Annotated in this window: 54 protein-coding genes (2 of these 54 only partly in view); 32 read left to right on the forward strand and 22 right to left on the reverse strand. The window is 61.7% G+C overall.

What is annotated here, in order from left to right; all coding sequences use genetic code 11:
• From fecA to ydfG, 3 genes are all read left to right on the forward strand, one after another.
• Positions 1-1,935: the 3' portion of a TonB-dependent Fe(3+) dicitrate receptor FecA gene (gene fecA / locus C9411_RS08025; RefSeq protein ID WP_107226836.1), read on the forward strand. The gene continues 417 nt to the left of window position 1, outside the view; 1,935 of the gene's 2,352 nt are visible here — the last part of the coding sequence; its start codon lies off the left edge, out of view; the stop codon is at positions 1,933-1,935.
• A 199-nt stretch (positions 1,936-2,134) separates the two neighbouring features.
• Positions 2,135-2,656: a GNAT family N-acetyltransferase gene (locus C9411_RS08030; protein ID WP_063989769.1), complete on the forward strand. Its 522-nt coding sequence runs from the start codon at positions 2,135-2,137 to the stop codon at positions 2,654-2,656.
• 125 nt (positions 2,657-2,781) lie between these two features.
• Positions 2,782-3,531 carry a bifunctional NADP-dependent 3-hydroxy acid dehydrogenase/3-hydroxypropionate dehydrogenase YdfG gene (gene ydfG / locus C9411_RS08035; RefSeq protein WP_016927858.1) on the forward strand — a complete coding sequence of 250 codons (750 nt, stop codon included), beginning with the start codon at positions 2,782-2,784 and terminating at the stop codon, positions 3,529-3,531.
• A gap of 36 nt (positions 3,532-3,567) precedes the next feature.
• Here the strand turns inward: ydfG and C9411_RS08040 are convergent, their stop codons facing one another.
• A complete protein-coding gene (locus tag C9411_RS08040) occupies positions 3,568-3,894 on the reverse strand; it encodes a YnfA family protein (RefSeq protein WP_107226837.1) in 327 nt (108 codons plus the stop codon).
• A 148-nt stretch (positions 3,895-4,042) separates the two neighbouring features.
• On the opposite strand from C9411_RS08040, the gene C9411_RS08045 reads away from it, so the two are divergent.
• Both C9411_RS08045 and C9411_RS08050 read left to right on the forward strand, forming a co-directional pair.
• The gene (locus C9411_RS08045; protein ID WP_004938560.1) at positions 4,043-4,411 is read left to right on the forward strand and encodes a DUF1283 family protein; all 369 of its coding nucleotides are present in this window, start codon (positions 4,043-4,045) and stop codon (positions 4,409-4,411) included.
• A gap of 89 nt (positions 4,412-4,500) precedes the next feature.
• Positions 4,501-4,800, forward strand: a complete 300-nt coding sequence (locus tag C9411_RS08050; protein ID WP_063989767.1) for a DUF1161 domain-containing protein — start codon at positions 4,501-4,503, stop codon at positions 4,798-4,800.
• 45 nt (positions 4,801-4,845) lie between these two features.
• Here the strand turns inward: C9411_RS08050 and C9411_RS08055 are convergent, their stop codons facing one another.
• Entirely contained in the window at positions 4,846-6,333 is a 1,488-nt protein-coding gene (locus C9411_RS08055) for an MDR family MFS transporter (RefSeq protein ID WP_107226838.1), read from the reverse strand.
• Positions 6,334-6,841: 508 nt separating this feature from the next.
• On the opposite strand from C9411_RS08055, the gene C9411_RS08060 reads away from it, so the two are divergent.
• The 5 genes from C9411_RS08060 to clcB all read left to right on the forward strand — a co-directional run bounded on the left by C9411_RS08060 (position 6,842) and on the right by clcB (position 11,705).
• Positions 6,842-7,558: an ABC transporter permease gene (locus C9411_RS08060; RefSeq protein WP_004938551.1), complete on the forward strand. Its 717-nt coding sequence runs from the start codon at positions 6,842-6,844 to the stop codon at positions 7,556-7,558.
• A 64-nt stretch (positions 7,559-7,622) separates the two neighbouring features.
• The gene (locus tag C9411_RS08065) at positions 7,623-8,492 is read left to right on the forward strand and encodes a glycine betaine ABC transporter substrate-binding protein (RefSeq protein WP_369919416.1); all 870 of its coding nucleotides are present in this window, start codon (positions 7,623-7,625) and stop codon (positions 8,490-8,492) included.
• The gene (osmW, locus tag C9411_RS08070) at positions 8,492-9,142 is read left to right on the forward strand and encodes an osmoprotectant ABC transporter permease OsmW (RefSeq protein ID WP_049199194.1); all 651 of its coding nucleotides are present in this window, start codon (positions 8,492-8,494) and stop codon (positions 9,140-9,142) included. The genes C9411_RS08065 and osmW overlap by 1 nt, the downstream gene beginning before the upstream one ends.
• Positions 9,139-10,278 (forward strand): osmoprotectant ABC transporter ATP-binding protein OsmV, encoded by a 1,140-nt coding sequence (osmV, locus tag C9411_RS08075; RefSeq protein WP_016927861.1) that lies wholly within the window; start codon positions 9,139-9,141, stop codon positions 10,276-10,278. Before osmW ends, osmV begins: the two co-directional genes overlap by 4 nt.
• 125 nt (positions 10,279-10,403) lie before the next feature.
• Positions 10,404-11,705, forward strand: coding sequence for a voltage-gated ClC-type chloride channel ClcB (clcB, locus tag C9411_RS08080; RefSeq protein WP_038873948.1), 1,302 nt, complete (start codon positions 10,404-10,406; stop codon positions 11,703-11,705).
• On the opposite strand, the gene C9411_RS08085 is transcribed toward clcB, so the two are convergent.
• Positions 11,702-12,094: a helix-turn-helix domain-containing protein gene (locus C9411_RS08085; RefSeq protein ID WP_107226839.1), complete on the reverse strand. Its 393-nt coding sequence runs from the start codon at positions 12,092-12,094 to the stop codon at positions 11,702-11,704. The genes clcB and C9411_RS08085 overlap by 4 nt on opposite strands.
• Before the next feature lie 69 nt (positions 12,095-12,163).
• Between C9411_RS08085 and C9411_RS08090 the strand changes: the two genes are divergently transcribed.
• Positions 12,164-12,658 carry a DUF2938 family protein gene (locus C9411_RS08090; protein ID WP_063989762.1) on the forward strand — a complete coding sequence of 165 codons (495 nt, stop codon included), beginning with the start codon at positions 12,164-12,166 and terminating at the stop codon, positions 12,656-12,658.
• A gap of 6 nt (positions 12,659-12,664) precedes the next feature.
• On the opposite strand, the gene bioD is transcribed toward C9411_RS08090, so the two are convergent.
• The 3 genes from bioD to C9411_RS08105 all read right to left on the reverse strand — a co-directional run bounded on the left by bioD (position 12,665) and on the right by C9411_RS08105 (position 15,742).
• Positions 12,665-13,330: a dethiobiotin synthase gene (bioD, locus tag C9411_RS08095; RefSeq protein WP_049199186.1), complete on the reverse strand. Its 666-nt coding sequence runs from the start codon at positions 13,328-13,330 to the stop codon at positions 12,665-12,667.
• A gap of 144 nt (positions 13,331-13,474) precedes the next feature.
• Entirely contained in the window at positions 13,475-14,692 is a 1,218-nt protein-coding gene (locus tag C9411_RS08100) for an ROK family transcriptional regulator (protein WP_033648222.1), read from the reverse strand.
• Positions 14,693-14,851: 159 nt separating this feature from the next.
• Entirely contained in the window at positions 14,852-15,742 is an 891-nt protein-coding gene (locus C9411_RS08105; RefSeq protein ID WP_063989761.1) for a LysR substrate-binding domain-containing protein, read from the reverse strand.
• Between the two features lie 147 nt (positions 15,743-15,889).
• Between C9411_RS08105 and C9411_RS08110 the strand changes: the two genes are divergently transcribed.
• On the forward strand, positions 15,890-17,158 hold the full coding sequence (locus C9411_RS08110; RefSeq protein WP_172837479.1) for an MFS transporter: 1,269 nt from the start codon (positions 15,890-15,892) through the stop codon (positions 17,156-17,158).
• Positions 17,159-17,209: 51 nt separating this feature from the next.
• On the opposite strand, the gene C9411_RS08115 is transcribed toward C9411_RS08110, so the two are convergent.
• A complete protein-coding gene (locus tag C9411_RS08115) occupies positions 17,210-18,457 on the reverse strand; it encodes a glycoside hydrolase family 10 protein (protein ID WP_369919398.1) in 1,248 nt (415 codons plus the stop codon).
• A 168-nt stretch (positions 18,458-18,625) separates the two neighbouring features.
• Positions 18,626-20,422, reverse strand: a complete 1,797-nt coding sequence (locus C9411_RS08120; protein ID WP_107226841.1) for a glycoside hydrolase family 3 protein — start codon at positions 20,420-20,422, stop codon at positions 18,626-18,628.
• Between the two features lie 331 nt (positions 20,423-20,753).
• Here C9411_RS08120 and tus point away from each other — a divergent pair, with 331 nt between their 5' ends.
• Positions 20,754-21,692 carry a DNA replication terminus site-binding protein gene (tus, locus tag C9411_RS08125; protein ID WP_041034965.1) on the forward strand — a complete coding sequence of 313 codons (939 nt, stop codon included), beginning with the start codon at positions 20,754-20,756 and terminating at the stop codon, positions 21,690-21,692.
• On the opposite strand, the gene C9411_RS08130 is transcribed toward tus, so the two are convergent.
• The 4 genes from C9411_RS08130 to C9411_RS08145 all read right to left on the reverse strand — a co-directional run bounded on the left by C9411_RS08130 (position 21,682) and on the right by C9411_RS08145 (position 24,851).
• Positions 21,682-22,050: a VOC family protein gene (locus C9411_RS08130; RefSeq protein ID WP_028128189.1), complete on the reverse strand. Its 369-nt coding sequence runs from the start codon at positions 22,048-22,050 to the stop codon at positions 21,682-21,684. The genes tus and C9411_RS08130 overlap by 11 nt on opposite strands.
• Positions 22,051-22,140: 90 nt before the next feature.
• Complete coding sequence (locus C9411_RS08135) at positions 22,141-22,830, reverse strand: YafY family protein (RefSeq protein ID WP_063989757.1); 690 nt, start codon at positions 22,828-22,830, stop codon at positions 22,141-22,143.
• Positions 22,831-22,891: 61 nt separating this feature from the next.
• Positions 22,892-24,289: a class II fumarate hydratase gene (gene fumC, locus C9411_RS08140; RefSeq protein ID WP_107226842.1), complete on the reverse strand. Its 1,398-nt coding sequence runs from the start codon at positions 24,287-24,289 to the stop codon at positions 22,892-22,894.
• A 229-nt stretch (positions 24,290-24,518) separates the two neighbouring features.
• Positions 24,519-24,851: a hypothetical protein gene (locus tag C9411_RS08145; protein WP_063989755.1), complete on the reverse strand. Its 333-nt coding sequence runs from the start codon at positions 24,849-24,851 to the stop codon at positions 24,519-24,521.
• Positions 24,852-25,031: 180 nt separating this feature from the next.
• Between C9411_RS08145 and C9411_RS25575 the strand changes: the two genes are divergently transcribed.
• The 3 genes from C9411_RS25575 (at position 25,032) to C9411_RS08155 (ending at position 28,179) form a co-directional block, all read left to right on the forward strand.
• Entirely contained in the window at positions 25,032-25,307 is a 276-nt protein-coding gene (locus C9411_RS25575) for a hypothetical protein (RefSeq protein WP_130018012.1), read from the forward strand.
• A 20-nt stretch (positions 25,308-25,327) separates the two neighbouring features.
• The gene (gene manA, locus C9411_RS08150; protein ID WP_063990340.1) at positions 25,328-26,506 is read left to right on the forward strand and encodes a mannose-6-phosphate isomerase; all 1,179 of its coding nucleotides are present in this window, start codon (positions 25,328-25,330) and stop codon (positions 26,504-26,506) included.
• Positions 26,507-26,646: 140 nt separating this feature from the next.
• Positions 26,647-28,179 carry a YdgA family protein gene (locus C9411_RS08155; protein ID WP_107226843.1) on the forward strand — a complete coding sequence of 511 codons (1,533 nt, stop codon included), beginning with the start codon at positions 26,647-26,649 and terminating at the stop codon, positions 28,177-28,179.
• Positions 28,180-28,219: 40 nt separating this feature from the next.
• Here the strand turns inward: C9411_RS08155 and C9411_RS08160 are convergent, their stop codons facing one another.
• A complete protein-coding gene (locus C9411_RS08160) occupies positions 28,220-29,386 on the reverse strand; it encodes a serine hydrolase (RefSeq protein ID WP_107226844.1) in 1,167 nt (388 codons plus the stop codon).
• A gap of 102 nt (positions 29,387-29,488) precedes the next feature.
• Between C9411_RS08160 and C9411_RS08165 the strand changes: the two genes are divergently transcribed.
• Positions 29,489-30,397, forward strand: a complete 909-nt coding sequence (locus tag C9411_RS08165) for a LysR family transcriptional regulator (protein ID WP_107226845.1) — start codon at positions 29,489-29,491, stop codon at positions 30,395-30,397.
• Positions 30,398-30,424: 27 nt separating this feature from the next.
• Here C9411_RS08165 and blaSRT read toward each other — a convergent pair whose 3' ends face one another.
• Complete coding sequence (gene blaSRT / locus C9411_RS08170; protein ID WP_107226846.1) at positions 30,425-31,561, reverse strand: SRT/SST family class C beta-lactamase; 1,137 nt, start codon at positions 31,559-31,561, stop codon at positions 30,425-30,427.
• 206 nt (positions 31,562-31,767) lie between these two features.
• Here blaSRT and C9411_RS08175 point away from each other — a divergent pair, with 206 nt between their 5' ends.
• Positions 31,768-32,649, forward strand: a complete 882-nt coding sequence (locus C9411_RS08175; protein WP_063989749.1) for a LysR family transcriptional regulator — start codon at positions 31,768-31,770, stop codon at positions 32,647-32,649.
• On the opposite strand, the gene C9411_RS08180 is transcribed toward C9411_RS08175, so the two are convergent.
• Positions 32,646-33,677, reverse strand: a complete 1,032-nt coding sequence (locus C9411_RS08180) for a Mal regulon transcriptional regulator MalI (RefSeq protein ID WP_107226847.1) — start codon at positions 33,675-33,677, stop codon at positions 32,646-32,648. The genes C9411_RS08175 and C9411_RS08180 overlap by 4 nt on opposite strands.
• A gap of 223 nt (positions 33,678-33,900) precedes the next feature.
• Between C9411_RS08180 and malX the strand changes: the two genes are divergently transcribed.
• Positions 33,901-35,520: a maltose/glucose-specific PTS transporter subunit IIBC gene (malX, locus tag C9411_RS08185; RefSeq protein ID WP_063989747.1), complete on the forward strand. Its 1,620-nt coding sequence runs from the start codon at positions 33,901-33,903 to the stop codon at positions 35,518-35,520.
• Positions 35,513-36,694 carry a MalY/PatB family protein gene (locus tag C9411_RS08190; protein WP_107226848.1) on the forward strand — a complete coding sequence of 394 codons (1,182 nt, stop codon included), beginning with the start codon at positions 35,513-35,515 and terminating at the stop codon, positions 36,692-36,694. Before malX ends, C9411_RS08190 begins: the two co-directional genes overlap by 8 nt.
• Before the next feature lie 32 nt (positions 36,695-36,726).
• On the opposite strand, the gene C9411_RS08195 is transcribed toward C9411_RS08190, so the two are convergent.
• A complete protein-coding gene (locus tag C9411_RS08195) occupies positions 36,727-37,095 on the reverse strand; it encodes a hypothetical protein (RefSeq protein ID WP_063989745.1) in 369 nt (122 codons plus the stop codon).
• Entirely contained in the window at positions 37,092-37,688 is a 597-nt protein-coding gene (locus tag C9411_RS08200; RefSeq protein ID WP_063989744.1) for an NUDIX domain-containing protein, read from the reverse strand. The genes C9411_RS08195 and C9411_RS08200 overlap by 4 nt, the downstream gene beginning before the upstream one ends.
• Before the next feature lie 97 nt (positions 37,689-37,785).
• On the opposite strand from C9411_RS08200, the gene C9411_RS08205 reads away from it, so the two are divergent.
• The 3 genes from C9411_RS08205 (at position 37,786) to C9411_RS08215 (ending at position 40,333) form a co-directional block, all read left to right on the forward strand.
• Positions 37,786-38,541, forward strand: a complete 756-nt coding sequence (locus C9411_RS08205; protein WP_107226849.1) for a DeoR/GlpR family DNA-binding transcription regulator — start codon at positions 37,786-37,788, stop codon at positions 38,539-38,541.
• A gap of 136 nt (positions 38,542-38,677) precedes the next feature.
• The gene (gene add / locus C9411_RS08210) at positions 38,678-39,676 is read left to right on the forward strand and encodes an adenosine deaminase (protein WP_107226850.1); all 999 of its coding nucleotides are present in this window, start codon (positions 38,678-38,680) and stop codon (positions 39,674-39,676) included.
• Between the two features lie 111 nt (positions 39,677-39,787).
• The gene (locus C9411_RS08215) at positions 39,788-40,333 is read left to right on the forward strand and encodes an AAA family ATPase (RefSeq protein ID WP_107226851.1); all 546 of its coding nucleotides are present in this window, start codon (positions 39,788-39,790) and stop codon (positions 40,331-40,333) included.
• A 4-nt stretch (positions 40,334-40,337) separates the two neighbouring features.
• Here the strand turns inward: C9411_RS08215 and C9411_RS08220 are convergent, their stop codons facing one another.
• Together C9411_RS08220 and C9411_RS08225 are read right to left on the reverse strand one after the other, a co-directional pair.
• Positions 40,338-41,342 carry a bile acid:sodium symporter family protein gene (locus C9411_RS08220; protein WP_107226852.1) on the reverse strand — a complete coding sequence of 335 codons (1,005 nt, stop codon included), beginning with the start codon at positions 41,340-41,342 and terminating at the stop codon, positions 40,338-40,340.
• A 72-nt stretch (positions 41,343-41,414) separates the two neighbouring features.
• Positions 41,415-42,455, reverse strand: coding sequence for an oxidoreductase (locus C9411_RS08225; protein WP_107226853.1), 1,041 nt, complete (start codon positions 42,453-42,455; stop codon positions 41,415-41,417).
• Positions 42,456-42,687: 232 nt separating this feature from the next.
• Between C9411_RS08225 and C9411_RS08230 the strand changes: the two genes are divergently transcribed.
• From C9411_RS08230 to rsxC, 4 genes are all read left to right on the forward strand, one after another.
• On the forward strand, positions 42,688-43,128 hold the full coding sequence (locus C9411_RS08230; protein ID WP_038873882.1) for a DUF2569 domain-containing protein: 441 nt from the start codon (positions 42,688-42,690) through the stop codon (positions 43,126-43,128).
• 135 nt (positions 43,129-43,263) lie between these two features.
• Positions 43,264-43,845 (forward strand): electron transport complex subunit RsxA, encoded by a 582-nt coding sequence (gene rsxA, locus C9411_RS08235; protein WP_004938443.1) that lies wholly within the window; start codon positions 43,264-43,266, stop codon positions 43,843-43,845.
• Positions 43,845-44,417: an electron transport complex subunit RsxB gene (rsxB, locus tag C9411_RS08240; RefSeq protein ID WP_004938428.1), complete on the forward strand. Its 573-nt coding sequence runs from the start codon at positions 43,845-43,847 to the stop codon at positions 44,415-44,417. Before rsxA ends, rsxB begins: the two co-directional genes overlap by 1 nt.
• Entirely contained in the window at positions 44,410-46,725 is a 2,316-nt protein-coding gene (gene rsxC / locus C9411_RS08245) for an electron transport complex subunit RsxC (protein ID WP_107226854.1), read from the forward strand. The genes rsxB and rsxC overlap by 8 nt, the downstream gene beginning before the upstream one ends.
• Positions 46,726-46,758: 33 nt before the next feature.
• Here the strand turns inward: rsxC and C9411_RS08250 are convergent, their stop codons facing one another.
• Complete coding sequence (locus tag C9411_RS08250; RefSeq protein WP_107226855.1) at positions 46,759-47,652, reverse strand: helix-turn-helix domain-containing protein; 894 nt, start codon at positions 47,650-47,652, stop codon at positions 46,759-46,761.
• Positions 47,653-48,017: 365 nt separating this feature from the next.
• Here C9411_RS08250 and rsxD point away from each other — a divergent pair, with 365 nt between their 5' ends.
• The 5 genes from rsxD (at position 48,018) to dtpA (ending at position 53,196) form a co-directional block, all read left to right on the forward strand.
• A complete protein-coding gene (gene rsxD / locus C9411_RS08255; RefSeq protein ID WP_107226856.1) occupies positions 48,018-49,103 on the forward strand; it encodes an electron transport complex subunit RsxD in 1,086 nt (361 codons plus the stop codon).
• A gap of 9 nt (positions 49,104-49,112) precedes the next feature.
• Positions 49,113-49,742, forward strand: a complete 630-nt coding sequence (gene rsxG, locus C9411_RS08260; protein WP_107226857.1) for an electron transport complex subunit RsxG — start codon at positions 49,113-49,115, stop codon at positions 49,740-49,742.
• The gene (locus C9411_RS08265; RefSeq protein ID WP_038873082.1) at positions 49,739-50,437 is read left to right on the forward strand and encodes an electron transport complex subunit E; all 699 of its coding nucleotides are present in this window, start codon (positions 49,739-49,741) and stop codon (positions 50,435-50,437) included. The genes rsxG and C9411_RS08265 overlap by 4 nt, the downstream gene beginning before the upstream one ends.
• Positions 50,437-51,078, forward strand: coding sequence for an endonuclease III (gene nth / locus C9411_RS08270; protein WP_063989734.1), 642 nt, complete (start codon positions 50,437-50,439; stop codon positions 51,076-51,078). The genes C9411_RS08265 and nth overlap by 1 nt, the downstream gene beginning before the upstream one ends.
• Before the next feature lie 603 nt (positions 51,079-51,681).
• Positions 51,682-53,196, forward strand: coding sequence for a dipeptide/tripeptide permease DtpA (gene dtpA, locus C9411_RS08275; RefSeq protein WP_063989733.1), 1,515 nt, complete (start codon positions 51,682-51,684; stop codon positions 53,194-53,196).
• Positions 53,197-53,272: 76 nt separating this feature from the next.
• Here the strand turns inward: dtpA and C9411_RS08280 are convergent, their stop codons facing one another.
• Positions 53,273-55,366: a prolyl oligopeptidase family protein gene (locus C9411_RS08280; RefSeq protein ID WP_107226858.1), complete on the reverse strand. Its 2,094-nt coding sequence runs from the start codon at positions 55,364-55,366 to the stop codon at positions 53,273-53,275.
• A 194-nt stretch (positions 55,367-55,560) separates the two neighbouring features.
• Positions 55,561-55,795 carry the 3' end of a helix-turn-helix domain-containing protein gene (locus C9411_RS08285; RefSeq protein ID WP_033638405.1) on the reverse strand. It continues 329 nt past the right edge of the window, so 235 of the gene's 564 nt are visible here — the last part of the coding sequence; its start codon lies off the right edge, out of view; it ends in the stop codon at positions 55,561-55,563.

The raw sequence follows: 55,795 nt of genomic DNA on the forward strand, positions 1-55,795 counted from the left end.
TTCGAACATCCCGGCGCGCGTGACGTGGTACGCCGCGAAGAATTCGCCAAAACCGGCACCACCACCGTGCGCGAAGCGTTGAACCGCGTGCCGGGCGTGGTGGCGCCGGAGAACAACGGCACCGGCAGCCATGACATGGCGCTTAACTTCGGCATTCGCGGCCTCAACCCGCGCCTCGCCAGCCGCTCCACCGTGCTGATGGACGGCATCCCTGTGCCCTTCGCCCCTTACGGCCAGCCGCAGCTGTCGCTGGCGCCGGTCTCGCTCGGCAATATGGATGCGATTGACGTGGTGCGCGGCGGCGGCGCGGTGCGCTACGGGCCGCAGAGCGTCGGCGGCGTCGTCAACTTCGTCACTCGCGCCATCCCGAAAACCTTCGGCATGGAAGCCGGCATGCAAGGGCAGCTCAGCCCGACCTCGCGCCAGGATCACCCGAAAGGCACCGGCAACCTGATGATCGGCGGCACCGCCGACAACGGCTTCGGCGCGGCGCTGCTCTACTCCGGCACCCGCGGCAGCGACTGGCGCGAACACAGCACGACCAAGATCGACGACGTGATGCTAAAAAGCCGCTACGCCCCGAACGAGGTGCACACCTTCAACAGCCTGCTGCAATACTACGAAGGCGAAGCGGACATGCCGGGCGGCCTGAGCCGGGCGGACTACAACGCCAACCCGTTCCAGTCGACGCGCCCGTACGACAAGTTCTGGGGCCGGCGCCAGCTGGCGAACTTCGGCTACCAATATCAGCCGGATCAGCAGCACAAGTTCGACGTGCAGAGCTTCTACACCTACACCCTGCGCAGCGGCTATCTGGATCAGGGCAAAAATCTGACGCTGTCGCCGCGCGAATACTGGGTGCGCGGCGTGGAACCGCGCTACAGCCAGAGCTTCCGCTGGGGCGAGTCGGCGCATGAGGTCGGCGTCGGTTACCGCTACGTCAGCGAATCCACCCACGAGCTGCGCTACACCAGCAAAGCCAGCACCGGTCGGCTGCCGTCCACCGCCAGCCCGTACGATCGCGATACCCAGTCCGGCACCGAGGCGCACGCCTTCTATATCGACGATCGCATCGACATCGGCGACTGGACCATCACGCCGGGCATGCGCTACGAGTACATCAAGTCGTATCAGAACAACTACATCAAGAACAACCGCCTCGACGTCAGCTATAACGCGCCGCTGCCGGCATTGAACGTGATGTATCACCTGAACGAATACTGGAACCTGTACGCCAACACCGAAGGCTCCTTCGGCACCGTGCAGTATAGCCAGATGGGCAAAGCGGTCGACAGCGGCAAGATTGAACCCGAGAAGGCGCGCACCTGGGAGCTGGGCACCCGCTACGCCGGCGATGCGCTGACCGGCGAGATCGGGCTGTTCCTGATCAACTTCAACAACCAGTACGATTCCAACCAGGTGACCGACAGCGTGACCGCGCGCGGCAAAACCCGCCACGCCGGGCTGGAAGGCAGCCTGCGTTACGATCTGTCGCAGCTGACGCCAAAACTGGACGACCTGACCGCCTACGCCAGCTACGCTTACGTCAACGCCACCATCCGCGAAGACGGCGGCTACAAGGGCAATCAGGTGCCGTTCTCACCGAAGCATAAAGGCACGCTGGGGCTGGACTATACGCCAGGCAACTGGGCGTTTAATCTTAACGGCGAGTTCCAATCCAGCCAGTTCGCCGACAACGCCAACACCGTGGCGGAAAGCGCCGACGGCAGCACCGGCCGCATCCCCGGCTATATGCTGTGGGGCGTGCGCGCCGCCTATGATTTCGGCCCGGAAATGGCCGGCCTGAATCTGGGCGTCGGGGTGAAAAACCTGTTCAACCACGAGTATTTCACCCGCGCCTATGACGACAATAACAAAGGTCTGTACATCGGCCAGCCGCGCACGATCTATCTGCAAGGTTCGGTGAAGTTCTGACCCTCGGCGGCGGGCGCGGCTCATCGTGCCCGCCGCCTTTCCCATCAACGTGACGATGTCACATAAGCCTCTCCCACCACGCCGCCGCAGCGGCGAGAAATAAGTCGCTTCTGCCGTCAATACGCGTAATATCGACGATCCGCCCCAATTTATGGGCGCGGATTTTTTGCCGTTATGGCCTGAAAAGCGAGGAATTAAAATGAATCACAATGACCTTTCTCAGTGCCGCGTTGACACCGACCGTTTGTTGATTGCCCCCTTTACCGCAGCAGACGCCGACGATGTTTACCAGGCGATCACCCCAACCCTGACGCGTTTTATGGCCTTTGAGCCGGAGGCGTCGCCGGAAGATTTCGCCAACGTCTGGCAAGGCTGGCTGCCGCTGATGCGCGAAGGCGAAGAAGTGATCTTCGTCGCCCGCCGGCGCGAAGACCGCCTGTTCGTCGGCGTCGGCGGCGCACACAACCTGCGCAGCCACACTCCGGAGCTGGGTATCTGGGTCAAAGAGAGCCTGCATGGCCAGGGTTACGGGCGCGAAATCGTGCAGGGCATCGCGCGCTGGGTCAGCGAGCGCTTTCAGCCTCAGCACCTTATCTACCCGGTGGCCGAGCAGAATGCCGCCAGCCGTCGCCTCATCGAGTCGTTGGGCGGCGTGCTGGCCGGGCGTTGCGAACGCGTCAAGTATGACGCCGTGGTGTACCACCTGCCGCCTCAGCGCTAATCAGCATCGGGCCGCCGGCCCGGTGTGACCTTTTTTGCTTTCCGCCGTGATAACCGCTGCCACTGCCTGCGGGTTTGTGCTAATGATAGAGGTATGTAGGGTAAAAACAGTTGAGGAACAGCAACATGATTATTTTTGTTACCGGCGCCACCTCCGGTTTCGGCGAGGCGATCGCACGCCGTTTTATCCGTGAAGGCCACCAGGTGATCGCCGCCGGGCGCCGCCTTGAGCGCCTCGAAGAGCTGCAGGAAGAACTCGGGCAAGCGCTGCATATCGTGCGGCTCGACGTGCGCAACCGCGCCGCCATTCAGCAGGCGATCGAAGCACTGCCGGCCGAGCTGCGCCAAATCGACGTGCTGGTGAACAACGCCGGGCTGGCGCTGGGGCTGGAGCCGGCACACAAGGCCAACGCCGATGACTGGGAAACCATGATCGACACCAACGCCAAGGGGCTGGTGAACATGACGCGCGCGCTGCTGCCGGCCATGGTCGAACGCAACGTCGGCCATGTGATCAACATCGGTTCCACCGCCGCCAACTGGCCTTACGCCGGCGGCAACGTGTACGGCGCCACTAAGGCGTTCGTTAAACAGTTCAGCCTGGGCCTGCGCGCCGATCTGCACGGCACGCGCATCCGCGTGACCGATATCGAGCCGGGCCTGGTAGGCGGCACCGAATTCTCCAACGTGCGTTTCAAGGGCGATGACGGCAAGGTCAACAAAACCTACGAAGGCGCCGACGCGCTGACGCCGGAAGACATCGCCGAGTCGGTGTTCTGGGTCGCAACGTTGCCGGCGCGCGTCAACATCAACACGCTGGAAATGATGCCGGTCAGCCAGTCCTTCGCCGGGCTGAATATCCACCGAGGCGCCTGATCTCCGACGGCGGGAGGCGACTCCCGCCCTGTTTCCTCAGGCCGCGCGCCAGCCGGAAACGATGATCAGCATGCCCACCAGCGCCACCCCGGCGCCCACCCAGTCCAGCGCAGACAGCTTCACCCCATCCACCACCCGCAGCCATAGCAGCGCCGTCGCCACATACACGCCGCCATAGGCCGCGTAGACCCGCCCGCTGGCCGCCGGATGCAGCGTCAACAGCCAGACAAACAGCATCAGGCTTAATGCCGCCGGCAGCAGCAGCCAGGTGCTGCCCTGCTTCTTGAGCCACAGGTAAGGCAGGAAACAGCCGATAATTTCGGCGAGCGCGGTGGCGAAAAACAACAGCGTGGTTTTTAACATCGGTCGCAGTTTTCTCTCGATAAAGTAAACGAATCGGCGCTTGGCTGGTGAATTCCAGGAGCGCGGTGGTATATTTATTACCACGCCTGCGGGCGAGGTAACGCCAGTGCCGCCATCATCAGGCGCACTCACTCATAAGGATGAAACGATGAAAACATTTTCGACCCAACGACTGCTGCGCGGGATGCTGCCGGTCGCCATGCTGGCCGTCATGGGCGCCTGGCAGGCGCCGGCGCTGGCAGCCACCTGCACTCAGGGCAGCACCTGCGTCACCGTCGATGGTAAAGGCAGCGGTGCGATGAGCACCGAAGAAGCGCGCCAGAGCAAAGAGCAGTGGAATGATACCAAATCCCTGCGCCACAAGGTTAACACTCGCGTCGAGAAAGAGTTCGACAAGGCCGATCGCGCGGCGGATGACGAAGACCGCTGCAACGACAGCAACAACGTCAACGCGTACTGGGAGCCGGACACCCGTAAATGCCTGGATCGCCAGACCGGGCGTCGGATTAATCCTTAATCCGCCTGCGGCGGGCGGGCAAGCGTGAAACCCGGCCGCCGTTGCTGCTATCCTGTTACAGGAAGTCCATTGTCTAAAAGGATGACGTGATGAAAAAAACGCTGATATTAACCGCTGTATTGCTGGCCGGCGCGCCGTTGGCGGCCCTGGCCTCCTGCGAAAGCGTGAAAGCGGACATTTCGCAAAAAATCGTCAATAACGGCGTTCCGGAGTCCGGCTTCAAACTGGAGATCGTGCCTAACGATCAGGCCGATCAAGCGGGCGGCCAAGTGGTCGGCCACTGCGAAAACGACACCCAGAAGATCGTCTATACCCGCCTGAACAACGGCGACGATCGCGGTGACGCGGCGCAGACCGGCACCAGCCAGGATACCTCCAACTCGCAGTAAGCCACATCGGCTACCCAGGGCGCGCAACAGCCGCGCCCTTTTCTTTTATGCCTGTTCCGCCTCTTCCTCTTCGCCCTGCGGCCGGCAACGCGCCGGGATCAGCATCGCCGCCGCCAGCGCCAGCAACGACACCAACGCCGACACCAGGAACACCCAATGCAGCGAGGCCGCTACGTGCTGGGTCAGCTGCGACAACGCTTCGCTCCCCATGCTCTGCCGCACCGCCGGCTCCATCAGCCGCTGCACCGGATCGTCAATCTCCGGCAAACGCCACTGCAGGTTGAGGTTCAGCGTGGCGCCCAGAATGGCGGTACCGATGGCCGACCCCACCATGCGGGTAAATACCGTACAGGCGGTGGCGATGCCACGAATGCTGTAATGCGCCGCGTTCTGCACCGACACTAAAAACGTGGTGTTGCACAGCCCCATGCCGGCGCCGACCATAAACGCCGCCACCCGGCCCCACAGCAGGCCGCCGTTCGGCTGCAGCATCAGCAGGATCAGGCCGCCGGCCACCAACAGCAGCGCCCCCAGCAGCGCCGTCGCGCGATACGAGGTCATCAGCATCAAACGGCCGCTCAGCGTGCTGGCCAGCGGCCAACCGATCGACATCAGCGCCAGCGTGGTGCCCGCCTCCAGCGGCGAGCCGCCCATTACGCCCTGAATGAAGGTCGGCAGGAAGGCACTGATGCCCATCATCGCCGCGCCGATCACCAACCCGCCGATGTTACCGGCGACGATCACCCGGCTCTGCCACAGCGCCAGCGGGAACAGCGGTTCGACCGCGCGCCGCTCCTGACGTATCAGCAGCGCCAGCGACGCCGCCGCCAGCGCGAGCAACGGCGCCACCCACCATCCCAGGCTTTCCATCTGCAACAGCGCCAGCAGCAGCGCCGAAACGAATAGCGTCAGCCAGGCGGTGCCCGCCAGATCCAGCGCGTGCCGCTGCAGCTGCTGATGGGCCGGCAGATAGCGCCAGAGGAAGAACATCGCCAGCAGGCCGATCGGCAGGTTGACCCAGAACACCAGCGCCCAAGGCAGATGCTGCACGATAAACGCGCCCAGCAGCGGGCCGATGATCGCCGACACGCCCCATACGCTCGACAGATACCCCATCACCTTCGGCCGCTCGGTGGCGCTGTAGATATCGCCGATGATGGTGGAAGCGATCGGCATGATGGCGCCGGCGCCCAGCCCCTGCAATAAACGGAAGCCGATCAGCCAATACATGTCGGGAGCAAAGCCGCACAGCACCGATCCCAGCAGGAACAGCGTGGCACCGAAGAAGAACACCCGCTTGCGGCCGTAGAGATCCGCCAACCGGCCGTAGATGGGGATGGTGATCGCCTGCGCCAGCAAATAGACCGCGAACACCCACCCCAGCAGCGAGAAGCCGCCGAGATCGCCGATGATGGTCGGCATGGCGGTAGCGACGATGGTGGCTTCGATCGCCGACATGAACATCGCCAGCATGCAGGCGATCAGGATCAGCGGGCGGTGGGCAATGGGTGCGGGTGAAACGTTATTTGTCATGGCGTTATGCAGGCTTCCTGGCGTTTTTATTTTCCCTGAGTATATCAGCAAGCGCCTGCGCCAAGTCTATCCGCCCTCACATCCTGCTTTTGCCGGCGGCGAATCGCACCATTTGGACTGATTGTTACGGCGTAACGTTTTGCTGCGGATTTTTTTCACTTTCCGCGCATCCCAGCGCTGACGCGGGTTGAGGCGCGAATACGGGCAAACTCAATCAGCTGATTTTGTTCATAAAACTTGGCATGGCCAACGACGGGGTGCTATACCTTCCCTAGCCGGGGTCATTGGGCTTCGTGCTTTCTCTAGTTTAAATATCAGTATCTTATGCTGATTAACTCACGTATTGAGCCTACGTTCAGCATGCTGTGCCGAACGCACCCTTCGCTCAATGTCGCTAACCTCATGCGAAACGCCCGTTTTGTACCGCCACGCCCGCCGGGCAGTGGGTAACAATCAGAGCGGAATGCGCCGCCTATCGGCCGCTCCGCGCAACGGAGGACGCAACATCATGCACAAGTCAGCGCCATACCGGCGCCTGCTCCTCGGGAGCCTGCTGTTTATCGCCGTCATCGCGCTGCTGGTTTACGGCATCGGTTGGGAAACCCTCAAGTCGCGCCGGGAAGATTTGATTTACCTCGGCCAGCAGCACATGTTCCTGGTGGTGTGCTCCATGCTGCTGTCGCTGCTGGTTGGCATTCCCAGCGGCATCCTGCTGAGCCGCCCCTTCGCCCGCCGCTGGGCGGAGCACGTGATGCAGATCTTTAACGTCGGCAACACCCTGCCGCCGCTGGCGGTGCTGGCGCTGGCGATGGTGATCATCGGCATCGGCGATCGGCCGGCGGTGGTGGCGCTGTTCCTCGCCTCGCTGCTGCCCATCGTGCGCAATACCTATGCCGGCCTGCGTTCGGTGCCGCCGGCGCTGGTCGAGGCCGCCAACGGTATTGGCATGACCGCCGGGCAGCGGCTGCGCCAGGTTGAGCTGCCCAACGCGCTGCCGGTGATCTTCGCCGGGGTGCGCATCGCGATGGCGATCAACGTCGGCACCGCGCCGCTGGCGTTTTTGATCGGCGCCAGCAGCTACGGCGAACTGATTTTCCCCGGCATCTACCTGAACGACTTCCCGACGCTGATCCTCGGCGCCGCCGCCACCGCGCTGATCGCCCTGCTGCTCGATCTGGCGCTGGCCGGTCTCGGCCGCCGGCTCAGCCCGCACACCGCATCCTGATGGGAGAAACGCGATGACTCGATGGTTACAACACCTCCGCCACGCGCTGCTGTTCTCCTTGCTGATGACCGGCGCGGCCGCCTGGGCCGCTCCGCTGACGCTGGCGAGCAAGAACTTTACCGAACAGCGAATTCTGTCGGCGATCACCGTGCAATACCTGCGGGCCAAGGGGTTTCAGGTCGAACCCAAGACCAATCTGGCCACGGTGATCACCCGCAACGCCATGATCAACAAACAGATCGACATGACCTGGGAATACACCGGCACCTCGCTGATCATCTTTAACCACATCAATAAGCGCATGACGCCGCAGGAAACTTACGACACGGTGAAAAAGCTCGACGCCAAGCTCGGCCTGGTGTGGCTACAGCCGGCGGACATGAACAACACCTATGCCTTCGCCATGCAGCGCCAGCGCGCGGAAAAAGAACACATTCGCACGATGTCGCAGCTGGTGGCAAAAGTGGAACAGGTGCGTAAAACCGACCCGAAACACAACTGGCTGCTGGGGCTGGATCTGGAGTTTGCCGGCCGCTCGGACGGCCTGAAGCCGATGCAGGCGCTGTACGACATGCCGCTCGATCGCCCGCAAATCCGCCAAATGGACCCCGGCCTGGTTTACAACGCCATCCGCGACGGCTTCGTCGATGCCGGACTGGTGTACACCACCGACGGCCGGGTGAAAGGCTTCGATCTGCAGGTGCTCGAAGACGACAAGGGCTATTTCCCGAGCTATGCGGTCACGCCGGTAGTGCGCGCCGACGTGTTGCAAAACACGCCGGGGCTGGAAGAGGCGCTGAACACGCTGTCGAAACAGTTCAACAATCAGGTGATCACCGAGCTTAACGCCAAGGTGGATATCGACTACCAGACGCCGCAGCAGGTCGCCGACGCGTTCCTCAAGCAGCGCGGCCTGATTAAGGGAGACATGTGATGAATACTGTGCTTTACGCCTGGCAAAACTGGGCCTACATCGCCGGATTGACGCTGGAACACCTGCTGCTGGTCGGCGTCGCCGTCGGCCTGGCGATCCTGATCGGCGTACCGCTCGGCGTGCTGATCGTCCGCCACAAATGGCTGGCGACGCCGGTGTTGAGCCTGGCCACGCTGGTGCTGACCGTGCCCTCCATCGCCCTGTTCGGGCTGATGATCCCGCTGTTTTCCTTAATCGGCCACGGCATCGGCTACGTGCCGGCGATCACCGCGGTGTTCCTCTACTCGCTGCTGCCGATCGTGCGCAACACCCACACCGCGCTCGACAACCTGCCCGGCGGGCTGCGCGAAGCCGGCCGCGGCATCGGTATGACGTTCTGGCAACGCCTGCGCTGGGTTGAGATCCCGGTGGCGCTGCCGGTCATTTTCGGCGGCATTCGCACCGCCGTGGTGATGAATATCGGCGTGATGGCGATCGCCGCAGTGATCGGCGCCGGCGGCCTCGGCCTGCTGCTGCTCAACGGCATCAGCAGCAGCGACATCCGCCAGTTGATTACCGGCGCCGTGATGATCAGCCTGCTGGCGATCGTCCTCGATTGGTTATTGCACCGCTTGCAAATTGCGCTTACGCCCAAGGGGATCCGCTCATGATTAAATTGGAAAATCTGACCAAACAGTTCATGCAGAAAAATGGCACGCCGTTCAACGCCGTCGACAACATCAATCTGGACGTGCCGGAAGGCGAAATCTGCGTGCTGCTCGGCCCTTCCGGCTGCGGCAAAACCACCACGCTCAAGATGATCAACCGCCTGATCGAACCCACCGGCGGCACCATTCTGATCAACGGTGAAGACACCAGCGCGCTGGATACCGTCAGCCTGCGCCGCAAAATCGGCTACGTCATCCAGCAGATCGGTCTGTTCCCCAACATGACCATTGAGGAAAACATCACCGTGGTGCCGCGCATGCTGGGCTGGGACAAAAAACGCTGCCACGATCGCGCCGAGGAGCTGATGAGCATGGTGGCGCTGGATCCCAAGCGCTTTTTGCACCGCTACCCGAAAGAGATGTCCGGCGGGCAGCAGCAGCGCATCGGCGTGATCCGTGCGCTGGCGGCCGATCCGCCGGTGCTGCTGATGGATGAACCCTTCGGCGCGGTGGATCCGATCAACCGCGAAACCATCCAGAACGAGTTTCTCGACATGCAGCGCCAGTTGAAAAAGACCGTGATGCTGGTGAGCCACGACATCGATGAAGCGCTGAAGCTCGGCGATCGCATCGCAGTGTTCCGTCAGGGCAAAATCGTTCAGAACGCCAGCGCCGATGAGCTGCTGGCGCGGCCGGCGAACGACTTCGTTGCCTCCTTTGTCGGCCAGGACCGTACGCTAAAGCGCCTGCTGCTGGTGCAGGCCGGCGACGTGGCCGATCAGCAGGAAACGGTGACGGTGCGGCGAGAGACGCCGCTAGTGGAGGCGTTCGGGCTGATGGACGATATCGACGCCCGCTCGGTGACGGTGGTGGACGCCGACGGCAAGCCGCTGGGGTATGTCAAACGCCGCGAGGCGCGCGGCGCGCCGGGCGTCTGCGCCGACAGCCTGCACCGTTTCCGCGTCACCGCGCGGGCAGAGGAGAACCTGCGCGTGGTGCTGTCGAAGCTGTACGAGCACAACACCTCCTGGATGCCGATCGTCGATGAAGACGGCCGCTACAGCGGCGAAATCTCGCAGGATTACATCGCCGACTACCTCAGCTCCGGCCGCACGCGCCGGGTGCTGACGCCGCAATAACTCACCCCGGGGCGCTCACCGCCCCGCCCACGCCGCAGTTTGCTAAAGATTCACTGGTCATCGGCCGGAGCGCCAAGCACAATGCGCTGATGACCCTTTGATTTTTCTCACGACGCCGCCCACGCATGAAAAGATTGGTCCACCTGCACCACTATCGCGCCCTGTTGCGCAGCCTGTTTATCGCCGTGTTCATCGGCGTCGCCGCCGCTCTGGCGGTGTGGCTGTTCCACCGTTCGATGATTGGCCTCGAGTGGCTGCTGCTCGGCAATGCCGACGGCAGCCTGGTGGCCGCCGCCGCCGCGCTGCCCGGCTGGCGGCGCGCCCTCACTCCGGCACTGGGCGGCCTGGCGGCGGGCCTGCTGCTGTATATTCACCAGCGCTACCGCCACCAGCGCCCGGCGGCGCCTACCGACTATATGGAAGCGATCGAGACCGGCAACGGCAAGCTGGACACCGGTGCCAGCCTGGTGAAGTGCCTGGCGTCGCTGCTGGTGGTGTCGAGCGGCAGCGCCATCGGCCGCGAAGGCGCGATGATCCTGCTGGCGGCGCTGGTAGGCTCGCTGTTTGCCCAGCGCTTTACGCACGAGAAAGAATGGAAACTGTGGGTGGCCTGCGCCGCCGCCGCCGGGATGGCCAGCGCCTATCATGCGCCGCTGGCGGGCAGCCTGTTTATCGCCGAGATCCTGTTCGGCACCCTGATGCTGGCCTCGCTCGGCCCGGTGGTGATCGCCGCGGTCAGCGCCCTGCTGATGACCAACCTGCTCAACGGCGGCCAGGCGCCGCTCTATCTGGTGACGCCGCTCGCGGCCCCCTTGCCGACGCAATACCTGCTGATGGCGCTGGTCGGCGTGGTGGCCGGCGCCGGCGGGCCGCTGTTTTTATGGCTGATGACCGCCACCGGCCACGCCTTCCGCTCGCTGCGGTTGAAACCGCCGTTGCAGCTGGCGCTGGGCGGCCTGATCGTCGGGCTGCTTTCGCTGCTGTTCCCGCAGGTATGGGGCAATGGTTACAGCGTGGTGCAGGCGCTGCTGATCGCGCCGCCGGGGGTGCTGTTGCTGGGGGCGATCCTGGTGTGCAAACTGTTGGCGATCCTCGCCAGCAGCGGGTCGGGCGCGCCGGGCGGGGTCTTCACCCCGACGCTGTTCGTCGGCGCCGCGCTCGGTTCGATCATCGGTCAGCTGTTTGGCCTGTGGCCGGGCATGGATACGGCGGTGCCGCTGCTGCTGGCGCTGACCGGCATGGCGACCCTGCTGGCCGCCACCACCCATGCGCCGATCATGGCGGCGCTGATGGTGTTTGAAATGACCGGCGAATACGCGCTGCTGCCCGGCATTCTGCTCTCGTGCGTGATCGCCACCACCGTGTCGCGCGGCCTGCGGCCAGTGTCGGTGTATCACTCGGCGCCGCCGCCCAAACGCGAGGCTTAGAACTCGCCCTGCTGCAGGATTTTCCTGAACTGCGGGCACTGCAGGTGCTCGGGGTCAGGGCAATCGACCATGTGGCGCAGCCCGTCGCGTACCTGCATCAGGCGCTGGATATGGCGATCCAGCTCATCCGCCCGCGCCGCCAGCAGCCCGCGATCGAGCGCTATCTTGCCCCGTTCGTCAAACAAGGCGCTCATCTCGTCCAGCGTAAAACCGGCCAGGCGCGCCAGCGCGATCAGCCGCAGTTGGTCAAGCACGCCGGCGGCGTATTGGCGGCGCAAACCGTGGCGGCCTATCGACGCGATCAGCCCTTTGTTCTCGTAATGCCGCAGCGCGGAAGGCGCGATCCCGCTCAGGCGCGCCACCGTGCCAATATCCAGTTCTTTTGCCATTGACTTGAAGCCGACTTTAAGTTGCACACTGTGCGCACATTATCACGTCACTGAGCCAAGGACACCCCTATGACCCCCGATCTGTTAGTGCACATCCTGTTAACCGGCGCCGGCGCCACCCTCTGCATGGATCTGTGGGCGCTGCTGCTGAAGCGGCGCTTCGGCATCCCTTCTCTCGATTATGCGCTGGTGGGCCGTTGGTTTCTCGGCATGTTCGACGGCCGCTGGTTTCACGCCACTATCGTTACGGCACCGCCGCGCCGGGGAGAGAGAGAAATCGGCTGGATATTGCATTACGCCATCGGCATCGCGTTTGCCTTTATCCCGATCGGTTTGGCGGGCATCGGGTGGTATGCGGCGCCGGAGCCGTTCATCGCGCTGTTGAGCGGCTGGCTGAGCCTGGCGGCGCCGTTTCTGGTAATGCAGCCCGCGCTGGGCTTTGGCGTGGCGGCGGCGAAAACCGCCCACCCGCGAAAAGCGCGGCTCCTCAGCCTGCTCACCCACACGGTGTATGGATTGGGCCTGCTGATCGCCGCCCGGCTGTTGGCGACGCTGTGCGCCTGAGCGGGCTTACAGCAGCGTGGAAATATCGAGGTAGTGCGCCAGTTCGCGCTGCTCCGCGCGCGGCAGGTATGGAATTTCACCCAGCAGCGGCGCGGGAATGCGCTGCTGCAGCGCCGCGATGGTTTCGGCATAGTGCGCCAACCCCGGGTTGATGCGGTTGGCCACCCAGCCCAATAGCGGCAGGCCGTCGTTGATGATCGACTGCGCGGTCAGCAGCGCGTGGCTGACGCAGCCCAGCTTGATGCCCACCACCAGCACAACCGGCAGCTGTTCCTGCACCACCCACTCGGCGTAAGGCCGCAGATCGTTCATCAGCACCCGCCAACCACCGCTGCCTTCCACCACCACCGTGTCGGCTTTGGCGGACAGATCCCGCAGACCGCTGCTCATCACGCCATAGTTGATGTCCTCGGTCGCATGCGCGTGAAACACCTCATCCAGGCAGGTGATGGGATTGATCTCCTCGTAGGACAGCGGCAGGGTTGACGATGCCTGCAATACCAAAGCGTCTTTATTGCGGATGCCCTCGCTGGTTTCCTGGCAGCGTGCGGCGATCGGCTTGTAGCCGGCCACCGAACGGCCTTCGGCGGCCAGCGCCTGCATCAACCCGCGGGAAACCACGGTTTTACCGACGTCGGTATCCGTGCCTGTCACAAATAAACGCTTCAACATGAATAAAATGCCCCAGAATGCCCCGTTAACAATGTGTCGCCGCACCGGCGGCGAAGAAGTCTTTCGGAAAAATTCTAGGGGATGCTGCCACGTAGGGGCTTGAGGTAGCTCAATCTTTTGCGGGATTAATAAGAAGTTCTGATGTTAGCCCTGCAGCAGCTGCACCAGCAATGAACCGTTGTACAGCGCCTCTTTCACCAGCGCCGCGCCGGGCATGGTGCCCTGATTGAAGAACTGCGTGGATTCGACCTTGACCTGCTCGCTGTAGGCCGGCAGCGCCTGCTGGCGAATGCAGGAGGCGATGGCCGGGTGCAGGATCTCCGCCGCGCGGTTGAGCGGCGAGCCCACCAGGATCTTCTCCGGATTGAACAGGTTGACCATGATAGCCAGAATGCGCCCCACGCTGTGGCCGACGCCGAGAATGATGTCCCGCGCCAGCTGATCGCCTGCCAGCGCGGCATCGCACAGCGATTCAACGGTCAGCGGCGCGCCGTGCAGGCTGGAGCTCATCGAGCCGCTCAGTCGCTGCTGGGCGATCTCCAGCATGTTTTCGATGCTGGCCACGGTTTCGAGACAGCCGTGGTTGCCGCAATAGCAGCGTTTACCGTAAGGATCGACCTGGGTGTGGCCGATTTCCACCACGCTGTGGCTCCCGGCGTGCAGCACATGGCCGCCGGTGATCACCCCGGCGCCGACGTTGTGGTCGATCACCACCTGAATGACGTTCTGGCTGCCGCGCGAGGCGCCGTACAGCGCTTCAGCCATGGTCCAGGCGCTGATGTCGTGCTGCAGGTAAACCGGCAGGCCGGTGCGGGTTTCCAATGCCGGGCCAAGCGGCATCTCCAGCACGTCGTAAAACGGCATGCGGTGCACCACGCCGGACTGCACGTCGATCATGCCCGGCAGCGTGATGGCGATCGCCGTCAGCCGCTCCAGCTTGCTTTGGTGGCGGATAAAGAACTGATCAACTTCGGTCAGGATGCGTTTCAGCAGCGGTTCAGGGTGTTCGGCCGCCAGCGGCAGCAGCTCCTCCACTACCAGTTTGCTGCTGAGATCGCGCAGCGCCAGCGTGATGCTGCCGCGGCTGATGCGGGCGGACAGGTAGTGCCAGGCCTCGGTGTCCAGCACCAGCCCCACCGCCGGGCGGCCCCGGCTGCCGATTTCCTGGTACTCGGTTTCCTTGACCAGATGGGCTTCCAGCAGTTCGCGCACGATCTTGGTGATGCTGGCGGGCGCCAGCTGCGCGCGTTTTGACAGTTCGATGCGCGAAATCGGGCCCAGTTGATCGATTAGCCGATAAACCGCCCCCGCATTGGTCTGCTTGATTTGATCGATATGCCCAGGCTGCCCAACCGCAATCACAAACCTGCTCCTACTATTTTTCGCGCTTCTAAATAAAGACTAGGGGTTATGGTGGGGCTTTTGTCATACAGCGTCAACTATTTGATTCGTTATGTGATTTGCTGCACAAATTCCTCGCAATTTCAGCGTGAATTGATTTTTATTTGCCCAAGCTCAACGTCATTTCAGCATCAACGCCATCAGCGCCTGCGCGGCGGCGGTCAGCGGCCGGCGGCGGTGATGCACCAGCCACACTTCGGTGGTGGCGTCCGGCTCCGCCAGCGGCAAATAGCGCACGCCGTCCACCCGCACCCGGGCGAAAGAAGCCGGCAAAATCGACACCCCCAACCCGGCGGAAACCAGCCCGATGATGGTCATCGCTTCCCCCACTTCCTGGGTGATATACGGGGTAATGCCGGCCTTGCCGAGCAGCAGCAGAATTTCGTCGTACAGCGCGGTGCCCACTTCACGCGAGAAGAACACGAACGGCTCCTGTGCCAGGTGTTGAAACCGCAGCGCGCCGCCGGGCGTTTCCGCCAGCAGATGCCCTTCCGGCACCACCGCCACCAGCGGTTCACGCAGCAGAAGCTGAAAGTGGAGCGCCTCCGGCAGCCGCGTGTTGCGCATCACCCCCAGATCCAACTCACCGTTCAGCAACGGCTCGATCTGCTGTTTGGTGTTGATTTCGCGCATTTTGATATGCACCTGCGGGGAGTGCTGACGAAAGGCGCGCAGGCTGCGCGACACCACGCCGATAAAGGGCGCGGAAGAGGTAAAGCCGATGGTCATTTCCCCCAGCTCACCGCGATCCAGACGCGCTGCCTTTTCCGCCGCGCGCCCAACCTGATCGAGCACCTGGTAGGCTTCTTTGAGGAACATCTCCCCGGCCTGGGTCAAACTGACGTTGCGGTTGTTACGCGCCAGCAGCCGCGCGCCAACCATCTCTTCCAGCGCCTGGATTTGCTGGCTGAGCGGCGGCTGGGAGATCCGCAACCGTTCGGCGGCGCGGCCAAAATGCAGCTCTTCCGCCACGGCGATAAAGTAACGCAGGTGTCTCAATTCGATATTCATATTTAAAAAGTCTTAATTTGAATTATTAATATATTAGACAAAAAATTCGCCACTCCCTATCATTTTGTTATCTGTAAAATGTCTGTTTATCTCCCCGAAGTTCGGTAAGGAAACGCTGTGACAACCCCTGTGCGTTCTGCGGCCGCGATGCCGTCGACGCTGGCCGCCAACGATGACGCGGCCGCTGCGCCAAAAGTAAAACGCTCCACCCTCAACAACAAACTCCCCTATATCGAACGCGGCACGCCGCAGTTTATGCGCGTGACGCTGGCGCTGTTTTCCGCCGGGCTGGCGACCTTCGCGCTGCTCTACTGCGTGCAGCCGATCCTGCCGGTGCTATCGCAAGATTTTGGCGTCTCGCCGGCGGAAAGCAGCCTGTCGCTTTCGGTCTCCACCGGCCTGCTGGCGATCGGCCTGATGTTCACCGGGCCGCTGTCCGACGCCATTGGCCGCAAGTCGGTGATGGTAGTGGCGCTGCTGCTGGCGGCGGTCTGCACGCTGATCTGCGCCTTTATGACCAGTTGGCACGGCATTTTGCTGATGCGCGCGCTGATCGGCCTGTCGCTGAGCGGCGTGGCGGCGGTCGGCATGACCTACCTCAGCGAAGAGATTCACCCCAGCTTCGTCGCCTTCTCGATGGGGCTGTACATCAGCGGCAACTCGATCGGCGGCATGAGCGGCCGCCTGGTGACCGGGGTGTTGACCGACTTCTTCTCCTGGCGCGTATCGCTCGGAGTCATCGGCCTGTTCGCCCTTGCCGCCGCCTGCATGTTCTGGCGCATCCTGCCCGCTTCGCAGCATTTTCGCGCCAGTTCGCTGCGCCCGCGCACCCTGCTGATCAACTTCAAGCTGCATTGGCACGATAAGGGCCTGCCGCTGCTGTTCGCGGAAGGTTTCCTGCTGATGGGCAGCTTCGTCACCCTGTTCAACTACATCGGCTATCGCCTGCTGGCGGATCCTTACCACCTGAGCCAGGCGATTGTCGGCCTGCTGTCGGTGGTATACCTCACCGGCTCCTACAGCTCGCCCAAGGCCGGCGCGCTCACCTCGCGCTTCGGGCGCGGCCCGGTGCTACTGGCCTCGATCGTGATTATGCTGATCGGGATTCTGATTACCGCGCTGCCGCAGGTGCCGGCGATCTTTATCGGCATGATGCTGTTCACCGCCGGTTTCTTCGCCGCCCACTCGGTGGCCAGCAGCTGGATTGGCCGCCGTGCGCGCCGCGCCAAAGGCCAGGCGTCGTCGCTGTATCTGTTTTGTTATTACGTCGGATCCAGCGTGGCCGGCACCCTCGGCGGCGTGTTCTGGCACAGCTTCGGCTGGAATGGCGTGGCGGCGTTCATCAGTCTGATGCTGCTGCTGGCGCTGCTGGTGGTGCATTACCTGAAACGCCTGCCGGAAGCGGCCCGCCTCTGAAAAGAAAAAGCCGCGGTGGTTTGCCGCGGCTCGTCCTGCCAGTGCCTGTGATTATTGGCCGGTTTTCCAGCGGGTGCGCAGGTACTCCACCGCCTTGTCCGTTTGCGGCTCAGTCAGATAACGCTGCCTGAACAGGATGGTTCCCCCCATCCCCGGCAGGCTCTCGTTAAGATCCAGCTGCCTCTTCAGCTCGGGGACGCCGCCATCGACGGTCCAGGCCGGCTCGCTGGCCGCAGGCGTGCCCACTTTATACAGCGCCACCCCGGCATAGAGCCGGACTGATGTGCCCTTCACCACCTCGGCCCACCAGTTGGCCAGCACGTCGTAGCGGACAATTTCACGATCAAAAGGCCAATACAGCTGCGGCGCGATATAATCGAGCAGCCCCAGTTTGACCCACTGGCGCGTATCGGCATAGGCCGTATCGTACGATGGGCCCCCTGCCCGCGTCGCCGAGCCGGCAGGATCGTCCGCTTTGTTTCGCCAGACGCCCGCCGGGCTGACGCCAAACGCAACCGCGGGCTTCAACGCTCGGACGGTGGCTGAAACCTGTTTTATCAATTGCAGCGTGTTGTCCCTGCGCCAGGCGGCTTTGTCGGCAAATCCTTTTCCGTATGCGCGAAACGTTCGTTCATCATCCAGCGGCGATTGCGGCGTTTCATAATAGAAATAATCGTCAAACTGAATGCCGTCGACCTCATAGTTTTTGACAATTTCAGCCACCACGCTGGTGATCCAGTTGCGCACGTCGGGCAGACCGGGGTCGAGCACGAAGCGCTCGTTGGCGGTGCGTATCCAGTCGGGATGCAGCGCATAGACGCTGGCCGGCGGCGACTGCAGCGTATGATTGAGTGCGTCAATCGTTTGCTGTCGGGTATTCATGGAAACCCGATAAGGGTTCAGCCAGGCATGCACTTTGATGCCGCGCCGGTGCGCTTCTTGCAGCATAAAGGCCAGCGGATCGTACCCCGGATCCTGGCCCACGGTGCCGGTCAAGACTTCTGACCAGGGCAAGATGCTTGAGCGCCACAGGGCCGTGCCGTCCGGTTTAACCTGAAAATACACCGCGTTAATCCCGGTTTTCACCATCTCGTCCAGCGCGTCCGTCAGCCCCTGTTTCTGCAGGCGAACCCGCTCTTGCGCGGTTTCCGCTTTCAGGGAGGCCGCCGGCGGCCAGTCCAGGCCAATGACCGTGGCCAGCCAGATGCCCCGCATCGGTGTTATCGGCGGTGTCGGTTGCGGGGGCTTCTCCGGTTCGGGTGGCTTGGCGCATCCGCTCACGCCCAACATTGCGGCCATCAACAGCCATCCGCCTAATTTTGTTACGCCTGTCGGCATTCTGGTTCTCCTTCCGTGAGTGACGGTTATCCCATGTCGTTTCGTGCAGAGCAAGAAACTGCCCGCTTTCTCAACGCTATCAAGCTATCGGCGTCGCCCTGTTCAGACGACGCCGGTGTCCTTACCCCATTACCAGCTCAGCCCAGTTCCGCGCGGGAACGCCACCTTGCCCGTATTGGTTTCTACATCGTAGTCATGCCAGGTGTTGACCGGCAATTTGCCCTGCGGTGTGATTTTACCCGTCAGCACCTGCGCCAAAGAGACCATCGAAGGGCCACGCCACACGCCGCTGTCATACCCGTAGTAGGAATAGGTGGCGACGGCCGCCTCCACGTCTGCGGCATAGTTCACGATATCGTAAGGTGCGCGCAGTGAGAGGTGAATCCGTTTTTTCCCCTGCTCGGCGGCGTATTTCAACCAGCCCGGATAAGGGCTGCTGTCATCACCCGCCCCGGTAGCGGAGGTAACGACCCCATCCTGTTCAGCCGGCGTAAAGCGGGTTGAGAGGGTTCCGAGCAGGAACACGTCGCAGCCGGCAATATGTTCCCTGACCTGGGCGTCGCTCAGCTCCGTTTCCTTCGCGGCAACGACGTTCTGATACCCCTCCTGCGCCATCACGCGCGCAATGCCGTTGGCCTGCTCGCCCCATGGGGTCAGAATAAAGTAGCGCAGCGCCTTGTCCTTTAACGGCAACAGGCTGTGGCGATTGATCACCACGGTAATGGAACGATCGGCGATACGTTTTTCCAGCTTATGCGCTAACGACGCAACGTCGCTGGAACAGGGTTTCTCGCTATGGCCCATCAGGCTATGGCGTAATTTCAGGCACAAAATTCGCTCGACCGAGGCATCGATATCAGCCTCGCTGAGATGCCCCGTTTTCACCCTGTCTGCAAGGTAGCGGATCAGATCCGGCAGCAGGCTCGCCTGGGCCGGCGAGGCGATGCTGACAGGCATCAGGGCAATATCCACCCCGGCAGCAAAGACGTTTTCAGCCGCCGCTTGCTGGCTGAAATGCTCGGCAATCGCGCCCATATCCAGCGCATCTGAAATCGTTACGCCGGCATACCCCAACTCATTGCGCAGGATCTGGGTCTGAATTTCATGCGACATGGTGGCCGGCACCGTGATTTTTTCACCGCTGCGGGTATCGATCTGGCGGTTATCCAGTGCCGGATACTGAATATGCGCGGTCATCACCATGTCCGGCGCCGCGCAGCGATCGATGGCCTGCTTGTAAGGGGCGATGTCGATGGCAAAGGCCTCTTCCCGCGTGCGATCGACGCGCGGCAAACCGGTATGCGAGTCGGTGGAGGTGCTGCCGTGGCCGGGGAAGTGTTTATACGCGGTGATCAGCCCCTGGTGTTTCATGCCCGTCACCATTTTCTCTGCCAGACGGGAAACGGTGTTCTTATCATCGCTGAAGGCGCGAACGTTAATCACCGGGTTGAACGGGTTGGTGTTGACATCAACGACCGGGGCAAAGTTGGTATTGATATGCAACGCGCGCATATCCTGAGCCATCAGCTTGCCCTGTTCAACGGCGAGCTGTTCATCCGCGCCCCCTTCAATCGCCGCCGCCAGCGCCATATTGCCGGGGAATGAGGCATAGTCGCCGCGCGGCAGCCGGAAAACGTTACCGCCCTCGTTGTCCGTGCCAATAAACAAACGAATGCCGGCGTGGGTTTTCATCGCGGCATACCAGGCCGTCAACGTGTTGATCTGCTGCTTGTCTTTAAGATTATTGGCGAACAGGATCACCCCACCCACGTGGTTATCGGCGATCAGCTTGCCAATGGCTTCATCGGGGACGGTCATATCCTGATTGCTGCTACCGTTCCGATCCCAGTAGCGAAAATCCAGCATGATTTTTTGCCCGATCTTCTCTTCCAGCGTCATGTTTTTGACTTTCTGTTTAATATCCACAGTGAACCTCCGTTTAAAGCACCCGTTAATGACAGAAGAAAAGATAACCCCAAGGGCTCATAGCGTCCTGCCATTCTGTTTGTTCCAGCGTTTGGACAACGGCGATCGGAAAATGGATTAAACAAAACACAAACAAACAGGAGAAAATCCATCAATGAATCAAAACACTACGCATACCGGGTGTATTACGTGCCCTGGCGTAGAGGCCGCTATGGCGCATTTTCCGCTGGTAAGCCGGGTGGCCAGTGAAGCTGCCTACGGCGCAGGGGCCGATGTTGCCCCCTGTCCGCTACTCCTCTATAGTATGTTGTAACTAAAATAGGAGCGTGCAATGAGCAGATACGATGTGATTGGCCGGATGAACGCCTGCTTTACCGAGCTGGAGCAGGCGCTCGGCGCGCTGCAGCAGCAGATCGCCCCGCTGCGGTTGCTGGCGGCGCGGGTGTTCAGCCTGCCGGAGGTTGAAAAAGGCCAGGAACATCAGGCTATCTCGCATATCGCGGTCGAACAGCATGTGGGGCAAGCGGCGCGCGATCTGGCGCTGGAGCATTATCAGCGGCTGTTCATCCACCATAACCGGGAGAATGTCAGCAGCAAGGCCGCCGTGCGCCTGCCCGGCGTCCTCTGTCTGGCGGTGGAGCAGCCGGAGTATCAGGCGCTGCAAACGCAGTTGGCGCTGATCAACCGCCTGAAGGGCGAACTGGAACAGATTATCACCGTCGATTCCGGCCTGGCGCCGGAGCAGCGTTTCGAGTTCGTGCACACCCATCTGCACGGGCTGATTACCCTCAGCGCCTATCGCACCCTCACCGCCCTGACCAATCCCGACTCCGTGCGCTTCGGCTGGGCCAACAAGCACATCATCAAAAACGTCAAGCGGGACGACATCCTGGCGCAGCTGGAGAAAAGCCTGAAAGCCGGCCGCGCGGTACCGCCGCACAGCCGTGAACAGTGGGCTGCCCTGGTCAGCCGCGAGATAGACGACGTCAGCCGCCTGCCGCAGCACGCGACGCTGAAAATCAAGCGGCCGGTCAAAGTGCAGCCGATCGCCCGGGTGTGGTATCAGCAGCAGCAAAAACAGGTGCAACACCCCTGCCCGCTGCCGCTGATCGCCCTGTGTCAGGTTGAAAACGGCGCAGCGGTGCCGAAGATCGGCGAACTGCTCAACTACGACGTCGACGCGGTGAAACACCGCTACAAACCCGACGCCCGGCCGCTGCGGCTGCTGGTGCCGCGTCTGCATCTGTATACCGACGACGCTACTCGCTGAGGGCATACACCCGCAGGCGATGGCCGTCCGGATCTCGCGCCACGAAGGTGTAACCGAACTCCATCTCGGTCGGCGTTTGCTCAATCGGCAGCCCGAGTTCGCGCCACTGGTTATAGCGCGCTTCGACCTCTTGCGGATCCTGGCACAAAAAGCCCAGTTCACCGCCGCCACCGGTCAACGTGGCAGCGGGTTTTACCCCCTGTTTGGCCCACATTCCCAGCTTGAAGCCGTTGTTGAGCACGAACAGGGCGAAGCCAGGGGAAAGCTCTACCGGCGCCTGTCCCAGTAAACGTTGATAAAAGGCGGCGCTGTTCAGCGGGTTGTCGACGTAAAGCAGGGTCATGCTGGGAAGGGTCATCGGTCTGTCCTCTGGGTGATGGGAACCGGCCGGTTCCCGATAGGCACAGACTAAGGGGTGCGACTGACAGTTTATGGCAGCAACGTGCCGCTATTGCTCCGCAATGCCCTCACTGAGGCGCCACTCTTTCAGCAACCGCCGCCGGCCGCGCGGATAGCGCTGTTCCAAAGGCGTAGCAGCCTGAATGCGATCGAGGCGAAAATGGCGAAACGCCTGGCGCAGCTCACACCAGGCGACCAGCATCTGGAACTGCTCGAAAAAACCCAGCGCAAAGGGCCACAGCAGGCGTTCGCTGCGCTGCCCCGCCAGATCGAGATAGTCGATATGCAGCTTGCGCTCGCGGCGGATGGTGTCACGGATCAGCACCCGCATCGCATCCGCCACCGGCGGCGCCTGAACCGGCGCTATCAATAGCGTGTTGGCCTCCAGCGCCTCCCGCAGCGCCGGCGGCAGCACGTCGGCGATCTTGGCGAGCGCCTGGCCCGCCGCGCTCGCCAGCTGGCTGTCGCCGCGGCGGCTGACCCAACGCATCCCCAGCACCAGCGCTTCTGTTTCCGCCTGCGAGAACATCAGCGGCGGCAGCATAAAGCCGGGCCGTAGCACATAGCCGACACCCGCCTCGCCGACGATCTCCGCCCCCTGCTGCTGCAGCGTAGCGATATCGCGGTACAGCGTGCGCATGCTGATGCCCAGCGTTTGCGCCAGCGCATGACCCGCCACCGGATAACGGTGGCTGCGCAGCAGCTGCATCAGATCGAGTAAACGTTGCGCGCGCGACATCTTGATTTCTCCATAAAAAAGGGGCTTACCTCAGTAAGCCCCCGGTTGCCTCACAGATCAATCATTTCTGCATGCTGCCGACCATCGCTTCCGGCCGCACCCACTCGTCGAACTGCGCGTCGGTCAGGTAGCCGAGCTTCAGCGCCGCAGCTTTCAGCGTCAACCCTTCCTTGTGCGCTTTCTTGGCGATTTCCGCCGCCTTGTCGTAGCCGATATGGGTGTTGAGCGCCGTCACCAGCATCAGCGATTCGTTCAGCAGCTGGGTGATGCGATCGCGGTTCGGTTCGATGCCCACCGCGCAGTGCTCGTTGAAGCCCTGCATGCCGTCGGCCAGCAGGCGAATCGACTGCAGGTAGTTGTGGATCACCATCGGGCGGAATACGTTCAGCTCAAAGTTGCCGGAAGCACCGCCGATGTTCACCGCCACGTCGTTGCCCAGCACCTGGGCGCACAGCATGGTCATCGCCTCGCACTGGGTCGGGTTGACCTTGCCCGGCATGATGGAGCTGCCCGGTTCGTTCTCCGGGATCGAAATCTCGCCGATGCCGCAGCGTGGGCCGGACGCCAGCCAGCGCACGTCGTTGGCGATCTTCATCAGCGAAGCCGCCAGCCCTTTCAGCGCGCCATGCCCCTGCACCAGCGCGTCGCAGGTCGCCAGCGCTTCGAACTTGTTCGGAGCCGTGACGAACGGCTGATGGGTCAACTCCGCCAGCGCTTTAGCGACGCGCACCGCGTACTCCGGATGGGTGTTCAGCCCGGTGCCGACCGCCGTGCCGCCCAGCGCCAGCTCGGCGATGTGCGGGATACTGTCCTCGATGTGTTTCAGATTGTGCGCCAACATCGCCGCCCAACCGGAGATCTCCTGCCCCAGGGTCAGCGGCGTGGCGTCCTGCAGATGGGTGCGGCCGATTTTGACGATGTCACGGTAAGCTTCGGCCTTGTCGCTCAGCGTCTTGTGCAGCACTTTCAGCACGGGGATCAGGTGTTCGCGCAGCGCAATCACCGCCGCCACGTGCATCGCGGTGGGAAACACATCGTTGGAGCTCTGGCTTTTATTGACGTCGTCGTTCGGGTGCACCTTGCGCTCTTCACCGCGCACGCCACCCAGCAACTCGCTGGCGCGGTTGGCCAACACTTCGTTCATGTTCATGTTGGTCTGGGTGCCGGAACCGGTTTGCCAGATCGACAGCGGAAACTGGTCGGCATGGCTGTCCGCCAGCACTTCATCGGCGGCGTTGATGATGGCGGCGCCCCGTTCGGCCGGCAGCAGCCCCAGATCCACGTTCACCTGCGCGGCGGCGCGCTTGGTCAACGCCAGCGCGTGGATCAGCGCGGTCGGCATCTTTTCGGAGGAAATGCGGAAATGCGCCAACGAACGCTGGGTTTGCGCGCCCCACAGCTTGTCGGCCGGTACTTCGATGGGGCCCATAGAGTCTTTTTCGATACGAACGCCTGCCATCATTATCTCCTTAGCATAATTCCTAAAATTGTAGGGTTAGGCCGACGCGCTACCCCTCGTCGGCATGCACTCCCAGTATAGTGACATAATAACTATTCGCATTAAGAGAGTTATCTCACAGCACGTTTCATCTCTTTTACCCATTAACGACGCGGTTATTTTCCGCCGGTTAATCCGTGGCGAAATAAACGGCCGGGAATGAGCCTGGAGAATAAAAACGTGGGTAGCATTAACGCGGATGACGCAAATTAAAATTATTGATGCGCTGTGCCTGTAAATGATTGAGTTCATCGATACGTTGTTGCTGCAGATGATTGATCTCGTCGTAGGCGTCCTGCCGTTCATTATGCCGATAGGCCCCGGTCGCCACCGCGCCGGCGGTGAGTGCCAACGGATGCGCCACAGGCGCGATCGCAGCGGGAGCCGCGACCGGCGCGGGTGCAACGACGATCGGCACCGGCGCGATCACCACGGTGCGCGGCGCGGCGTAGGGATAGGTGACAATCACCGCCGCCTGGGCTGCGCCGGTGCAAAGCCCCAACAGCAACAACAGTTTTTTCATGCAACAGACCTCTTGTTTCGTTAAATCGACTCGTTAGCCGTTACGGTAAAGGGGTCTGGCGCGCAGGTTTAAGCTCGGCGTGTGATCGCCCGGCGCAGTGCAAAAATAATAATAAGGGAATGGCTCAGACGGTAAAAAATAAATTCAGCCGACATATTTTGACATGCTGGAAAATAAATAATGATGCAGGATAAACGGGCTATCGGCAATAATCCCGCGGTTCCAAAGAATAATCGATCGGCGGGTTTTCCGGGCCACCTTGAGGCCCGCGCGCCAATTGAGGCGCCGATCGTTATCACGCTATACTTTGGCCCCGTTGCCGGGCGCGGCGTTATCCGGCGTTATGTTGATCGCGCCCATGATTTTTCCTGCCGACGCGGGGGTATGATGGTTGTCGGCACAGATTCAATTAACCGTATAAAATCAGTAAATTATTGTCACCCGGTACGACAATGACGCTAAGGATGTTTATCGACATGCAAAAAATGACCAACGCGGTACAAAATTACGCCTGGGGCAGCCACGATGCGCTGACCCGCCTTTACGGCATCGCCAACCCGGATAATCAGCCGATGGCCGAACTGTGGATGGGCGCCCATCCCAAGAGCCCTTCCCGCGTGCCGGGCGCCGACGGCGAACTGCGTTCGCTGCGCGATCTGATCGATGAAGACCAGCCAAAACAGCTGGGTGCCAACGTCGCAAGCCGCTTTGGCGAGTTGCCGTTCCTGTTTAAAGTACTCTGCGCCGATCAGCCATTGTCGATCCAGGTCCACCCGAGCAAAGCGGCGGCCGAGATCGGCTTCGCAAAAGAGAATGCCGCCGGCATTCCGCTGAGCGCCGCCGAACGCAACTATAAAGATCCCAACCACAAGCCCGAGCTGGTGTTCGCCCTGACGCCGTTCCTGGCGATGAACGGCTTTCGCGAACTGGCCGATATCGTTTCCCTGCTGCAGCCGATTGCCGGCGCACACCACGACATCGCCGCCTTCCTGCAACAGCCGGACACCGCGCATCTCGCTACCCTGTTCGCCAGCCTGTTGACGATGAGCGGCGAACAAAAGTCGCTGGCGCTCGGCGTGCTGAAAGCCGCGCTCAACAACCAGCAGGGGGAACCCTGGGATACCGTGCGCTTTATCGCCGGCTTTTATCCGGACGACAGCGGCCTGTTCTCACCGCTGCTGCTGAACGTGGTGCAGCTCGCGCCGGGCGAAGCGATGTTCCTGTATGCCGAAACGCCGCACGCCTACCTGAAAGGGGTGGCGCTGGAGGTGATGGCCAACTCGGATAACGTGCTGCGCGCGGGCCTGACGCCGAAATTCATCGACGTGCCTGAACTGCTGGCTAATCTGCAGTTCCGCCCGCAGCCGGCTTCCGGCCTGCTGACCCAGCCGGAGCAACGCGGCAACGCGCTGTTCTTCCCGATCCCGGTGGAGGATTTCGCCTTCTCGCTGCACGATTTGACCGCCGCACCACAGGCGCTGGCACAGCGGAGCGCCGCCATCGTGTTCTGCGTCACCGGCGAAGCGACGCTGGAAAAATCCGGGCAACGCCTGACGCTCAAACCGGGCGAATCCTGCTTTATCGGGGCTTTCGAATCCCCGGTCAACGTCAGCGGCAGCGGCCGCATCGCCAGGGTTTATAACCAGCTGGCCTAACCGTTGATAAATTTCAGCAAATTGCTTGCTGAAAGCGAGAGCTACCCCCACAATTAAACGCCTGCGGGCGTTTTTTGTCGGCCCCTATTTGCCCCTCCCGCGCAACGGAGGGTGATAAGAAAAAAGGATGAAACAGAGCTATGAAAAAATCGTTAGTCGCTGTCAGCGTCATTGTGGTTCTTGGCGCAGCATGGACCGGGGCATCCTGGTACACCGGGAAACTGATCGAGCAGCACATGGGCGAAGTCGTCGACAACGCCAACGGCCAGCTGAAAGCCTACCTGCCGAAAGCCGGCGTCAAGCTGAGCTATGAAAATTACCAGCGCGGCCTGTTCAGCAGTAAAGTGCGTTATGTGCTGCGTTCCGACGGCACGGATACCAGTGAAAACGCGGCGCTGAAAGCCGGTGAAGAAGTGGCGTTCCTGGAAACCATCGATCACGGCCCGTTCCCCTTCGCCCAGCTGAAAAAATTCAATCTGCTGCCGAGCATGGCGTCGGTGCATACCGAGCTGGAAAATACCCCGGCGGTGAAGGGCCTGTTTGACACCACCAAAGGCAAATCGCTGTTTACCGCCGATTCGCGCATCTCTTACAGCGGGGACACTTCGTCCGCCATCGACATCATCCCGCTGGACTACCAAAAAGATAAGTCTTCGCTGAAATTCAGCGGCGCCACCATTAACGCCGACGTGTCCAGCGATCTGAAAAAATTCGTGCTGGACGCCAATAGCGACAATATCGTGTTCGCCAGCCCGAACGAATTCGGTCAAAACGAGCAGATCACCTTCCAGGGCTTCAACCTGAAAGGCAACAGCAACGAGAGCAAGTTCGGCGTGAAGCTCGGCGATCAGACGATGATGCTGAAGCAGTTCAAACTGACGATCGACGGTAAAGATACCGTGGCGTTGGACGGTTTCAACCTGGTGAGCAAGTTCGGCGAGCAAGGCAGCAGCAACATCGGCGGCCAGATCGACTACACCATGGACGCGCTCAAGGTGCAGGGCAACGACTTCGGCGCCGGCAAGCTGGCGCTGAAAATCGACAACGTCGACGGCAAAGCGCTGAAAGACTTCGCCGACAGCTACAACCGCCAGACCATGGCGCTGCTGCAACAGGGCGAGAACCTGGATCCGGCCGTGTATGAGCAGCAAAACGCCGAACTGCTGCAAAAGAACCTGCCGCTGCTGCTGAAAGGCAACCCGAGCCTCAGCATCGCACCGCTGAGCTGGAAAAACAGCAAGGGCGAGAGCACCTTCACGCTGGATCTGGCGCTGACCGATCCGAGCAAGGCCGCTTCCCCGGCACAATCGCCGGATCAGCTGATCGCCCAGGCGGTTAAAAAGCTGGATATCAATCTGACCATTCCGGAAGCGATGGCCACCGAAGTGACCGCGAAAACCGCGCTGTTGCAGGGTTACAATGAGGAAGACGCGCAGAAACTGGCGCAGCAGCAAGTACAGGGCCTGGCGGCCATGGGCCAGATGTTCAAGCTGACCACCCAGAAAGACGGCGTGATCGCGAGCACGTTCCACTATGCCGACAATCAGGTTGATTTCAACGGCAACAAAATGTCGCTGCAGGAGTTCATCGGTCAGTTCGCCATGCTGGGCGCCCCGGCGGAAGACGCTGAACCGGCGCAGGAAGCGGAACCCGCTCCGGCACCGGCGCAGTAATCGCCTGAAAGTCTGATCAAGGGCCCCTGCGGGGCCCTTTTTATTTACCCATTTCCGCGGCGTAAACCGCATCGCGGATCTGCTGCGGATAGCGGCCGCACATGCCTTCAAACGCGGTGTTGGTCAGTATCACCACGCTCAGCTGCGCCTGTGGATCAAAGAACCAGCTGTGGCCGTAAACCCCACCCCAGGTCAGCGTGCCGGCCTGCTGCGGCGTCTGCGCCGCTTCTGCGTCCACCAGCAGCGCCCCGCCAAAACCGAATCCCCAGCCCGGCCCTTGCGTTTGCGCCTGCGCGCCCACGTGCGGGCTGCGCAGCAACGCCACCGTGTCCGGCTGCAAAATGCCCTGCCCGCCGCTGCGTAATGCCTCCACCAGCTTCAGCACGTCGTCGGCATCGCCGACCATGCCCGCGCCGCCAGAAGGATAGGCCCCGGCGTTGAGCGCCCGCATCGGTGAAAACAGCACTTCGCCCCCCGCCATCTCCTCCGGTAGCGCCACCCGCAGGCCTTCATGCATGCGCTGCGGCCCCTGCGGGGTGTTGTAATACGGCGTCGCCAGGTTCGCGGCGTCCGTCGCATGGAACGCGGTATTGCCGAGCCCCAGCGGCTGCGCCACCCATTCGACAAACAGCTGCGGCAGCGGCATGCCCGTCACCCGTTCCAGCACCGCGCCAAGCACGTCGATCGCCAGCGAATAGTTGAAGCGCTCCCCCGGTGCCGACAGCAACGGCGCCTGCGCCAACAGCCGCAGGTTTTGCTCCAGCGTCAGCGTCGACAGCTCCACGCCGTCCTGGATCCCCAACTGATGATAAACGCCTGCCGGCGGCTGGTTCAGCCGATAGTCCAGCCCCGCGGTATGGCTCAGCAAATGACGAATCTTGATCGCCGGGCGCCGGCCGTCGGCGAGCGCCGGGGTAAACCACGGCAGCCAGTCGCTGACCGCGTCGTCCAGGCTCAGCTTGCCCTGTTCTATCAGGCGCAGCGCCGCCAGCGTGGTATAGGGTTTGGAGACCGACGACAGCCGGAACTGCGTTTCTCGCCGCATCGGCCGCCGCGCTTCGCGATCGGCATAGCCGGCCGCCCCGGCGTAGCAAATCTCGCCCTGCCGCGCCACCAGCACTACGCTGCCCACGATGCGCCCTTCGGCCATCGCCTGTTGATCGATCGCCGCGATCCGTTCTGTTAACGCCCGTTGTTCTGCCGACATGATTTTTATCTCTCTGATGGAAAGTAAAATCAGTCTAAAACGTTCGTCATAAATTAAAATAAGGCATAATTTAATGAATCATTAAGCACAGGTTATTGATAGATGAGTTCACTCCTGCAGCTGCTGCCCTATTTCGAAGCCGTCGCACGCCTGGGCAACTTTACTCGCGCGGCCAGCCAGCTGGGCGTCACGCCACCGGCGGTATCGCAAAACATTCAGGCGCTGGAGAATCAGCTGGGAGTGCGGTTATTTCACCGCACCAGCCGCTCGGTGCGTCTCAGCGACGAGGGCCGGTTGTTCTATCAGAAGGTATCGCCGGCGATGAGCCAGATCGACGTGGCGGCGGACGACGTGCGCGCCCTGGGCGCACAGCCGGCGGGCCTGCTGCGCATCACGCTGCCGCAGCTGGCCGCCTCGCTGCTGGTGATGCCGCACCTGGCGGAATTTCAACGGCGCTATCCCGAAGTGCAGCTGGAGCTGTTTACCGAAGACCGCTTTTCCGATCTGGTGCTGGGCAGTTTCGATGCCGGCATTCGCATGCACGCCATGCTGCAAAAGGACATGATCGCCGTGCCGATCGACAACGGCCAGCGCCGGGTGCTGGTCGCCTCGCCCGACTATCTGGCGCGCTGCGGCGTACCGGCCACGCCGGACGATCTGCCTGCTCACCACTGCCTGCGCTACCGTTTCCCCGGCAGCGGCAAACTGGAACCCTGGTATTTTAGCCTGGGCGACGATGAACGCGCGCTGGACGTTAGCGGCAGTTTGATTTTTAACGAAGATCGGCTGATCAAGGATGCAGCGTTGGCGGGCCTGGGTATCGCACAGCGTTTTCAGGGCACGGTGTTGCAGGCGCTGGCACAGGGGCAACTGGTGGAAGTGCTGCCGGGTTTCGCCAGCGAAGCGTCGGGGTTTTTCATCTACTTTCCCGCCGGCAGGCACCTGCCGCTCAAGCTGCGCGCCTTTATCGATTTCATGCGCGAGCAACGTGAACGACAGCATCGGTGGTAGGGGCGCCTCGCCGGGCGCCCCTGACCGTCAGCGCTTCTCCAGCGCCTGGATGATGTGGTAAGCCGCCTCGACGCGATCGTCGTTCGGGAACCACTTATTGGCCAGCATCACCACAGCGATATTTTTCGCCGGGATAAATACCGCATAGGTGGAGAAACCGCCGGTGGAGCCGGTTTTGTTATACCAACCGGCGCGCAATTCCGGCTGCGGCGGCGTGATGGCGGTGGCCGGCGTACCGTTCATGATCATCCCGGCATTGTTGCCTGCAATCAAACGCGACAGTTTCACCGGATAGGGGTAGTTCTCCCACATCAGATCCTGCGTGAACGCACCCGCCTTGTAATAGCCGACATGGGTGGCGGCCAGCGCGTCGCGCCACGGCTGCGCCACCTTCACCTGCTGCAGGTTGGCGTCCAGGTAGCGAATCAGATCGCGGGCGTTGGACTTGATGCCATAAGACTCGGCGTCCAGCGGGCCGGGATTGACCCGCACCGGTTTATCGTCCTTGCTGTAACCCTGCGCATAGTTGGCCATCTGCGCCGCCGGCACCTGAACGTAGGTGTGGCTCATGCCCAACGCCGGCAGCATCCCCTGTTCCATCGCCTGGATAAACGGCTGGTCGAGGCTCTTGGCGGCGATCATGCCCAGCATGCCGATGCCGAGGTTGGAATAGACGCGGTAGCTGCCCGCCGGGTGTTTCGGCTGCCAGGCCCGGTAGTAGGCCATCAGCTGGGCGTTGTCGGTCACGTCGTCCGGCACGAACAGCGGCAGGCCGGAGGTATGCGTCGCCAGATTCAGCAGGCTGACGCCGTCGAAGGCGCTGCCGCGCAGCTCGGGCAGGTAGCGGCTGGCCGGGTCTTTAAACGACAGCTTGCCCTGCTGCTGCGCATAGACCGCCAGCGTCGCGGTGAAGGTTTTGCTCAGCGAGCCCACTTCGAACAGCGTCTGCTCGGTGATCGGTTTGCCGGTCTGCTTCGAGGCGACGCCGTACGGGTAAATCTGCTGTTTGCCGTCGACCGACACGGCGATCGCCATGCCCGGCACGCCGTATTTTTTCATCAGCGGCTGAATAACGGCGTCGATATCCTGCTGCTGCGCGGCCTGTGCGGTCGGCAGGATCAGTGCGGCGATCAGCGCGGCCGCCAGGCGGTTCATTTTTGTCATGATAGAAGCTCTTAGGTTGCAGGGCATCGGCCGCGGCCAAAAGTTTTTGTTGGCGTTATACACGGCGCTTTCCCTGATTGATGATGTCATTCCTTTACGGCTGCCACGACTCTCTCAGCAGCCGCGCCAAATATCGGATTTTGCCGCCGGGTTGACAAGCGATAATAATTTCAGCCAGCATAAAGAAAAACTAATGGCTATCGACAATGCGCAATCGACTTCCCCTCAACGCCCTGCGGGCGTTCGAATCCTCCGCCCGCCACCTGAACTTCACCCGCGCCGGTCTGGAGCTGCGCGTCACCCAGGCCGCCGTCAGCCAACAGGTGCGCATGCTGGAAGAACAGCTGGGCATTCAGCTGTTCCGCCGCCTGCCGCGCGGGCTGGATCTAACCGAAGAGGGCCAGGCGCTGCTGCCGGTGTTGAGCGACGCCTTCGACCGCATTGAGGCAGTGCTGCAACAGTTCGAAGGCGGGCATTTCCACGAGGTGCTGACGGTGGCGGTGGTCGGCACCTTCGCCGTCGGCTGGCTGATGCCGCGGCTGGCGGCGTTCCGCACGGCGCACCCGTTTATCGATCTGCGGGTGCTGACCCACAACAACCTGGTTAATCTGTCGGCCGACGGCATGGATTTCGCCATCCGCTTCGGCGAGGGGCTCTGGCCCGCCACCTGCAATATCAAGCTGTTCGACGCGCCGCTGACGGTGCTCTGCCCGCCGTCGGTCGCCGCGCGTCTGCGCACGCCGCAGGATCTGCAGCACGAGCAGCTGATGCGCACCTACCGCAAGGATGAATGGGAGCGCTGGTTCACCGCGGCGCAGGTGACGCCGTGGCGGATCAACGGCCCGGTGTTCGACTCGTCGAGGCTGATGGTGGAAGGCGCGATCCAGTGCGACGGCGTAGCGCTGGCGCCGGTCAGCATGTTCCGCCGCGAACTGGCCGCCGGCGCGCTGCAGCGGCCGTTCGCCGCCGAGGCCGCGCTCGGCGCCTATTGGCTGACCCATTTGAAATCGCGGGATCTGACGCCGGCGATGAAGACCTTTATCGGTTGGATCCGCCGGGAGGCGGAAGAGGAACAGCAGCAGGGTTAGGCGGAGCCGCGCCGGATCAGCGTCGGGGGCAGAATGACGTTCTGCGCCGGCAGGTCAGCGTCACCGATGCGCTGCAGCAGGCGCGCGGCGGCGCTGCGCCCCACTTCCCGCGCCGAACTGGAGACGAAGGTCAGCGGTGGCTCGGTCAGTTCGGCCTCCGGCACGTCGCCGAAGCCGATCAGCGCCACCTGCCGCCCGTAGTAGGCGTCTACCCCGTCCGAACCGATGCTGCGGCCGCTGCGCGCTAGGCCAAAATAGGCGCCGAGCGCCACCGACGCCTTGTGGCAGACGATGGCGGTAATGTTCGGGTAATGGCGCAGCAGTTGCTCCGCCGCTTCCGCCGCCTCGCGCTGCCGGCAATCGCACTCGACGATCCATTCGCTGCGAAACGGCAGGCCGTACTGCACCAGCGTGGCGCAAAAGCCGCCCAGCCGCTCGGCGCGCGTCAATGAATCGCTCTGGCCGCCGAGGTAGGCGATTTGGCTGTGGCCCCGCTTGATCAAAAATTCGGTGGCCAGCTTGGCGGCCTGCATGTTGTCCGGCCGTACCACGTCCACGCCATCGAGACCGCTGGAGCGCGCCACGCAGACCAGCGGTACGCCCTGTTCGGCCGCCTTCTCCTTCAGGCCCACCGCCGCGCGAATGCCGCCCGCCAGCACGATGCCGTCGACGCCCTGCGCCAGCAGCGCGTCAAACGCCCGCTGCAAGCCCTGGCCATCGCGCCCGCTCTGCGTCAAAAACAGCAGCTTGTCGTGCGCCTCCAGCGCTTCGCTCAGCCCGGCGGTCATTTCGGCATAGAAGGGTTCGCAGATGTCGCGCAGAATAAGGCCAATCACCCCGGACTCCCCGCCGCGCAGCGTCGCCGCCTGGCGATTACGCACGTAACCCAGCTGCTCTATCGCCTGATTGACCTTCTCGACGGTGGTCGGCGAAATGCGCCCCTTGCCGCTCAACACCAGGGAAACCGTGGTGACCGACACGCCAGCCTGCTGCGCCACATCGGTGATGGTGATTTTTTTGATGCTCATAGTCTCTGCGAACCCGTTCCTGGGCAACCCGCGCCGTAATGATCAAGGGTATACCGAATCCGTTAGCTCAGTAAAACGTTTTACTGCCTGCCGCATTGTCGCCAAAAACCGGGCGGCAGATTTGTGATTGGCGGCGCATTTTTGCTAGGTAAAACGTTTTATCTTCTTTTTACCTAATCAGAAGTCCCCTTTTTGCTCGTCTTTTCGCCAGGAGAAGTCGGTTATGTCAGCAGCTAACAAACCAAAAATCACCCTCTGGGAGTTCTTCCAGAGCCTGGGCAAAACGTTCATGTTGCCCGTCGCCTTGCTCTCTTTCTGCGGCATCATGCTGGGGATCGGCAGCTCGCTGAGCAGCCGCGACGTGATCACCCTGATGCCGTTTATCGGCCATCCGATCTTCCAGCTGATTTTTACCTGGATGAGCAAGGTAGGCTCCTTCGCCTTCAGCTTCCTGCCGGTGATGTTCGCCATCGCCATTCCGCTGGGCATGGCGCGCGAAAACAAGGGCGTTGCCGCCTTCTCCGGCTTCGTCGGCTTCGCCGTGCTGAATCTGGGTACCAATTTCTACCTGACCGCCGCCGGCGTGCTGCCCACCAGCGATCCGCTGGTGCTGAAAGCCAACAACATCCAGAACATTCTCGGTATTCAGTCGATCGATACCGGCATCCTCGGCGCGGTGATCGTCGGCATCATCGTTTATCGCCTGCATGAACGCTTCCACACCATCCGCCTGCCGGACGCGCTGGCGTTCTTCGGCGGCACGCGCTTCGTACCGATCGTCACCACCGTGGTGCTGGGCCTGTGCGGCCTGGTGATCCCGCTGATCTGGCCGTGGTTCGCCGCCGGCATCACCGGCTTGGGCTGGGTGATCAACAGCGCCGGCGCCTTTGGCCCGATGCTGTTCGGCACCGGCGAACGCTTGCTGCTGCCGTTTGGCCTGCAGCACATTCTGGTGGCGCTGATCCGCTTTACCGAGGCGGGCGGCACCATGGAAGTGTGCGGCCACAGCGTCAGCGGCGCCCTGACCATCTTCCAGGCGCAGCTCTCCTGCCCGACCACCACCGGCTTCGCCGAAAGCGCCACTCGCTTCCTGTCGCAGGGTAAAATGCCGGCGTTCCTCGGCGGGCTGCCGGGCGCGGCGCTGGCGATGTACCACTGCGCCAAACCGGAGAACCGCCATAAAATCAAAGGACTGTTGATTTCCGGCGTGGTGGCCTGCGTGGTCGGCGGCACCACCGAGCCGATCGAGTTCCTGTTCCTGTTCGTCGCGCCGTTCCTCTACCTGATCCACGCGCTGCTCACCGGGTTGGGCTTTACCGTGATGGCGCTGCTGGGCGTGACCATCGGCAACACCGACGGCAACATCATCGACTTCGTGGTGTTCGGCATTCTGCACGGCACCGCCACCAAGTGGTATCTGGTGCCGGTGGTGGCCGCCGTCTGGTTTGTCGGCTATTACGCCATTTTCCGCTTCGCCATCCAGCGCTTTAACATCAAAACGCCGGGCCGCGAAAGCGACAGCGCCGTCAGCCAGAGCGCGCCGGCCGGCGCGGTGGGCAAATCCGGCTACAATGTGCCGGCGATTCTGGCGGCGCTCGGCGGCCCGGACAACATTATCACGCTGGACAACTGCATCACCCGCCTGCGCCTGTCGGTCAACGACATGAGCCGGGTGGACGACGCGGTGCTGAAGGCCAATCGCGCCATCGGCGTAGTGCATCTCAACGACCATAATTTGCAGGTGGTGATCGGCCCGCAGGTGCAATCGGTGAAGGATGAATTAGACTCACTGATAGCCACGGCGCAACCTGCCGCGGCGCTGCAGGGAGCCACCCATGTTTGATTTCTCCACCCCGATCGACCGCCACGGCACCTGGTGCACCCAGTGGGACTATATCGCCGATCGCTTCGGCAGCGCCGATCTGCTGCCGTTCACCATCTCCGATATGGATTTCGCCACTGCGCCATGCATTCTCGAGGCGTTGCAGCGGCGCCTGCAGCACGGCGTGCTGGGCTACAGCCGCTGGCAGCATGAGGATTTTCTCGGCGCGCTGCGCCACTGGTATCAGCAACGTTTCAACACCGCTATCGACACCGCAACGGCGGTGTACGGCCCTTCCGTTATCTACATGGCGGCGCAGCTGATCCGCCAATGGTCCGTACCGGGCGACTATGTGGTGACCCATACCCCGGCCTACGACGCCTTCTACAAGGTGATCCTCGCCAACCAACGCCAGCTGTTGGCCTGCCCGCTGCACAAAGCCGGCGACGACTGGCGCTGCGACATGGCGCACCTTGAGGCGTTGCTGGCGCGGCCGCAAACCAAGATCCTGCTGCTGTGCAGCCCGCATAACCCCACCGGCAAAGTGTGGCGCCGCGACGAGCTGCAGCAGATGGCCGAACTGTGCGAGCGCCACGACGTGCGCGTCATCAGCGATGAGATCCACATGGACATGGTCTGGGGGGAACGCCGCCATACGCCGTGGAGCCAGGTGGCGACCGGCGCCTGGGCCCTGCTGACCTCCGGCTCCAAGAGTTTCAACATTCCGGCGCTGACCGGTGCCTACGGCTTCATCAGCGACGATGCCAGCCGCGAAGCCTACTTCCAGCAGCTCAAAGCCCGCGACGGCCTCTCCTCGCCGGCGGTGCTGGCGGTGGCCGCGCACGTGGCCGCCTATCGCCACGGCGAACCCTGGTTGGATTCCCTGCGCGACTACCTGCAGGATAATCTGACCTACGTCGCCGAGCGGTTGGAACAAGCGTTTCCGGCGCTGGGCTGGCGCCCGCCGCAGGCCACTTACCTGGCCTGGATCGATCTGCGGCCGCTGGCCGTAGACGATCGGGCGCTGCAGCAGGTGCTGATCGAGCGCGAAAAGGTGGCGATCATGCCGGGCTTTACCTACGGCGAGGAAGGCCGCGGGTTCCTGCGCCTCAACGTCGGTTGCCCACGCAGCAAGCTGGAGGCCGGCATGGACAAACTGATCGCCGGATTGCGGTTGGTGCTGGGCGACCAATAGCGCGAGGGGGCGAGCCTCTGCCCGCCCCGCGATTACCCCTGAACAGGCGGGATCGCCTCCAGGCAGCGATAGACCGTCAGGCCCCATTCGTTGGCCAGCCGCACGTCGTTATCGGCCCCCGCAGACGCCCCTTCGATGCGATACACTGCCTGACACTGCGCAATCAACCGGTGGGCCACCGGGTAGAGAAACGCCTCGCTCACCGCATCGCCAACCTGAGTGGAACCCGCCGCCGCCGCCAAAGGCAGCGCCAGCCACTCGCCGATCACCGGCACGTGCCCCCGTTGGTAAACCGCCAGCGCCGCCCGTTCCAGGCGCGCCAGATTGGCGGCGATACGCTGCGGATCGCCATCGGTGCCGCTGCGATAGGGGCCGGCGATCAGGATTTGTTGGGCTTTCATCGTTCTTCCTCCAAGATCCGGTTCAAGGCGACAAACTGCAGCAGCATGATGGTCTTGGCGTCAACAATCGTGCCCTGGCGAACCGCCTGCAGGGCTTGCGCCAGCGGCAGCTCGAGCACCTCCAGATCTTCCCCCTCCGCCGCCACTCCGCCGCCCTCGTTGATGCGGTCGCCCGCCTGATATTCACCGACGAAAAAGTGCAGCTTCTCGGTGACCGAGCCGGGACTCATATAGGCTTCGAACACCTTCTCCACGTTCTGCACGAAATAGCCGGTTTCCTCTTCCGCTTCGGCGCGGATGCGCGCCTCCGGCGACGCGTTGTCCAGCAAGCCGGCGGCGGCCTCAATCAACATGCCGTCATGGCCGTTGACGAACACCGGAAAGCGGAACTGGCGCGTCAGGACCACCGTTTGCGCCTGCCGGTTGAACAGCAAAATTACCGCGCCGTCGCCACGATCGTAAGTCTCACGGCTCTGTCGCTGCCAAACGCCGTCGCGCCGCAAAAAGTCAAAGGTGGTTTTTTTCAGCAGGTACCAGTCATCGGACAACACCCGGGTTTCGACAATGCGAATCCTGTCTTTGGTGGCTATCATCGGTTTACTCCGCCTTAGGAAGGAAATTGATACTATCGTGCAATTTCGTGTATGATCAAGATATTTCGTGCAAAGCAAATTTGAGAGGAAAATGGCCATGTTGACCAGCCAGCGCAAGAAAATCATCCTGGAAAAACTGGCCCAGGACGGCCAGGTGTTGGCCAAGCAGCTCAGCGAAATGTTTGGGTTGTCGGAAGATACTGTCCGGCGCGATCTGCGCGAACTGGACGCCGAGGGGTTGCTGCAGCGGGTACATGGCGGCGCCCTGTCGGTTTCCTCTGCCATTGCCAGCTTCGCCGAGCGCAATCAGTTGGAATCCGGCGCCAAACGCGCGATCGCCAAAGCCGCAGCGTCGATGATCGCCCCCGGCCAGGTAGCGATCATCGACGGTGGCACCACCTCTGCAGAACTGGTCAGGCAGCTGCCGCCCAATCTGAATGCCACTATCGTCACCCACAGCCCCAGCGTCGCCGTGGGCCTGGTCGATCACCCCACGGTGGAGGTGATCCTGATCGGCGGCCGGCTGTACAAACATTCGATCGTCAGCGTTGGCGCCGCCGCGGTGGAAGCGATGTCGCATATTCGCGCCGATATCTATTTTATGGGCGTGACCGGGGTACACCCCACTGCGGGGCTGAGCACCGGCGATCTGGAAGAGGCCTACATCAAGCGGGCGCTGGCGGCCCGCGCGGCGGAAACCGTGGTGTTGGCTTCAGCCGCCAAGCTTAACGCCGCCTCGCAGTATGCGATCGGTGACATTACGCTGGCGCATACCATCATCGTTGAACGCGCCACCGACGATGCGCTGCTTGCGCCGTTGCAGCAGGCGGGCGTCAGCGTGTTGAAAGCCTGATTCACGACAATAATGCGATACACCTCGCATTATTTGTGATTTAAGTCACCTTTTTGTGCAACGAGATGGCAAGTTTCATTCATTTGTTTTTATACTGTTCTGCACTTTACCTACGATAAATTAGCGAGTGCCCAGCATGATCGATCCCCGCCTACCGCTTACCGACATTCACCGCCATCTCGACGGCAATATCCGCGCGCAGACCATTCTCGACCTCGGTCGTCAGTTCAACCTCGCCCTGCCGGCCAATGATTTGGAGAGCCTGCGCCCGCACGTGCAGATCACCCACGCCGAACCGGATCTGGTCAGCTTCCTGCAGAAACTGGACTGGGGCGTAGCGGTGCTGGGCGATTTGGACGCCTGCCGCCGGGTGGCTTACGAAAACGTCGAAGACGCCGCCAACGCCGGTCTGCACTACGCCGAACTGCGTTTTTCCCCTTACTACATGGCGATGAAGCATCAGCTGCCGGTCGCCGGCGTGGTGGAAGCGGTGATCGACGGGATCCGTTCGGGCTGCCGCGATCGCAACATCGACATTCGCCTGATCGGCATCATGAGCCGTACCTTTGGCGAGGCCGCCTGCCTGCAGGAATTGGAAGGGTTGCTGGCGCACCGCGACGGCATTACCGCGCTGGATTTGGCGGGCGATGAGCTGGGCTTCCCCGGCAGCCTGTTCCTCAACCACTTCAACCGCGCACGCGATGCCGGTCTGCGCATCACCGTGCACGCGGGCGAAGCCGCCGGCCCGGAAAGCATCTGGCAGGCGATCCGCGAGCTGGGCGCCGAGCGTATCGGCCACGGAGTGAAAGCGGTCGAAGATCCGGCGCTGATGGACTTCCTGGCGGAACACGGCATCGGCATCGAGTCCTGCCTGACCTCCAACATCCAGACCAGCACCGTGCCGTCACTGGCGCAGCATCCGCTGGCCACCTTCCTGCGCCACGGCGTACTGGCATCGATCAACACCGACGATCCGGCGGTTCAGGGCATCGAGATCGAGCACGAATATCGCGTCGCCGCGCCGCAGGCCGGGCTGACGCCGGAGGAAATCCGTACCGCGCAGGAAAACGGCCTGAAGCTGGCTTTCCTCAGCGAACAGGAAAAACAGGCACTGCGCGCCAAAGTTCAGGGCTAAGTCTCCCCAAGGCGCCAAACGGCGCCTTCTTCTCATCCCCCCATTTTCTTCCGCCTGCTCGTCTTTATCGCTGTTTTCACCCATAGCTCTGCTGCAAGAGAGGAATTCCGTATGTCTGACAAACTACGCCGCATCGTGCTGACCGGCGGCCCGGGTTCGGGCAAAAGCACGCTCATTGACGTTCTTCATCGCCGTGGTTACCCGCATTCGCAGGAGGCGGGCCGGGCGATTATTCAGAACCAGATGAGTATTGGGGGCAACGCGCTGCCGTGGGGCGATCGCCAGGCTTTCGCCGAGCGGATGCTCGATTGGGAACTGCGTTCATGGCGGGAGGCGATGGGGAAAACATGTTGGTTCTTCGATCGCGGCTTGCCGGATATCGCCGGTTACCTGACGCTGTGCGGGTTGCCGATCCCCGGCCCCTTAGCGGCGGCGATCGACGCTTTTCGCTATGCCGATACCGTGTTCATCGCCCCACCCTGGCAAGCGATCTACGCGCAGGACAGCGAGAGAAAACAGTCTTTCGCCGAAGCCGAGCAGACCTACCAAGCGATGCTGGCCGTCTACCGCCGATCGGGCTATCGGCTGCAGGAACTGCCGCGCGCCTCACCCGACGAGCGCGCCGACTTTCTGCTCGACGCACTGAGCTGCGGTTAGCGGCCTATTTAGCCACCAGCGCCTCCGCCTCGGCCCGCTGTTTGGCGGTTTTACGCGCATAGCGCTGCGCCAGCACCGCGCATACCATCAGTTGCACCTGGTGGAAAATCATCAGCGGCAGCACCATGGCGCCCACCGCCGCGGCCGGGAACAGCACGTTGGCCATCGGGATGCCGTTCGCCAGACTCTTTTTCGAGCCGCAGAAAACGATGGTGATCTCATCGGCGGTGTTGAAGCCCAGCCAGCGCGCCGCGTAGGTGTTGATCACCAGCACCACCGTCAGCAGCACCAGCGACATCACCAGGATGGTCAGCAGCGACCAGCCGTCGATGCGATGCCAAATGCCTTCCACCACCGCCGCGCTGAACGCGGTATACACCACCAGCAAGATCGACGAACGGTCGGTCAGGTTGATCAGTTTGCGATGGCGGTCGATCCACTTGCCGATCAGTGGCCGCGCCAGGTGGCCGACCACAAATGGCACCATCAATTGCAGAATGATCGAACCGATGGCGTGCAGCACGTCGGTATTGCCGCCCTGGGTATGCATCAACGCGCCCACCAGCAGCGGCGACAGGAACACGCCAAGAATGCTCGACGCCGAGGCGCTGCAGATCGCCGCCGCCACGTTGCCGCCCGCCGCCGAGGTAAAGGCGATGGCCGATTGCACCGTGGCCGGCAGCGCGCACAGATAGAGGAAACCGAGATAGACCGTCGGCGTCATGATGCCCGGCACCAGCAGGTTCATCGCCAGGCCGAGCAGCGGGAACAGCGCAAAGGTGCTGAGGAACACCAGCAGATGCAGCTTCCAGTGGCTCATGCCGGCGACGATCGCCTCGCGCGACAGCTTGGTGCCGTGCATAAAGAACAGCAGCGCGATGGCGGCGGTGGTCAGGTGCTCAAAGAAGGTTTTCCAGATGCCTTCGCAGGGGAACAGCGAGGCGACGATCACCACCAAAATCAGGACCAGCAAAAATTTATCAATGCGCAAACGCTGCAACCAGGACATGAAACGGATTTCCTTGCACGTAAAGTCGTAAAAAGGCCCGACGTGGCGCCGGGCACAGAAAAATGAACGGGATCAGACCACCGGCAGCGCCTGCTGCAGCCGGGCCGATTCCAGCCCCAGTTCGATCAATGCCATTACCGCGATGGCGTCGGCGGCCGGCACAGGGTTTTCGCCTAAGCCGGCGATGGCGTCGCGCACCGCGGCGTAATAAGCCGGGTAATTGCCGGGAATATTGAGCAGCGGTTGCTCCGCCAGCAGATCGCCACGTGACAGCGTCACCACGCCGTCGCGCATGTCATAACCCCAGTCGGCCTGAGGCAGACGCTCACCGGCCTTCAGCCGGTCTTCCTGCGGGTCCAGGCCGTATTTAATATAGCTGCCGCGGGTGCCGTGCACCACGTAGCGCGGGCTCTCTGCCGCTACCAGCATGCTGGCGTGCAGTACCACGCGGCGATCGCCATAGCTCAGCAGCGCGTGGAAATAATCCACCGCTTGCGCCCCCGGCCGCAGTTCCCCCAGATCGACGAACAGGCGGTCGGGCTTGCCGAAGAGTTGCAGCGCCTGATCGAGCAAATGCGGCCCCAAATCGAACCAGATACCGCTGCCGACGCCGCCTTGTTCGCGCCAGCGCTGGCGCACCTGCGGCCGGTAGCGATCGAAATGCGACTCGAAATAGACCACCTCGCCCAGCGCGCCCTCATTCAGCAGCGCTTTCAGGGTAAGGAAGTCACTGTCCCAGCGGCGGTTGTGGAATACCGACAGCAGCAAACCGCTCTGCTGCGCCTGCTGTTGCAGCGCCTGCGCTTGTGACAATGTCACGGTAAACGGTTTATCCACCACCACGTGTTTGCCCGCAGCCAGCGCCTGCTGCGCCAGTGGGAAATGGGTATCGTTGGGGGTAGGAATCACGATCAGATCGAGGGTCGGATCGGCGAACAGCGCTTGCGCATCGCCCACCACCGCCATCGACGGCCAGTCGGCGTGCACTTTGCCGGCATCGCTGCTGGCGACGGCGGCCAACTCCAGCCCCGGCGTACCGGCGATCAGCGGCGCATGAAAGGTTTTGCCGGCGTAGCCGTAACCGACCAGCCCGACACGAATTTTCTCAGCCATGGGATTTCCTCTTGCAGGCTCACGACAGACCCTTTCGATTTGACACCATGCGGCCGGATGGAACAAGAAGTAAATGAGATGTTAACTTGAAGCGGGCTCGATACGGCGTCGAGTGACTAAACGTGCTGCCACGCGCCGCGATGCCGAGCTATCCGGTTGATAGAGATGACGAAGCCGGTATTACCCGCTAAGCTATGCCGCCTGTGATCCCCGTTTCAATCAGGAAGCCTTTATGTCTCAAGCTGAATACTCTCGTATCGGCGGTTGGTTGCTGGCCCCGCTGGCCTATCTGATCGTCACCTTGCTCAGCGCCAGTTTGATGCTGCTCCTGTACGCCATGGCGATCTTTATGCCCGAGTCGCGCGACTACCTGCTGACCAACGCCCAGGCGTTTACCCTGCAATGGTATTTTTCGGTGCTGACCACGCTCTTGATGTGGTGCTTTACCCTGTGGCTGGTGCTTTTGTTTTGCCGGCGGTCGCTGCGCTTCCCCAAGCTGTTCTTGCTGTGGCTGTTGATCACGGTGATCCTGGCGGTGAAAGCCTTTGCCTTCGCGCCGGTGCCGGATGAAGTGGCGGTGCGCAGCCTTGGCTGGCCGCTGCTGATGGCGGCGCTGCTGGTGCCTTACATCAAGCGCTCGCAGCGGGTCAAAGGCACCTTTACCGAACGTTAAAAGCGATTGCAGCACGTTTTATCGGGTGATTTGTGTAAATTTTCGCCAAAAAAGGCAATACCCCTGCGATTCATATGTTGTCGTCCGGCCGCCGATTCCCGATAATAGGCGGCTTTTATTTTTTTAGGCATCGCAATGACCGAATACCTGCTCCTGTTTGTCGGCACCGTACTGGTGAACAACTTCGTTCTGGTGAAGTTTCTTGGCCTGTGCCCGTTCCTCGGCGTTTCCAAGAAGCTGGAAAGCGCCATCGGCATGGGAATGGCCACTACCTTCGTCATGACGCTGGCCTCCGTCAGCGCCTGGGTGATCAACACCTTTATTCTGGTTCCGTTGGATCTGGTGTATCTGCGCACGCTCTCCTTCATTCTGGTGATCGCCGTCGTCGTGCAGTTCACCGAGATGGTGGTGCGCAAAACCAGCCCGGCGCTCTACCGCCTGCTGGGGATCTTCCTGCCGCTGATCACCACCAACTGCGCGGTGCTTGGCGTGGCGTTGCTTAACGTCAACCTCGGCTACAACTTCCTGCAGTCCGCCGTTTACGGCTTCAGCGCCGCCGCCGGTTTCTCGCTGGTCATGGTGCTGTTCGCCGCCATTCGCGAACGTCTGGCGGTCGCCGACGTGCCGGCGCCGTTCCGCGGCTCCTCGATCGCGCTGATCACCGCCGGGCTGATGTCGCTGGCCTTTATGGGCTTTACCGGGCTGGTGAAATTCTAATGACTGCGTTGTGGATAGCTATCGCGGCTTTAAGCGCGCTCGGACTGCTGTTCGGACTGGTGCTGGGCTACGCCGCGCGCCGTTTTGAGGTGGAAGAGGATCCGGTTGCCGAGCAGGTCGATGCGATCCTGCCGCAGAGCCAGTGCGGCCAGTGCGGCTACCCCGGTTGCCGCCCCTACGCCGAGGCGGTGGCCAACGGCGAGATGATCAACAAATGCGCGCCGGGCGGCGAACAGGTGATGCTGAAGCTGGCGGAGCTGCTCAACGTCGAGCCCCAGCCGCTGGGCAGCGAAGCCGCCGCCGAGCCGGAGCGTAAAGTGGCCTATATCGACGAGGCCAACTGCATCGGCTGCACCAAGTGCATTCAGGCCTGCCCGGTGGACGCCATCGTCGGCGCCACCCGCGCCATGCACACCGTCATCACCGACCTCTGCACCGGCTGCGATCTGTGCGTCGCCCCTTGCCCTACCGACTGTATTGAAATGAGACCGGTCGCCACCACCACCGCCAACTGGAAGTGGGACATGAAGACGATCCCGGTGCAAGTGATCCACGTGGAGCAACATGCTTAATCTGTTCGCCGCCTTTAAAAAAGACCGGATCTGGGATTTCGACGGCGGGATCCATCCACCGGAAATGAAAACGCAGTCCAGCGGTGCGCCGCTGCGTGTCGCTCCCCTGCCCAAGACCTTTATCATTCCGCTGCAGCAGCATCTGGGGCCGGAAGGCGAGCTGTGCGTCAACGCCGGCGATCGGGTGTTGAAAGGCCAGCCGCTGACCGTCGGCCGTGGCCGCACCGTGCCGGTACACGCCCCGACCTCAGGCACCGTCAGCGCCATCACGCCGCACATCACCGCTCACCCTTCCGGGCTGACGGAACTGTGCGTGATTATCGAGGCGGACGGGGAAGACCGCGGGTGCGAGCGCGATCCGGTGGCGGACTACCGCCAAACGCCCGCCGCGGAGCTGGTTCAACGTATTCATCAGGCCGGCATCGCCGGTCTGGGCGGCGCCGGTTTCCCGACCGCCAGCAAGCTGCAGGGCGGCATGAGCGGCGTGGAAACGCTGATCCTCAACGCCGCCGAGTGCGAGCCTTACATCACCGCCGACGATCGCCTGATGCAGGAACATGCCGACCAGATCATTGAAGGCACGCAGATCCTGCAACACATTCTGCAACCCAAGGTCACGCTGATCGGCATCGAAGACAACAAACCGGAAGCGATCGCGGCGCTGAAACAGGCGCTGCGCGGCCAGTCCGGCATTGGGCTGCGCGTTATTCCCACCAAATACCCGTCCGGCGGCGCCAAGCAGCTGACCAAGATCCTGACCGGCAAGGAAGTGCCGCACGGCAAGCACTCCTCTGCTATCGGCGTATTGATGCAAAACGTCGGCACCGCCTTCGCCATCAAACGAGCGATCGTCGACGGCGAACCGCTGATTGAGCGCGTGGTGACCCTGACCGGCGAGGCGATCGAGCGCCCGGGCAACCTGTGGGCGCGCATCGGCACACCGGTGCAGCACCTGCTAGACTTCGCCGGTTTCCGCCCGCAGGCGCAGCAGATGGTGGTCATGGGCGGCCCGCTGATGGGCTTCACCCTGCCCGCGCTGAATGTGCCGATCGTCAAGATCAGCAACTGCATTCTGGCGCCGACGGTCGATGAAATGTCGCCGCAGGAACCGGAGCAGTCCTGCATCCGCTGCGGCCTGTGCGTAGACGCTTGCCCTGCCGGGCTGCTGCCGCAGCAGCTGTACTGGTTCAGCCGCGGACAAGAGCACGACAAGGCGCGCAACCATAACCTGTTTGACTGCATCGAATGCGGCGCCTGCGCGTTCGTTTGCCCCAGCAACATCCCGCTGGTGCAGTACTACCGTCAGGAAAAGGCCGAGATCAAGGCTATCGATCTGGAGGCGGCGCGCACCGCCGAGGCCAAGGCGCGTTACGAAGCCAAGCTGGCGCGCCTGGAGCGCGAGAAGCTGGCGCGCGAAGAGCGGCATAAAAAGGCCGCCGTCAAACTGACCGACGACGATCAGGGCGCTGTTCAGGCCGCGCTGGCGCGCGTGCGCAGCAAAAATGCCGAAGCGGCGGTCACGCCGGTCAACGGCCAGCAGCCGGATAACAGCGAGATGATCGCCGCCCGCGAAGCGCGTAAAGCGCAGGCGCGCGAACGCCGAGCCCAGTTGGCGGCCGAGGCGGAAACAGAGGCATCATCGGCAACTTCTGGCGACGACGCGCGCAAAGCCGCCGTGGCCGCGGCGCTGGCCCGCGTGAAAGCGCGCAAGGAAGCGCCGGCCGCAGACAGCACGGCTCCGGCAACAGCAGAGAACGATCCACGTAAGGCGGCGGTCGCTGCCGCCCTGGCGCGCGTCAAAGCCAAAAAAGCAGAGCAGCAGGCGGATGCCCCTGCAGCGGCGGAGTCGGCACCGGCAACCGCCGAGGAAGACCCGCGCAAGGCGGCGGTGGCGGCGGCTATCGCCCGCGCCAAAGCCAAGAAAGCGGCGCAGCAGGCGGATGCCCCTGCACCGGCGAAAACGGCGCCGGCAACCGCCGAGGAAGACCCGCGCAAGGCGGCGGTGGCAGCAGCTATCGCCCGCGCCAAAGCCAAAAAAGCGGCGCAGCAGGCGGATGCCCCTGCACCGGCGGAAACGGCGCCAGCAACCGCCGAGGAAGACCCGCGCAAGGCGGCGGTGGCAGCAGCTATCGCCCGCGCCAAAGCCAAAAAAGCGGCGCAGCAGGCGGATGCACCTGCAGCGGCGGAAACGGCGCCGGCAACCGCCGAGGAAGATCCGCGCAAGGCCGCGGTGGCGGCGGCTATCGCCCGCGCCAAAGCCAAAAAAGCCGCCAGGGAATCGCTGGCGGCGGAAACGGAAGACAAATGATGACAACGGCGCCTGGCTGTCGCCAGGCGCCGTTTAATCGATAGAAATCAGGTAGGTGTAATCCACTTCAATCTGGCGCAGTTTGGATTCCGGATTCCACTCTTTGGTTTGAATGATCTCCATTTCCATACTGCCGCGTACCTCATCCTTCAGCCCTGGCATCACATGTGACATCAGGTAGCCGAAAAACTGCAAACACTCTTTCGCCGAACCCTTGTGGTTGATAGAGATAAACTCGCGGCTCGGCAGATGGAAGGTGTCTATCTGATGGTTGGAAAGAATATCTTTTTTGTGTTCAGGATCGACCGCCATCACCAGCGTGGATGAGAGCTCGTCGCCCTCCCCGACATGGGGAGAGTAGATGCTGTAAATGCGCCGACAGTCGACGTGCAGCCCCTTGAAGAAGTCGTTGAAAATCTCGTCCTTCATCGCCATGCAGGAAGAGTACTCCAGCTCCTGCTCAGAGGCGAAATCCAGCCGGCGCGTGAAGCCGACCAACTGCATCTCGGGCAGCGTCAGCCGCTTCACTTCCGGGTAATAACCGGCGCCGTAGCTGGCTTCAAAGTTAAAGCGCGGCATCAGGTTTTTCACGTCCCAGTGCTCCATCGAGCGGTAGCGATTGGGCGTGGTGCCGAAGCGCTGCTTGAACATGCGGGTAAAGGTCTGCTGAGAGTCGAATCCCAGCTCATCGGAAATGTCGATGATGGAGCGACGAGTAATGCGCAGCGCCACCGCGGCGCGCGTCAGGATACGCGAACGGATATAGGTGGCGAGTTGAATGCCGGTAATACGCTTGAATTTACGCTGCAGATGCCACTTGGAATAGCCCGAAATACGCGCGACTTCATCCAGGTTTGGCCGTTTCTCCAGATGTATCTCCACCCACTCAATTAGCTCTTCAATAAAAAAAATGTCTTCATTTGTCATTATTATGGATTCACTGACTCAATAATGTTCGCGATAGTAACCTACACGGATTATGTGAAAGTTGTTATTTTGTGCGGAAATCTGGAGAAAAATGATATCTCATTCAGACGCTTACCCCATTTCCTGCGGTCGATGGCGGCACAAGTTCCACTGACAATTCCTCACGTTAGCCCATTTCCCGGCCAAAAAAAAATCAAATCGCGCTGCCCCGATCGCCGGATGTGCGGAAAGCCGAATACCCCTATCATTAAGGCGTATTACCCTCGCATCGAATCAGGTAGAATGCTCGGCTATCATTTTTGCCGCGCCTTTAGAACGGCGCATCGAAACTGCCGCAGGCGCGGCGCAGAAGGTATCGTTACTTTATGAAGTTCAGGCCGGTATCACCCACAGCCGCCAAAGGCTTACACATCGCCAGCTCGCCTTTCACCCACAACCAGCAAAGCACCAGCCGCATCATGCTGTGGGTCATGTTGGCGTGCATTCCCGGCATCGCGGCGCAGATTTGGTTCTTCGGCTACGGCGTATTGATTCAGGTGGCGCTGGCGGCGATCGTCGCGCTGGCGGCGGAAGGCGCGGTCCTCAAGCTGCGCAAGCTGCCGGTGCGCAGCCGGCTGGCGGATAACTCCGCCCTGCTGACCGCGCTGCTGCTCGGCATCAGCCTGCCGCCGCTGGCACCCTGGTGGATGATCGTCATCGGCACCTTCTTCGCCATCGTCATCGCCAAGCAGCTGTACGGCGGCCTCGGGCAGAACCCGTTCAACCCGGCGATGGTCGGTTACGTGGTGCTGCTGATCTCCTTCCCGGTACAGATGACCAGCTGGCTGCCGCCGGATGAGCTGCGCGCCACCGCGCTGCCTCTCCACGACACGCTGCTGGCCATTTTCAGCGGCCATACCTCGCAAGGCGCGACGCTGCACGAACTGCAGATGGGCGTGGACGGCATCAGCCAGGCCACGCCGCTCGACGGTTTCAAAACCGGCCTGCGCAGCGGCCATAGCGTAGAACAGGTGCTGCAGCAGCCGCTGTTCGGTGGCGCCCTGGCCGGCATCGGCTGGCAGTGGGTCAACCTCGGCTTCCTGGCCGGCGGCCTGTTTATGCTGGCGCGCCGCCTGATCCATTGGCAGATCCCTTTCAGCATGTTGGCCGCCATCGCCTTCTGTTCCGGCCTGGCCTGGTGGCTCGCTCCGGCGCATCAGGCGTCGCCGCTGATCCACCTGTTCTCCGGCGCCAGCATGCTGGGCGCGTTTTTTATCGCTACCGATCCGGTCAGCGCGTCCACTACGCCGAAAGGCCGTTTGATCTACGGCGCGCTGATCGGCGTGCTGGTGTGGCTGATCCGCGTCTATGGCGGTTACCCTGACGGCGTGGCCTTCGCCGTGCTGCTCGCCAACATTACCGTCCCGTTAATCGACCACTACACGCAGCCGCGCGTGTACGGCCATCGCTAAGGAGCCGCCATGCTGAATTCCATGAGAAAGCACGGCACCACGCTGGCGGTATTCGCGGCGGTCACCACCGGTCTGACTGCCGTCGTCTATACCCTGACGAAAAGCACCATCGCCCATCAGGCGGCGCTGCAGCAAAAAGCGCTGCTCGATCAGGTGGTGCCGCCGGAAAACTACGACAACATCATGCAGAACGAATGCTTCCTGGTCAGCGATCCGGCGCTGGGAGACGATGCGCCGCACCGCTTGTACCTGGCGCGCAAAGACGGGCAACCGACCGCCGCCGCGCTGGAAACCACCGCGCCGGACGGCTACTCCGGCGCCATCAAGCTGCTGGTCGGCGCCGATTTCAACGGCACGGTGCTCGGCACCCGGGTGATTGAACACCACGAAACCCCGGGGCTGGGGGACAAAATCGAACTGCGCATTTCCGATTGGATTTCCTTCTTCAGCGGCAAGAAAATCGAAGGCCCGGACGATAAGCGCTGGGCGGTGAAGAAAGACGGCGGCATGTTCGACCAGTTCACCGGTGCCACCATCACCCCGCGGGCGGTGGTCAATGCGGTGCGCCGCACGGCGTTGTATATGGAAACGCTGCCGCCTAAACTTGAAAGCTTACCTGCGTGTGGAGCCAGCGAATGAGTGAAGCCAAAGAATTGATCGTCCAGGGGCTGTGGAAAAACAACTCCGCCCTGGTGCAGCTGTTGGGCATGTGTCCGCTGCTGGCGGTGACCTCCACCGTCACCAACGCACTCGGCCTGGGGCTGGCCACCACCCTGGTGCTGACGCTGACCAACGCCTCCATCTCCGCGGTGCGGCGCTGGGTGCCGAGCGAGGTGCGCATTCCTATCTACGTGATGATCATCGCCGCGGTAGTGAGCATCGTGCAGATGCTGATCAACGCCTATGCCTTCGGCCTGTATCAGTCGCTCGGCATCTTTATTCCGTTGATCGTGACCAACTGCATCGTGGTGGGCCGCGCCGAAGCGGTGGCCGCCAAGAAGCCGGTCGGCCTCTCGGCGCTGGACGGCATGGCCATCGGCCTCGGCGCTACCGGCGTGATGGTGACGCTGGGCTCGATGCGCGAACTGTTGGGCAACGGCACGCTGTTCGACGGCGCCGATCAGCTTCTGGGCGGCTGGGCCAAGTCGCTGCGTATCGAAGTGGTGCATTTCGACAGCCCGTTCCTGCTGGCAATGCTGCCGCCGGGCGCCTTTATCGGCCTGGGGCTGCTGCTGGCGGTCAAATATCTGATCGACGAAAAAATGAAGGCGCGCAAAGCCCGCGCCGTGGCGGTGGAACCGCTGCTGGAACAAGGACGTGCTGAGAAGGCCTGATGAACAAGCAGAAGCGACTGGAAATTCTGACCCGGCTGCGCGACAACAACCCGCACCCGACCACCGAGCTGGTGTACACCACGCCGTTTGAGCTGCTGATTGCGGTGCTGCTGTCTGCACAGGCCACCGACGTGAGCGTCAACAAGGCGACCGCCAAGCTTTATCCGGTCGCCAACACCCCCGCCGCCATGCTGGCGCTGGGGGTTGATGGCGTCAAGGAGTACATCAAGACCATCGGCCTGTTCAACAGCAAGGCCGAAAACGTGATCAAAACCTGCCGCATGCTGCTGGAGCTGCACGGTGGCGACGTGCCGGAAGACCGTGCCGCGCTGGAAGCGCTGCCGGGCGTCGGCCGCAAGACCGCCAACGTGGTGCTCAACACCGCCTTCGGCTGGGCGACCATCGCCGTCGACACCCACATCTTTCGGGTGTGCAACCGCACCCACTTCGCGCCGGGCAAGAACGTCGATCAGGTGGAAGAGAAGCTGTTGAAGGTGGTCCCCGCCGAATTCAAGGTCGATTGCCACCACTGGCTGATCCTGCACGGGCGCTACACCTGCATCGCGCGCAAACCGCGCTGTGGCTCCTGCATTATCGAAGACCTGTGCGAGTATAAAGAAAAGGTTTATCCGGAATCCTGAGTTTGTGGGGTTCGGCAAACCGTACCCCACGCGCCCTTTCCCCCGCCAACGCCTCTTTTTTATCGGAAATGTGATATCGCGCAGCAGTAACCCCGGCGTTATCGCGGTTTTCAGTGAAAAACGCAGCGCCGTGTTATTTTCAAGCGAAAAATTAGTCGAAAATTGCGGTGAACGTCACGCTTTCGAGATCACAAGGCGTTCACAAATGCCAGCCCCGTTTTCCTAAATTTCTATAATTTTACAAAACGCGCCATATACACAACATTCCAACGGATTAATAACCGTACATACACTGATGCGCTAAAAAATAGCAATTCAGCAGAATATATACCTGTTTAAAATCCGTATAGCTTTTAATCAAAACAAAAAATCGGCAAACCATTAAAACCCGAAAGTTAATACTGCATAACATTTGCAACATCGCAGCATAATCCTGTGGGCGTTAAATGTAACCGAATATGACAAACTGCTTGCCACGTTGACAAAGATAGTGAACATTAACCGCCGTCCCCATCCTATAACAACGCAAAAGGATGCCGTTCCGCATCAACTTTTGTACTTTCCCGTCCTCCAAAGACGGGCTGCGAAAAAACAGAGGTACCAGTGTCAACAGCAAACAACCAACACCCGGAGAGCGTGAGCCTTAACGCGTTCAAACAACCGAAAGCATTCTATCTGATCTTCTCGATCGAACTGTGGGAGCGTTTCGGCTATTACGGCCTGCAGGGCATCATGGCGGTTTATCTGGTCAAGATGCTCGGCATGAGCGAAGCCGACTCCATCACCCTGTTCTCTTCCTTCAGCGCGCTGGTATATGGCTTCGTGGCCATCGGCGGCTGGCTGGGCGATAAAGTGCTGGGCGCCAAACGCGTGATCGTGCTCGGCGCACTGGTGCTGGCCGCCGGTTACGCCATGGTGGCCTACTCCGGCCACGACATCTTCTGGGTCTACATGGGCATGGCGACCATCGCCGTGGGTAGCGGCCTGTTCAAGGCTAACCCGTCCTCCCTGCTGTCCACCTGCTATGAGAAAGACGATCCGCGTCTCGACGGCGCCTTCACCATGTACTACATGTCGGTGAACATCGGTTCCTTCTTCTCCATGCTGGCCACCCCGTGGCTGGCGGCGAAATACGGCTGGAGCGTGGCGTTCTCCCTGAGCGTGGTCGGCATGCTGATCACCCTGGTCAACTTTATGATGTGCCGCAAATGGGTGAAGGAAAACGGTTCCAAGCCTGACTTCAAGCCGCTGCATCTGCCGAAACTGCTGATGGTGCTGGTCGGCGTCGTGGCGCTGATCGCCGTGTCCAGCTGGCTGCTGCACAACCAAGTGATCGCGCGCTGGGCGCTGGCCCTGGTTTCCGCCGGCATCGTATTGGTGTTTGCCAAAGAAACCTTCGCCCTACACGGCGCTGCACGCCGCAAGATGATCGTCGCCTTCCTGCTGATGCTGGAAGCGGTGGTGTTCTTCGTGCTGTACAGCCAGATGCCAACCTCACTGAACTTCTTCGCTATCCATAACGTGGAACACAGCATCTTTGGCGTCGCCTTCGAGCCGGAGCAGTATCAGGCGCTGAATCCATTCTGGATCATGCTCGCCAGCCCGATTTTGGCCGCGCTGTATAACAAAATGGGCGATCGCCTGCCGATGCCGCACAAGTTCGCTTTCGGCATGATCCTGTGTTCCTGCGCCTTCCTGGTGCTGCCATGGGGCGCCAGCTTCGCCAACGAACAGGGCATCGTGTCGGTCAACTGGCTGATCCTGAGCTACGCGCTGCAGAGCATCGGCGAGCTGATGATTTCCGGCCTGGGGCTGGCGATGGTGGCGCAGCTGGTGCCGCAGCGTCTGATGGGCTTCATCATGGGTTCCTGGTTCCTGACCACCGCCGCCGCCGCGCTGATCGCCGGTAAGGTTGCCGGTCTGACCGCCGTCCCAAGCGACATCAACGACGCGCACGCTTCGCTGGCCATCTACAGCCATGTGTTTATGCAGATCGGCATCGTCACCGCCGTCATCGCTATCCTGATGATGCTGACCGCGCCGAAACTGTACCGCATGACGCTGGACACCACCGAAGACGCCAATCAGAAAGCGCAGGAAGCCACCGCGGCTCGCTGATCGCTGGCAAATTGAGCGTAAATAAAAACACCGGGGTTAACGCCCCGGTGTTTTTTTATGCCTGCAAGAAAAAGGCTTACGCTGGCTTGGATTTGCCGCTCAGGTTGGCCCACATGAATTCGCTTACCAGCGCGCTGTGGAATGCCGCCTGTTGCTTGTCGGCGGCGGCGCTGTGCCCGCCTTCGGTATTTTCATAGAAATAGGCCTGCTGATACCCCATCGCCTGCATGCGCGCGGCCATTTTGCGGGCGTGGGCCGGGTTGACCCGATCGTCGCTGGTCGCGGTATAGAACAGCACTGGCGGATAGGCCGTCTGCGCCTGAATGTTGTGGTACGGCGAGAAGGTCTTGATGTAGGCCCACTCCTCCGGCTTGCTCGGGTCACCGTATTCGGCGATCCACGACGCGCCAGCGGAAAGCTGGGTATAGCGCTGCATGTCCAGCAGCGGCACTTCGCAAACGATGCAGCCGAACAGCTGCGGATACAGCGTCAGCATATTGCCCACCAACAGGCCGCCGTTGCTGCCACCGCGCGCGCCCAAATGCGGTGCCGAGGTCACCTTGCGCGCGATAAGATCTTTGGCCACGGCGGCGAAATCCTCGTAGGCGCGATGGCGATTCTGCTTGAGCGCCGCCTGGTGCCAGGCCGGGCCGTATTCGCCGCCGCCGCGGATGTTGGCCACCACATACACCCCGCCGCGCTCCAGCCAGGCCGGCGCCTTGCCGCCGAGATAGCCCGGCAGCAGCGGCACTTCAAACCCGCCGTAGCCATACAGCAGCGTCGGCGTGCTGCCGTCCAGCTTGAGATCTTTGGCGGCAATCTGGAAATACGGCACGCGGGTGCCGTCCTTGGAGCGCGCAAAATGCTGGCTCACCTGGTAGCCTGACGCATCAAAATCCTGCGGCGCCTGTTTCAGCAACGTCGCCTCACCGTCGTCGAGGTTGCCCATGTACAGCGAGGTCGGCTGCAGGAACCCGCTGACAGTCAGGAAATAAGCGTTGCTCTCTTCGTCGATGCCGCCGGCGGAAATGGTGCTGATGGCGCCGGGCTTGCCCAACGGGCGACGTTGCCAGCTGCCACCCTGCGGCGTCAGCACTTCGAGCCGGTTGACCACGTTATCCATGATGCTGAGGATCAGATGATCGCGGGTGCCGCTGTAGCCGCTCAGCGCCTGCTCCGCCGTCGGGGTAAACAGCAGCTGCAGCTCGCGCTTGCCCGCCAGATAGTCATCGAAGTTGGCCGCCAGCAGCGCGCCGGACGGATAACGCTTGCCGCCCACGTCCCAGTCGCTGCTCGGTTTGATCAGCAGCCATTCCCGATGCGTATCCAGCTCGGCGTCGGCCGGGATGTCGATTTTTTTCTGCCGGCCGTCCTGCATCAGCAGGAAATAGTCGCGGCGATAGAAATCCAGGCTACGGCCGACGAAATCGCGCTCAAAGCCCGGCGTGCGATCGTGATAGGCGAAGACCGCCATGTCATCGGGCTGCGCTTCGTACAGCGTTTCAGCGGCGCTCAGCGGCGTGCCGCGCCGCCAGCGTTTGGCGATGCGCGCATAGCCGGACTGGGTCATCGAGCCGGGGCCGAAATCGGTGGCGATGAACAGCGTGTCCCGATCAACCCAGGAGATCCGGCTTTTTGCCACCGGCACGTTGAAGCCGTCTTTGACGAAGCGTTTGGCCACCAGATCGAATTCGCGGATTTCGGTGGCGTCACCGCCGTCCGGCGACAGCTGCATCAGGCAATAGCGGTATTCCGGCGCCAGCGGCTGCGAGCCCTGATAGACCCAATCCTTGCCCTCCGCCTTGCCCAACGCGTCGATATCCAGCACCGTTTCCCAGGCCGGTTTGGCTTTGCGGTACTCGTCCAGCGTGGTGCGCCGTAGCAGGCCGCGCGGGTTGGCCTGATCCTGCCAGAAATTGTAATAGTACTCGCCGCGTTTGCTCACCCACGGGATCTGGGTGTCTTTATTGAGGATATCCAGGACTTCGCGCTCAATGCGCTGAAAGTCTTCGCCCTGGCCGAAACGCGCCATGGTGCGCTGATTTTCCTGCTGCACCCATTGCAGCGCTTTTTTACCCTGCAGCTCTTCCAGCCACAGGAATCCATCGCCGGCGGCCGCGCCGCCTTCCGCCGCCATCGCCAGGCGGATACTGTTGGGTAATGAAGTCATCGCGAATACGGCTCCTGCGGTTTGTGCACTGAGTTTAATAAACTGACGTCGATTGGTGACCGGCAAAATCAAGCTCCTTTTGAGTCGGCTGCAACGCCGCCCCGTCGTGGGCGACAGCCTGTGAAATAAGAGTCATTTTCAACAAGGTAGGCGTTTGGCGGCGCGGAGTCAAAGCCCGTGGCCGCCGCGTTGAGTCAGGATTGAGGATAGTGGATCAGATCGTGAATACGCACTGTTTGTGAACTGGCGTTGCGGTAAGCGTGCGGCCGATCGGCCTGAAAGCGCATCGCCTCGCCGGCGGCCAGGCTGTGCCATTCGCCGTCTATCGCCAACTCCAACCGGCCGCTGATCACGATGACATGCTCGATCACGCCCGGCTCATGGGGCGACGACTCGCTGAGCGCGCCCGGCGCAAGATCGATGACGAAC

The sequence above is a fragment of the Serratia sp. Nf2 genome (assembly GCF_003028435.1).
Classification (GTDB): Bacteria; Pseudomonadota; Gammaproteobacteria; order Enterobacterales; family Enterobacteriaceae; genus Serratia; species Serratia marcescens_L.

What these genes read in the sequence shown, in the direction of transcription:
- C9411_RS08030 (WP_063989769.1), top strand. Translation starts at nt 2,135, where the DNA reads ATGAATCACAATGACCTTTCTCAGTGCCGCGTTGACACCGACCGTTTG.
- ydfG (WP_016927858.1), top strand. Translation starts at nt 2,782, where the DNA reads ATGATTATTTTTGTTACCGGCGCCACCTCCGGTTTCGGCGAGGCGATC.
- C9411_RS08040 (WP_107226837.1), bottom strand. Translation starts at nt 3,894, where the DNA reads ATGTTAAAAACCACGCTGTTGTTTTTCGCCACCGCGCTCGCCGAAATT.
- C9411_RS08045 (WP_004938560.1), top strand. Translation starts at nt 4,043, where the DNA reads ATGAAAACATTTTCGACCCAACGACTGCTGCGCGGGATGCTGCCGGTC.
- C9411_RS08050 (WP_063989767.1), top strand. Translation starts at nt 4,501, where the DNA reads ATGAAAAAAACGCTGATATTAACCGCTGTATTGCTGGCCGGCGCGCCG.
- C9411_RS08055 (WP_107226838.1), bottom strand. Translation starts at nt 6,333, where the DNA reads ATGACAAATAACGTTTCACCCGCACCCATTGCCCACCGCCCGCTGATC.
- C9411_RS08060 (WP_004938551.1), top strand. Translation starts at nt 6,842, where the DNA reads ATGCACAAGTCAGCGCCATACCGGCGCCTGCTCCTCGGGAGCCTGCTG.
- C9411_RS08065 (WP_369919416.1), top strand. Translation starts at nt 7,623, where the DNA reads ATGACCGGCGCGGCCGCCTGGGCCGCTCCGCTGACGCTGGCGAGCAAG.
- osmW (WP_049199194.1), top strand. Translation starts at nt 8,492, where the DNA reads ATGAATACTGTGCTTTACGCCTGGCAAAACTGGGCCTACATCGCCGGA.
- osmV (WP_016927861.1), top strand. Translation starts at nt 9,139, where the DNA reads ATGATTAAATTGGAAAATCTGACCAAACAGTTCATGCAGAAAAATGGC.
- clcB (WP_038873948.1), top strand. Translation starts at nt 10,404, where the DNA reads ATGAAAAGATTGGTCCACCTGCACCACTATCGCGCCCTGTTGCGCAGC.
- C9411_RS08085 (WP_107226839.1), bottom strand. Translation starts at nt 12,094, where the DNA reads ATGGCAAAAGAACTGGATATTGGCACGGTGGCGCGCCTGAGCGGGATC.
- C9411_RS08090 (WP_063989762.1), top strand. Translation starts at nt 12,164, where the DNA reads ATGACCCCCGATCTGTTAGTGCACATCCTGTTAACCGGCGCCGGCGCC.
- bioD (WP_049199186.1), bottom strand. Translation starts at nt 13,330, where the DNA reads ATGTTGAAGCGTTTATTTGTGACAGGCACGGATACCGACGTCGGTAAA.
- C9411_RS08105 (WP_063989761.1), bottom strand. Translation starts at nt 15,742, where the DNA reads ATGAATATCGAATTGAGACACCTGCGTTACTTTATCGCCGTGGCGGAA.
- C9411_RS08110 (WP_172837479.1), top strand. Translation starts at nt 15,890, where the DNA reads ATGCCGTCGACGCTGGCCGCCAACGATGACGCGGCCGCTGCGCCAAAA.
- C9411_RS08115 (WP_369919398.1), bottom strand. Translation starts at nt 18,457, where the DNA reads ATGGCCGCAATGTTGGGCGTGAGCGGATGCGCCAAGCCACCCGAACCG.
- tus (WP_041034965.1), top strand. Translation starts at nt 20,754, where the DNA reads ATGAGCAGATACGATGTGATTGGCCGGATGAACGCCTGCTTTACCGAG.
- C9411_RS08130 (WP_028128189.1), bottom strand. Translation starts at nt 22,050, where the DNA reads ATGACCCTTCCCAGCATGACCCTGCTTTACGTCGACAACCCGCTGAAC.
- C9411_RS08135 (WP_063989757.1), bottom strand. Translation starts at nt 22,830, where the DNA reads ATGTCGCGCGCGCAACGTTTACTCGATCTGATGCAGCTGCTGCGCAGC.
- fumC (WP_107226842.1), bottom strand. Translation starts at nt 24,289, where the DNA reads ATGGCAGGCGTTCGTATCGAAAAAGACTCTATGGGCCCCATCGAAGTA.
- C9411_RS08145 (WP_063989755.1), bottom strand. Translation starts at nt 24,851, where the DNA reads ATGAAAAAACTGTTGTTGCTGTTGGGGCTTTGCACCGGCGCAGCCCAG.
- C9411_RS25575 (WP_130018012.1), top strand. Translation starts at nt 25,032, where the DNA reads ATGATGCAGGATAAACGGGCTATCGGCAATAATCCCGCGGTTCCAAAG.
- manA (WP_063990340.1), top strand. Translation starts at nt 25,328, where the DNA reads ATGCAAAAAATGACCAACGCGGTACAAAATTACGCCTGGGGCAGCCAC.
- C9411_RS08155 (WP_107226843.1), top strand. Translation starts at nt 26,647, where the DNA reads ATGAAAAAATCGTTAGTCGCTGTCAGCGTCATTGTGGTTCTTGGCGCA.
- C9411_RS08160 (WP_107226844.1), bottom strand. Translation starts at nt 29,386, where the DNA reads ATGTCGGCAGAACAACGGGCGTTAACAGAACGGATCGCGGCGATCGAT.
- C9411_RS08165 (WP_107226845.1), top strand. Translation starts at nt 29,489, where the DNA reads ATGAGTTCACTCCTGCAGCTGCTGCCCTATTTCGAAGCCGTCGCACGC.
- blaSRT (WP_107226846.1), bottom strand. Translation starts at nt 31,561, where the DNA reads ATGACAAAAATGAACCGCCTGGCGGCCGCGCTGATCGCCGCACTGATC.
- C9411_RS08175 (WP_063989749.1), top strand. Translation starts at nt 31,768, where the DNA reads ATGCGCAATCGACTTCCCCTCAACGCCCTGCGGGCGTTCGAATCCTCC.
- C9411_RS08180 (WP_107226847.1), bottom strand. Translation starts at nt 33,677, where the DNA reads ATGAGCATCAAAAAAATCACCATCACCGATGTGGCGCAGCAGGCTGGC.
- malX (WP_063989747.1), top strand. Translation starts at nt 33,901, where the DNA reads ATGTCAGCAGCTAACAAACCAAAAATCACCCTCTGGGAGTTCTTCCAG.
- C9411_RS08190 (WP_107226848.1), top strand. Translation starts at nt 35,513, where the DNA reads ATGTTTGATTTCTCCACCCCGATCGACCGCCACGGCACCTGGTGCACC.
- C9411_RS08195 (WP_063989745.1), bottom strand. Translation starts at nt 37,095, where the DNA reads ATGAAAGCCCAACAAATCCTGATCGCCGGCCCCTATCGCAGCGGCACC.
- C9411_RS08200 (WP_063989744.1), bottom strand. Translation starts at nt 37,688, where the DNA reads ATGATAGCCACCAAAGACAGGATTCGCATTGTCGAAACCCGGGTGTTG.
- C9411_RS08205 (WP_107226849.1), top strand. Translation starts at nt 37,786, where the DNA reads ATGTTGACCAGCCAGCGCAAGAAAATCATCCTGGAAAAACTGGCCCAG.
- add (WP_107226850.1), top strand. Translation starts at nt 38,678, where the DNA reads ATGATCGATCCCCGCCTACCGCTTACCGACATTCACCGCCATCTCGAC.
- C9411_RS08215 (WP_107226851.1), top strand. Translation starts at nt 39,788, where the DNA reads ATGTCTGACAAACTACGCCGCATCGTGCTGACCGGCGGCCCGGGTTCG.
- C9411_RS08220 (WP_107226852.1), bottom strand. Translation starts at nt 41,342, where the DNA reads ATGTCCTGGTTGCAGCGTTTGCGCATTGATAAATTTTTGCTGGTCCTG.
- C9411_RS08225 (WP_107226853.1), bottom strand. Translation starts at nt 42,455, where the DNA reads ATGGCTGAGAAAATTCGTGTCGGGCTGGTCGGTTACGGCTACGCCGGC.
- C9411_RS08230 (WP_038873882.1), top strand. Translation starts at nt 42,688, where the DNA reads ATGTCTCAAGCTGAATACTCTCGTATCGGCGGTTGGTTGCTGGCCCCG.
- rsxA (WP_004938443.1), top strand. Translation starts at nt 43,264, where the DNA reads ATGACCGAATACCTGCTCCTGTTTGTCGGCACCGTACTGGTGAACAAC.
- rsxB (WP_004938428.1), top strand. Translation starts at nt 43,845, where the DNA reads ATGACTGCGTTGTGGATAGCTATCGCGGCTTTAAGCGCGCTCGGACTG.
- rsxC (WP_107226854.1), top strand. Translation starts at nt 44,410, where the DNA reads ATGCTTAATCTGTTCGCCGCCTTTAAAAAAGACCGGATCTGGGATTTC.
- C9411_RS08250 (WP_107226855.1), bottom strand. Translation starts at nt 47,652, where the DNA reads ATGACAAATGAAGACATTTTTTTTATTGAAGAGCTAATTGAGTGGGTG.
- rsxD (WP_107226856.1), top strand. Translation starts at nt 48,018, where the DNA reads ATGAAGTTCAGGCCGGTATCACCCACAGCCGCCAAAGGCTTACACATC.
- rsxG (WP_107226857.1), top strand. Translation starts at nt 49,113, where the DNA reads ATGCTGAATTCCATGAGAAAGCACGGCACCACGCTGGCGGTATTCGCG.
- C9411_RS08265 (WP_038873082.1), top strand. Translation starts at nt 49,739, where the DNA reads ATGAGTGAAGCCAAAGAATTGATCGTCCAGGGGCTGTGGAAAAACAAC.
- nth (WP_063989734.1), top strand. Translation starts at nt 50,437, where the DNA reads ATGAACAAGCAGAAGCGACTGGAAATTCTGACCCGGCTGCGCGACAAC.
- C9411_RS08280 (WP_107226858.1), bottom strand. Translation starts at nt 55,366, where the DNA reads ATGACTTCATTACCCAACAGTATCCGCCTGGCGATGGCGGCGGAAGGC.